This window comes from Rhodococcus sp. NPDC057297, from assembly GCF_042667435.1.
Classification (GTDB): Bacteria; Actinomycetota; Actinomycetes; order Mycobacteriales; family Mycobacteriaceae; genus Rhodococcoides.
Genome location: NZ_JBHUZE010000007.1, coordinates 115,343 through 173,013, shown reverse-complemented (window position 1 = coordinate 173,013; position 57,671 = coordinate 115,343). Strand labels below are relative to the sequence as shown.

Annotated in this window: 50 protein-coding genes (2 of these 50 running past the window's edge); 35 read left to right on the top strand and 15 right to left on the bottom strand. The window is 65.2% G+C overall.

Features of this window, described 5'->3' with window-relative positions:
• Nucleotides 1-1,979, bottom strand: the 5' portion of a protein-coding gene (gene pknB, locus ACFULT_RS20075) for a Stk1 family PASTA domain-containing Ser/Thr kinase (RefSeq protein WP_378482226.1). Its footprint begins 46 nt before the window's first position; 1,979 of the gene's 2,025 nt are visible here — the first part of the coding sequence; the start codon lies at nt 1,977-1,979; its stop codon lies off the left edge, out of view.
• 169 nt (nt 1,980-2,148) lie between these two features.
• Between pknB and ACFULT_RS20070 the strand changes: the two genes are divergently transcribed.
• Entirely contained in the window at nt 2,149-2,520 is a 372-nt protein-coding gene (locus tag ACFULT_RS20070; protein WP_019665946.1) for an Rv2175c family DNA-binding protein, read from the top strand.
• Here ACFULT_RS20070 and ACFULT_RS20065 read toward each other — a convergent pair.
• The 4 genes from ACFULT_RS20065 to ACFULT_RS20050 form a co-directional block, all read right to left on the bottom strand.
• The gene (locus ACFULT_RS20065) at nt 2,492-3,487 is read right to left on the bottom strand and encodes a phytoene/squalene synthase family protein (RefSeq protein ID WP_378482225.1); all 996 of its coding nucleotides are present in this window, start codon (nt 3,485-3,487) and stop codon (nt 2,492-2,494) included. The genes ACFULT_RS20070 and ACFULT_RS20065 overlap by 29 nt on opposite strands.
• Nucleotides 3,480-5,126: an alpha-(1->6)-mannopyranosyltransferase A gene (locus ACFULT_RS20060; protein WP_378482224.1), complete on the bottom strand. Its 1,647-nt coding sequence runs from the start codon at nt 5,124-5,126 to the stop codon at nt 3,480-3,482. Before ACFULT_RS20060 ends, ACFULT_RS20065 begins: the two co-directional genes overlap by 8 nt.
• 143 nt (nt 5,127-5,269) lie before the next feature.
• Nucleotides 5,270-6,835 carry a phytoene desaturase family protein gene (crtI, locus tag ACFULT_RS20055; RefSeq protein WP_037109150.1) on the bottom strand — a complete coding sequence of 522 codons (1,566 nt, stop codon included), beginning with the start codon at nt 6,833-6,835 and terminating at the stop codon, nt 5,270-5,272.
• 35 nt (nt 6,836-6,870) lie between these two features.
• Entirely contained in the window at nt 6,871-8,058 is a 1,188-nt protein-coding gene (locus ACFULT_RS20050; protein WP_378482273.1) for a polyprenyl synthetase family protein, read from the bottom strand.
• A gap of 77 nt (nt 8,059-8,135) precedes the next feature.
• On the opposite strand from ACFULT_RS20050, the gene ACFULT_RS20045 reads away from it, so the two are divergent.
• On the top strand, nt 8,136-9,104 hold the full coding sequence (locus ACFULT_RS20045; protein ID WP_170945318.1) for a methylenetetrahydrofolate reductase: 969 nt from the start codon (nt 8,136-8,138) through the stop codon (nt 9,102-9,104).
• A gap of 39 nt (nt 9,105-9,143) precedes the next feature.
• On the opposite strand, the gene ACFULT_RS20040 is transcribed toward ACFULT_RS20045, so the two are convergent.
• Genes ACFULT_RS20040 through ACFULT_RS20020 form a run of 5 tightly spaced genes read right to left on the bottom strand, consistent with a single transcriptional unit; the run spans nt 9,144 to nt 14,099 of the window.
• Nucleotides 9,144-10,295, bottom strand: coding sequence for a glycosyltransferase (locus ACFULT_RS20040; RefSeq protein ID WP_378482223.1), 1,152 nt, complete (start codon nt 10,293-10,295; stop codon nt 9,144-9,146).
• On the bottom strand, nt 10,292-10,990 hold the full coding sequence (locus ACFULT_RS20035; RefSeq protein ID WP_378482222.1) for an LppM family (lipo)protein: 699 nt from the start codon (nt 10,988-10,990) through the stop codon (nt 10,292-10,294). Before ACFULT_RS20035 ends, ACFULT_RS20040 begins: the two co-directional genes overlap by 4 nt.
• Nucleotides 10,991-11,039: 49 nt before the next feature.
• On the bottom strand, nt 11,040-11,855 hold the full coding sequence (locus ACFULT_RS20030) for a carotenoid biosynthesis protein (protein WP_170945319.1): 816 nt from the start codon (nt 11,853-11,855) through the stop codon (nt 11,040-11,042).
• Nucleotides 11,852-13,465, bottom strand: a complete 1,614-nt coding sequence (locus ACFULT_RS20025) for an NAD(P)/FAD-dependent oxidoreductase (protein ID WP_094721463.1) — start codon at nt 13,463-13,465, stop codon at nt 11,852-11,854. The genes ACFULT_RS20030 and ACFULT_RS20025 overlap by 4 nt, the downstream gene beginning before the upstream one ends.
• Before the next feature lie 19 nt (nt 13,466-13,484).
• Complete coding sequence (locus ACFULT_RS20020; protein ID WP_037109140.1) at nt 13,485-14,099, bottom strand: N-acetyltransferase; 615 nt, start codon at nt 14,097-14,099, stop codon at nt 13,485-13,487.
• A gap of 192 nt (nt 14,100-14,291) precedes the next feature.
• Between ACFULT_RS20020 and ACFULT_RS20015 the strand changes: the two genes are divergently transcribed.
• The 25 genes from ACFULT_RS20015 to ACFULT_RS19895 all read left to right on the top strand — a co-directional run bounded on the left by ACFULT_RS20015 (nt 14,292) and on the right by ACFULT_RS19895 (nt 43,136).
• Complete coding sequence (locus tag ACFULT_RS20015; protein ID WP_094721464.1) at nt 14,292-14,735, top strand: SAV_6107 family HEPN domain-containing protein; 444 nt, start codon at nt 14,292-14,294, stop codon at nt 14,733-14,735.
• Nucleotides 14,736-14,988: 253 nt separating this feature from the next.
• A complete protein-coding gene (locus tag ACFULT_RS20010; RefSeq protein ID WP_037109137.1) occupies nt 14,989-15,420 on the top strand; it encodes a DUF3040 domain-containing protein in 432 nt (143 codons plus the stop codon).
• Nucleotides 15,421-15,974: 554 nt separating this feature from the next.
• Entirely contained in the window at nt 15,975-16,406 is a 432-nt protein-coding gene (gene mraZ / locus ACFULT_RS20005; RefSeq protein WP_019665932.1) for a division/cell wall cluster transcriptional repressor MraZ, read from the top strand.
• Nucleotides 16,407-16,716: 310 nt separating this feature from the next.
• Nucleotides 16,717-17,676, top strand: coding sequence for a 16S rRNA (cytosine(1402)-N(4))-methyltransferase RsmH (gene rsmH, locus ACFULT_RS20000; protein WP_170945324.1), 960 nt, complete (start codon nt 16,717-16,719; stop codon nt 17,674-17,676).
• Complete coding sequence (locus ACFULT_RS19995; RefSeq protein WP_255122951.1) at nt 17,677-18,483, top strand: hypothetical protein; 807 nt, start codon at nt 17,677-17,679, stop codon at nt 18,481-18,483.
• A 128-nt stretch (nt 18,484-18,611) separates the two neighbouring features.
• A complete protein-coding gene (locus tag ACFULT_RS19990) occupies nt 18,612-20,453 on the top strand; it encodes a penicillin-binding protein 2 (protein WP_019665929.1) in 1,842 nt (613 codons plus the stop codon).
• A gap of 175 nt (nt 20,454-20,628) precedes the next feature.
• Nucleotides 20,629-22,245 carry a UDP-N-acetylmuramoyl-L-alanyl-D-glutamate--2,6-diaminopimelate ligase gene (locus ACFULT_RS19985; RefSeq protein WP_378482221.1) on the top strand — a complete coding sequence of 539 codons (1,617 nt, stop codon included), beginning with the start codon at nt 20,629-20,631 and terminating at the stop codon, nt 22,243-22,245.
• Nucleotides 22,242-23,768, top strand: a complete 1,527-nt coding sequence (gene murF / locus ACFULT_RS19980; RefSeq protein WP_037109128.1) for a UDP-N-acetylmuramoyl-tripeptide--D-alanyl-D-alanine ligase — start codon at nt 22,242-22,244, stop codon at nt 23,766-23,768. Before ACFULT_RS19985 ends, murF begins: the two co-directional genes overlap by 4 nt.
• Nucleotides 23,765-24,844 (top strand): phospho-N-acetylmuramoyl-pentapeptide-transferase, encoded by a 1,080-nt coding sequence (mraY, locus tag ACFULT_RS19975; protein WP_019665926.1) that lies wholly within the window; start codon nt 23,765-23,767, stop codon nt 24,842-24,844. The genes murF and mraY overlap by 4 nt, the downstream gene beginning before the upstream one ends.
• A gap of 27 nt (nt 24,845-24,871) precedes the next feature.
• Nucleotides 24,872-26,320, top strand: a complete 1,449-nt coding sequence (gene murD, locus ACFULT_RS19970; RefSeq protein ID WP_378482220.1) for a UDP-N-acetylmuramoyl-L-alanine--D-glutamate ligase — start codon at nt 24,872-24,874, stop codon at nt 26,318-26,320.
• The gene (ftsW, locus tag ACFULT_RS19965) at nt 26,320-27,867 is read left to right on the top strand and encodes a putative lipid II flippase FtsW (RefSeq protein WP_378482219.1); all 1,548 of its coding nucleotides are present in this window, start codon (nt 26,320-26,322) and stop codon (nt 27,865-27,867) included. The genes murD and ftsW overlap by 1 nt, the downstream gene beginning before the upstream one ends.
• Entirely contained in the window at nt 27,864-29,009 is a 1,146-nt protein-coding gene (murG, locus tag ACFULT_RS19960) for an undecaprenyldiphospho-muramoylpentapeptide beta-N-acetylglucosaminyltransferase (protein WP_176460084.1), read from the top strand. Before ftsW ends, murG begins: the two co-directional genes overlap by 4 nt.
• Before the next feature lie 38 nt (nt 29,010-29,047).
• Nucleotides 29,048-30,544, top strand: a complete 1,497-nt coding sequence (gene murC / locus ACFULT_RS19955) for a UDP-N-acetylmuramate--L-alanine ligase (RefSeq protein WP_378482218.1) — start codon at nt 29,048-29,050, stop codon at nt 30,542-30,544.
• Nucleotides 30,541-31,476 carry a cell division protein FtsQ/DivIB gene (locus ACFULT_RS19950; RefSeq protein WP_378482217.1) on the top strand — a complete coding sequence of 312 codons (936 nt, stop codon included), beginning with the start codon at nt 30,541-30,543 and terminating at the stop codon, nt 31,474-31,476. The genes murC and ACFULT_RS19950 overlap by 4 nt, the downstream gene beginning before the upstream one ends.
• 193 nt (nt 31,477-31,669) lie before the next feature.
• Nucleotides 31,670-32,896 (top strand): cell division protein FtsZ, encoded by a 1,227-nt coding sequence (gene ftsZ / locus ACFULT_RS19945; protein WP_037109121.1) that lies wholly within the window; start codon nt 31,670-31,672, stop codon nt 32,894-32,896.
• 6 nt (nt 32,897-32,902) lie between these two features.
• Complete coding sequence (pgeF, locus tag ACFULT_RS19940; RefSeq protein WP_037109119.1) at nt 32,903-33,649, top strand: peptidoglycan editing factor PgeF; 747 nt, start codon at nt 32,903-32,905, stop codon at nt 33,647-33,649.
• 8 nt (nt 33,650-33,657) lie between these two features.
• Nucleotides 33,658-34,419 (top strand): YggS family pyridoxal phosphate-dependent enzyme, encoded by a 762-nt coding sequence (locus ACFULT_RS19935; protein ID WP_378482216.1) that lies wholly within the window; start codon nt 33,658-33,660, stop codon nt 34,417-34,419.
• 54 nt (nt 34,420-34,473) lie between these two features.
• Nucleotides 34,474-35,163 carry a cell division protein SepF gene (locus tag ACFULT_RS19930; protein WP_037109115.1) on the top strand — a complete coding sequence of 230 codons (690 nt, stop codon included), beginning with the start codon at nt 34,474-34,476 and terminating at the stop codon, nt 35,161-35,163.
• A 101-nt stretch (nt 35,164-35,264) separates the two neighbouring features.
• Nucleotides 35,265-35,552, top strand: a complete 288-nt coding sequence (locus tag ACFULT_RS19925; RefSeq protein ID WP_019665915.1) for a YggT family protein — start codon at nt 35,265-35,267, stop codon at nt 35,550-35,552.
• 161 nt (nt 35,553-35,713) lie between these two features.
• Nucleotides 35,714-36,562 carry a DivIVA domain-containing protein gene (locus tag ACFULT_RS19920; protein ID WP_037109113.1) on the top strand — a complete coding sequence of 283 codons (849 nt, stop codon included), beginning with the start codon at nt 35,714-35,716 and terminating at the stop codon, nt 36,560-36,562.
• Nucleotides 36,563-36,646: 84 nt separating this feature from the next.
• Nucleotides 36,647-36,817, top strand: a complete 171-nt coding sequence (locus ACFULT_RS19915) for a hypothetical protein (RefSeq protein ID WP_019665913.1) — start codon at nt 36,647-36,649, stop codon at nt 36,815-36,817.
• Nucleotides 36,818-37,213: 396 nt separating this feature from the next.
• Nucleotides 37,214-40,399, top strand: coding sequence for an isoleucine--tRNA ligase (gene ileS / locus ACFULT_RS19910; RefSeq protein ID WP_037109111.1), 3,186 nt, complete (start codon nt 37,214-37,216; stop codon nt 40,397-40,399).
• Nucleotides 40,396-41,055, top strand: coding sequence for a peptide deformylase (locus tag ACFULT_RS19905; RefSeq protein ID WP_378482215.1), 660 nt, complete (start codon nt 40,396-40,398; stop codon nt 41,053-41,055). The genes ileS and ACFULT_RS19905 overlap by 4 nt, the downstream gene beginning before the upstream one ends.
• Before the next feature lie 103 nt (nt 41,056-41,158).
• Entirely contained in the window at nt 41,159-42,469 is a 1,311-nt protein-coding gene (locus tag ACFULT_RS19900) for a DNA polymerase IV (protein WP_037109108.1), read from the top strand.
• Nucleotides 42,470-42,623: 154 nt separating this feature from the next.
• Nucleotides 42,624-43,136, top strand: coding sequence for a hypothetical protein (locus tag ACFULT_RS19895; protein WP_037109106.1), 513 nt, complete (start codon nt 42,624-42,626; stop codon nt 43,134-43,136).
• Nucleotides 43,137-43,270: 134 nt separating this feature from the next.
• On the opposite strand, the gene ACFULT_RS19890 is transcribed toward ACFULT_RS19895, so the two are convergent.
• The gene (locus ACFULT_RS19890) at nt 43,271-44,032 is read right to left on the bottom strand and encodes a hypothetical protein (RefSeq protein ID WP_378482214.1); all 762 of its coding nucleotides are present in this window, start codon (nt 44,030-44,032) and stop codon (nt 43,271-43,273) included.
• Nucleotides 44,033-44,049: 17 nt separating this feature from the next.
• Nucleotides 44,050-44,934: a hypothetical protein gene (locus ACFULT_RS19885; RefSeq protein ID WP_037109102.1), complete on the bottom strand. Its 885-nt coding sequence runs from the start codon at nt 44,932-44,934 to the stop codon at nt 44,050-44,052.
• Between the two features lie 166 nt (nt 44,935-45,100).
• Between ACFULT_RS19885 and lspA the strand changes: the two genes are divergently transcribed.
• The 4 genes from lspA to dnaE all read left to right on the top strand — a co-directional run bounded on the left by lspA (nt 45,101) and on the right by dnaE (nt 51,121).
• Nucleotides 45,101-45,775, top strand: coding sequence for a signal peptidase II (lspA, locus tag ACFULT_RS19880; RefSeq protein WP_378482213.1), 675 nt, complete (start codon nt 45,101-45,103; stop codon nt 45,773-45,775).
• A complete protein-coding gene (locus ACFULT_RS19875) occupies nt 45,772-46,698 on the top strand; it encodes an RluA family pseudouridine synthase (RefSeq protein ID WP_037109100.1) in 927 nt (308 codons plus the stop codon). Before lspA ends, ACFULT_RS19875 begins: the two co-directional genes overlap by 4 nt.
• Complete coding sequence (locus ACFULT_RS19870) at nt 46,695-47,381, top strand: hypothetical protein (protein ID WP_378482212.1); 687 nt, start codon at nt 46,695-46,697, stop codon at nt 47,379-47,381. The genes ACFULT_RS19875 and ACFULT_RS19870 overlap by 4 nt, the downstream gene beginning before the upstream one ends.
• 203 nt (nt 47,382-47,584) lie before the next feature.
• Nucleotides 47,585-51,121: a DNA polymerase III subunit alpha gene (gene dnaE, locus ACFULT_RS19865; protein WP_094721484.1), complete on the top strand. Its 3,537-nt coding sequence runs from the start codon at nt 47,585-47,587 to the stop codon at nt 51,119-51,121.
• Between the two features lie 94 nt (nt 51,122-51,215).
• On the opposite strand, the gene ACFULT_RS19860 is transcribed toward dnaE, so the two are convergent.
• Nucleotides 51,216-51,458 (bottom strand): hypothetical protein, encoded by a 243-nt coding sequence (locus ACFULT_RS19860; RefSeq protein ID WP_037109095.1) that lies wholly within the window; start codon nt 51,456-51,458, stop codon nt 51,216-51,218.
• 140 nt (nt 51,459-51,598) lie between these two features.
• On the opposite strand from ACFULT_RS19860, the gene ACFULT_RS19855 reads away from it, so the two are divergent.
• Genes ACFULT_RS19855 through ilvA form a run of 3 tightly spaced genes read left to right on the top strand, consistent with a single transcriptional unit; the run spans nt 51,599 to nt 55,230 of the window.
• Complete coding sequence (locus tag ACFULT_RS19855) at nt 51,599-52,033, top strand: nitroreductase family deazaflavin-dependent oxidoreductase (protein ID WP_037109093.1); 435 nt, start codon at nt 51,599-51,601, stop codon at nt 52,031-52,033.
• 16 nt (nt 52,034-52,049) lie between these two features.
• Nucleotides 52,050-53,825, top strand: a complete 1,776-nt coding sequence (locus ACFULT_RS19850; protein ID WP_378482211.1) for a pyruvate dehydrogenase — start codon at nt 52,050-52,052, stop codon at nt 53,823-53,825.
• A 43-nt stretch (nt 53,826-53,868) separates the two neighbouring features.
• Nucleotides 53,869-55,230: a threonine ammonia-lyase IlvA gene (ilvA, locus tag ACFULT_RS19845; RefSeq protein ID WP_037109089.1), complete on the top strand. Its 1,362-nt coding sequence runs from the start codon at nt 53,869-53,871 to the stop codon at nt 55,228-55,230.
• Here the strand turns inward: ilvA and ACFULT_RS19840 are convergent.
• Complete coding sequence (locus ACFULT_RS19840; protein ID WP_037109087.1) at nt 55,218-55,754, bottom strand: TetR/AcrR family transcriptional regulator; 537 nt, start codon at nt 55,752-55,754, stop codon at nt 55,218-55,220. The genes ilvA and ACFULT_RS19840 overlap by 13 nt on opposite strands.
• A 109-nt stretch (nt 55,755-55,863) precedes the next feature.
• On the opposite strand from ACFULT_RS19840, the gene ACFULT_RS19835 reads away from it, so the two are divergent.
• Nucleotides 55,864-57,387, top strand: a complete 1,524-nt coding sequence (locus tag ACFULT_RS19835) for an MFS transporter (RefSeq protein WP_378482210.1) — start codon at nt 55,864-55,866, stop codon at nt 57,385-57,387.
• A gap of 77 nt (nt 57,388-57,464) precedes the next feature.
• On the opposite strand, the gene treZ is transcribed toward ACFULT_RS19835, so the two are convergent.
• Nucleotides 57,465-57,671 carry the 3' end of a malto-oligosyltrehalose trehalohydrolase gene (treZ, locus tag ACFULT_RS19830; RefSeq protein ID WP_378482209.1) on the bottom strand. 1,527 nt of this gene lie beyond the right edge of the window, so 207 of the gene's 1,734 nt are visible here — the last part of the coding sequence; its start codon lies off the right edge, out of view; its stop codon occupies nt 57,465-57,467.

The window sequence follows — 57,671 nt, the reverse complement described above, 5'->3', positions numbered from 1 at the left end:
GATCCAGGTCCCGGGGTCTGCGACACCACGAGTGAGCCGTCGGTGTCGAAGACCTGACGGACCTGTACGTCCAAGCCCAACCGTTGAACCGTCTCTCGTGCCGAGCCGACGGATCGTCCGAGCAGGGACGGCACCGAGACCGCGTTCGAGATCTGCAGTTCCACACTGCTTCCCGCGGTGACGGACGTGCCGATCTCCGGTGACGTACCCGCGACGCGGCCGCCGTCGACGTCCTTGTCGAACTGGTCCTGGGTGCCGGACACCGAGATGTCGACGGCGGCGAGCGCTGCCGTCGCCTCCTCGGCTGTCAGGCCGTTCACGTCCGGAACCTCCACCGGCGGTGCGCCTTTGGAACGCAGGATCTTGACGGTGTCGCCGACGGCGAGTGTGGTTCCCGGCGCCGGGTCCAACGCCGCGACCCCGCCGACGGGTGCGGTGGTGCTGAATGCCTCACCGCCGTCGACCGGTTCGAAAGTTCGCTCACGCAACAGATCCTGCATGTCACCGATCGAGATGTTCGACGTGATGTCCGGAACGGTCGGCTTGCCCAGCGACACGAGCACGTCGACGGTGTCGCCCTTCGCCACCCGTGAACCGGAGGCCGGGTCGGTGCCGATCAGAGCATCGACCGGCATGGTGTCCGAGTAGGTGCCCTGGACGGTGTTCTCCAGGTCCGCGGCCGCGAGCGTGCTCTGTGCGCTCTGCAGATCCAATCCGCCGATTTCAGGGACGGAGGTGTATCTGCCCGATCCCATCCACCAACCACCGATTCCCACGGCGACCGCCAGTAGCGCGACGATGGTCAGCCAGATGACGATGGCTCGGCGCGAACGCTGCCGGTCGGCATCGAAGTCGGGGAACTGGTACTCGCGGCGACCCAGTGCGCGCGACGGTGTGGCATCGGCCGAGTCGTCGTCGACGGTCGGTCCCGAAGCGTCGCCGCGATACGTCGGTGCAGTCTGAACGCGGGTGTGATGCACCACAGCATCCGGTGGGGGCGTGGACGACACCACCTGGGTGGGTGGTTCGGCGGCGGGGCGCTCGCCGGCGAACGTGGTGGGCGCACCCAACGCTGCAGCACTGCGATGTTCGGCCGAACGCCGCGGCGCAGGCACGCGGTACGGGGGCAGTTCCAACCGTCCACACACCACGCGGAGCGCACGTGCCATCTCGTCGGCGTTCTGGAACCTGGAGGCCGGGTCTCGATCGGTGGCGCGGGCCACCAGCTCGTCGAATTCCGGCGGCACACCCGCGATGTATGCGCTGGGATGGGGAACATCGTTGTCGATCCGCTGGTACGCGATCGAGAGGGACGTGTCACCGTTGAAGGGGGTACGCCCGGTCAGCAACTCGAACAGGACGACACCCACGCCGTACACGTCGCTGCCCGCATTGGCGGACCCGGTCGTCACCTGTTCGGGCGAGAGATAGGCGGCTGTGCCCAGAATGACGGAACTCGACGTGGCATTCGAGGCCGCCACGGCTCGAACGAGGCCGAAATCGGCGATCTTCACGTCCCCGCCGTCCGAGATGAGAATGTTCTCGGGTTTGATGTCGCGGTGAACGAGGCCTGCACGGTGAGCGGTACCCAGGGCGTCGAGAACCGGTCGGACCACCGCGGCAGCCGCGTGCGGCGGCATCGGCCCACGCTCACGGAGAAGTTCGCGCAGGGTTCCGCCCTCCACCAACTCCATGACCAGAAACGCGAACTCTCCGTCTCGGCCGTGGTCGTACACAGCGACGAGGCCCGGATTGTTGAGCCTGGCCACGGCCCTCGCCTCGAACTCGAACCGGGCGACGAACTGCGGATCCTCGGCGAACTTGGGGTCCATGATCTTGACTGCGACCGGTCGGTCCAGCCGGGTGTCGAGTGCGCGGTACACGGTCGACATTCCGCCACGTGCGATGGGCGCGTCGATCCGGTAGCGCCGATCCAGCAACGAACCCGTCGAAACGGATCCATGCAGATCTTTCCACATCACCTCGTCTACCTCCTGTGGAAAAAGTGGGCGCTGCCTACGTGATGGTAGCCAGGGTTGGTATCGACTTCGTCTCGGCCGCACCGAGCACCGACGTCGTCTCGGCCCGCGTTCGTGCGCGGTACGGGCGTTTTTCGTATACGAGACCGAAGCAGTTAACGTTACTGCAGTGAGCACAATCCCTTACTCAGGCGACGTCCTCGATCCGTCCGAATCGCTGCTACAGCTGACGGACGTGAGCAAAATCCTCGAGGTTCCGAAGTCGAGGGTGGAGCAGATGCTTCGCGACCGCCAGCTCCTGGCAGTCAAGCGTGAACGCGTCCCCGGCGTACCCGAGGTCTTTCTCGACGCCGAACGCCGCGAGATCGTCAAAGGACTTCCCGGACTGCTCGCCGTTCTCCACGACGGCGGATTCGAGGACGAGGAGATTCTGAAGTGGCTGTTCGAGGCCGACGACAGCCTCCCCGGTCGGCCTATCGACGCGATGCACGGTCACCTCATGCGCGAGGTGATCAGACGCGCGCAGGCGATGGCGTTCTGAGGTTGATCCACCCGGTGGCGAGCAGCCTCGGCGCCGCCACCGACAGCCTCCGTCCGCGCGACACCCGCGCGCGCTCGAACAGCACTCGGTAGCCGTTCTCCTCGACCTCGCGCAGAATTCCGCTGTAGAGGAGCGACGCGGTCCGCATACCTGGGCGCACCCGAGGATCGAGAAAATCGATCCCTGGATCCGCGACCCGGTAGATCGCACGGGTGTGCACGATCAAGTGGGCAAGCGCGCGGTCCACCCGCGGATCGGTTCGTTTCTCCCGACGGCAGTACCGAAGAAGATCCTCGTCCACGCCGAACGCCGCTAGCTCGTCGGTGGGCAGGTAGATCCGGTCTCGGTCGAGGTCCTCGCCCATGTCCCGAATGAAGTTGGTCAGCTGGAAGGCTTCGCCGAGGGCAGCGGCAGGCTCCTCCGCACCGTCGACGGCGGTGCCCAGAATGGGCAGCATCTCGAGGCCGATGACGGCCGCGGACCCGTACATGTATTCACGAAGTTCGGGCATGGTCCGGTAGCGGGCCTTGAAGAACTCGGTGCCCGGGATGTCCATGCGCATCGAATGGAAGAACGCACGGAAGTACTCGTGATCGATGTGGTACCGGTTCACGGTGTCCACGAAGGCGCGAAGGACCATGTCCGACGGACCGGTGCCGAGTTGCTCGCCGTTCAGAGCCGCCGTCACTCGCAGTTCGAGCTCGTCGACGGAGGCAGCCGCACGTTCGTCCGCGGGCGCCAGAGACGTTGCAGCCGTGTCCGTTTCGGTCAGAGACCCGTCGACGTCGACGTCGATGATGTCGTCCACCATGCGCGCGAACCCGTAGAGAGCATGCACGGCAGCGCGCTTCTCGACCGGAAGAAGCCTCGTCGCGAGGAAGTACGTCTTACCGTGGCGGGCATTGAGATCCCGGCACAGGCGGTATGCGTCGTGCAGCGCTGGGTCGATCGCGTCGAGTTCACCCATGGTCGGCCGTACTCGTGCGGTCCGTCGTGTCGAGCTCGGACGTCGTCTTCGGACTTCGCTTCTCGGGGTGTCCGCGCAACCGGAGCGGATCCACCCGAGTCAGTGACACTGCCGCGACCACTGCCGCGAAGGTTGCGAGCGCGACATGCGCAACCGTGTACAGCCCGATCGATCCGTCGGGCCGGAACACGAGCATCAACCAGGTGGACAGCCCCACGAGAACCATCAACGTCCTGGTCGACAACGCGAAACCGGCCGCGAGCGCCAGCGGCCACGAGTAGTACCACGGCAGAGCGGCGGGGGAGAGAACGACGATAGCGACGAGCGCGATGACGATGCCCTTCACCGCGTCCCGTTCGGTTCGGCGGAACAACCACCAGGTTCCGACGATGATGACTGCCAGCGCGAGCGCACACAGCATTCGTGTCACTTCGAGGACGGGGCCGAGACGGAGATCCAGGAACCACGACGTGCTGACGGTGACGAGATGCGCGAGGATCGTCGGCAAGGAAAGCCAGTTGATGATCTTGGCAGAGCCGGACAACGCCGTCAGCCACCCGATTCCGACACCGGCCACGACCGATGCGATCGCGAACACTGCGGCGAACACTCCTGCGCCGGTTCCTGCCGTCTTCGCGAACGACACGATGGGGGAGGACGGTGCACGATTCTCCGCGACGGCCTTCTCCCGTTCGTGAATCATCCAGATCCACACCATGAACGGCAACGCCAGACCGGCTGTTGCCTTGATCGCGACCGCTATTGCGACCAGTGCGACCCCGGCGACGTGTTTTCGTTCCAGAACCAACACGATTCCGGCGGTCATCAATCCAACCATCAGCAGTTCGTTGTGAACGCCGCCGATGAGGTGGATGAGAACGAGGGGGTTGAGGACGGCCAGCCACAACGCGATCGCGGGTTTGCCGCCGAGGTGCGACGCCAGACGCGGGACGGCCCACATCATCAAAGCGAGTCCCGGCAGCATCGTGATGCGCAGGAGCATGGTGCCCGCGATGACGTTGTCGCCGGTGACGCTCGTGATGGCCTGTCCGAGGAGCAGGAACAGTGGCCCGTACGGTGCCGTAGTCGTGGTCCACACGTTACTGACGTTGTCCAGCAGGATGCCGGGATTGGCGACCGGGCCGACAGCGTAGGGGTCGAAACCGTCGCGTAGCAGCGCCCCCTGCGCCAGATACGAGTAGGCATCGCGGCTGAACATCGGTACGGCCAGCAGTAACGGTGCAGTCCAGGCCGGGACAACCCAGCGCAGTTCTCGCAAAGAGGTGCGGCCTCCGAGCGTCGCGCGGCCCAGCCGGACCCAGGCAACGATCATCAGAACGACGCCAACCCACACGATGATGCTGGAGATGATCAGACCGTGGCCGAATCGTAGCCACGACAGGTGCATCGCTTCGAGCAACGGGTCGCGGCGCCGGACACTGCCCGCGCCGAAACCTCCGAACGTGATGAGCGCCGCGCCCACGACGCCGAGGACGGCAGCGTGGCCTTCCGGACTACGCAGGAAAGAAGCCAGGTGTCGAATCCTCGAGTCACTTGCCGCACCCGAGGAGGACGCAGGGCTCGAAACGGTGCTGTCGCCGGGTTTCTCGGATGGGGCCGAACCCTGAACCGGGGACATCGTTGCTGTCATCCTCCTCTCGGTGTCGCGGACTTCAAGCGACTGTGGTCCGGACGGTGAACACGAAGCACCGCGCCGATGGCCGCAGTCAGTTTAGTTGGTGATTTCGGGCGATCCGAACCATCCCGCGACTCGGGCGGATGTCACGGTGTTCCGACGATTCTCTCCGCGGCCAGTTTGCCGGACACGAGTACCGTCGGCACGCCGACACCCGGCGTGGTCGCGGAACCGGCCAGCACGACGTTCGAGAGCCCGGACACGAGATTCCGGCGTCGGAACGGGCCGGTCTGACGGAACACATGAGCCGAGGAGAACGGCGATCCTTCCACCATCCCGCGATCGGCCCACGTCTGGGGCGTGTCGATGTGATCGATCGTCATCGACCGGATCCCGTGGTAGCCGCGGCGCTCCAGCTCGATCCCCAGCTCCCGTACATAGGGGTCACGCAAGCGTGCCCAGTCCAATGGTGCGCTGTCCAGGTTGGGGCACGGGGCGAGTACGGACACCGGCTCACACGCCGTTCCACCCCGCTGAACCAGCAGCGACCGATCGGACACCGAGGGCCGAGTGATCAACAGCGACGGGTCGCTCATGAGCGAACCACGCCCGGAACGAGCGGTGATACGGCGAAAGGTCGCCGCCCAGTCCGCACCGAAATCGATCGTGTGGTGCGACTCGGACGGCCATGTCGCGGTCACCGACGTGGGCACGGTGCCGTGGAAGACCACCGCCGACGGCGACACCCGACCGTAGCCACGGCGTCGGCCCGCCCGGGTGACGTTCGCTCTGTCCAACAGGGCGTCGACGACGGGGAGGTCGGGCGTCAGGACGAGTGCATCACATGGAATCTCGGTGCCGTCGGACGTGATCACCGCCGTCGCGCGCCCGTCGGTGACCACGATGTCCGCGACTTCGGTGCCGGTGACGACGGAACCGCCGTGCTTGCGAACGGCATCGGCCATCCCCGCCGCGATCGTCGCCATCCCGCCGGCGGGGAAGTACACCCCGAGCGAAGTGTCCATATGGGCGATCGCGCCGTAGACGGCGAGTGCCCGCGCAGGCGCCATCCCCGCGTACAGGGCTTGGAAGGTGAACACTCGACGCAAGCGGTCGTCCTTCAGGAAGCGATCCACCTTGGGTCCGAGCTTGCCGAACCCTCCCAGACGGGCGAGGGTAAGCGTGTCCCGTAGAGCCGCCGGAGACGAGACGAGGTCGAGGGGAGAGTCGAAGTTCGAGTCGATGTACCGATCGAACTCCGAGTCGAAGATTGCAGCGAGCCAGCGGCGCAGGGATCGATACCCCTCGGCCTCGGCAGCGCCGCATTTCTTCTCCACCTCCGCGGCCATCACCTCCGGGTCGGCGAAGACGTCGATGGACGTGCCGTCGGCGTAGCGCGTGTGGTAGCTCGGCGCCAACGATTCGAGCTCGATCGCCGGGGTGACGGACTGGAACGTCTCACCCACGGCGGCGAGGGCGGCTTCGATGAGGTCGGGCATCGTGAGCACGCTGGCCCCGTTGTCGATGTCGTACAGGTGCGATCCGTCCTCGTCCTGTACCGGATAGATGCCGACCCGGCCGCCGACGGACTGCTCGCGTTCGAGCACCGTGACCGATCGTCCCGCACCGAGGAGACGCAGTGCGGCAGAGAGACCGGCCAATCCGGCTCCTACGACGACCACCGAGTTCGTGGGTCCATTGATGGCGCGCACGTGAGCCTTTCGTCAGGTGTATCGAAGCGTGTACGTCAGTACTGCCGCTGTGTTGCTGCTGTACCCATGCGCCGCAGTTGTTCGGCCGCACCGGGCTCGCAGTCGCTGTTGTCGAGTGTCACGAAGGCACGTTCGGTGAGATCCGAGATTCTGCGTTCGACGTCGTCGACGGCGCCCAGGTCGGTCAACACCGTCCGTACCTCGCCGATGCGCTCCTCGGACAGCTCGTGATCACCGAGCGACGTGCGAATCAGCGCGGCGGACTGCGCGTCCGCATCGGCCAGCGCGACCGCCATGAGGACGGTCCTCTTGCCCTCACGAATGTCGTCGCCCGACGGTTTGCCGGTGACGGCGGGATCGCCGAACACGCCGAGCAGGTCGTCGCGGAGCTGGAACGCCAGGCCTATGTCGGTGCCGAACGAACGGAACGCGGCAATCAGCTCCGGGGAGGCGTCGGCGAGGGCGGCGCCGAGATGCAAAGGCCGTTCGACGGTGTATGCCGCCGTCTTGTAGCGGTTGACGCGCATCGCCGCCTCGACGGACTCGTCCAACCCTGCCTCGGCCTCGATGTCGAGAAGTTGTCCGCCGAGCACTTCGAGGCGCATCGACGACCACACGGGGGACACGCGTGAGGAGGCGTCGGCATCGACTCCGGATTCGCGCAGCATGTCGTCCGCCCAGCACAGGGCGAGATCGCCCAGCAGAATCGCAGCCGATTCACCGAACCTGGCCGACGAGCCTGCCCAGCCGGCGGACCGGTGGCGATCGGCGAGAGCGACGTGCACCGTCGGGGAACCGCGGCGCGTCGTGGAGGCGTCGATGATGTCGTCGTGGATCAGCGCGCACGCCTGAACCAGCTCGAGCGACGAGCATGCTTTGATCACCGCCGTCGCCGCATCGCCCGACGGCTGCCCGCCCGCGCCGAGCCAGGCAGTCCACGCGAACGACGGGCGAACGCGCTTGCCGCCCCGGAGAACGAATTCGGTCAGGTCGTGGACCGCCGAGACGTAACCACCGCCCACGGCTGCAACCTGATCACGACGGGATTCGAAGAACTCTGCAAGAGCGGTCTCGACCAACTCGCGAGGTGTGGTGGCACCAGCGGAGTCGCCCGGTGTGCCGGCGGGGGTGTCGACGGTCGTCAGGTCGACGGTGCTGGGCGTGGTCGTTTTCCCGGACAGAAGATCCTCCAGTCGATCCGAACGTGCAGGCTGCGGTTTCAACAGTAGCGGTCCGCGTCCGATTCGCACGCGCGCGACCTTCCCGCGCAACACCCCAGGCGGGAATCTATGATGTCCCGGTGACATTTGATTCCGTCAGGGGGCGGTCGAGCGACGGATTCGTAACGCGAACGCCGTCGATCGTGGACCGGCTGCGCAGCGACGGCGCGGCCCGAATTCCGTTCTCCGTCGAATTCTCACCTCCTCGCGACGAAGCAGGTGAAGCGCGCTTGTGGCGCGCGGTGCGTGAGTTCGAGCAGCTGCAGCCTGCGTTCGTGTCGATGACCTACGGGGCGGGTGGGTCCACCAGGGATCGGACGGTCCGTGTCACCGGCCAGATAGCCGAGGAAACGACGCTACTGCCCGTGGCGCACCTGACCGCCGTGTCGCACAGTGTGGACGAGCTGCGGTCGATGGTCGGTTCCTATGCGGACCGTGGAATCTCCAACATCCTGGTCCTTCGTGGTGACCCGCCCGGTGATCCGCTCGGCGACTGGGAAAAGCATCCGGACGGTGTCGAGTACGCGGACGAGCTGGTCACGCTCGTGCGAGAGCTGGGCGACTTCCACGTCGGCGTCGCGTCGTTCCCCGAAGGCCATTACCGTGCGCTGAATCTGGAACAGGACACTCGGGTTCTGGTGAACAAGCTCCGTGCAGGAGCCGAGTACTCCATCACGCAGATGTTCTTCGATGTCGACGACTACCTCCGCTTACGTGATCGGGTGGTCGCGTTCGATCCTGAGCAGGGGGCGAAGCCCATCGTGCCGGAGATCATGCCGATCACGTCGCTTCGCACGGTGCGGCGAGCTCTGGCGCTGTCCGGGTCCGCGCTGCCGAAAGCACTGGACGACCGCTTCACCACAGCGGCCGGGACCGGTCCGGAAGAGGACAGGGCGGCGGTGCGCGAGGTGGGTATCGAACTCGCGACACAGATCGGTGAGCGGCTGATCGCGGAAGGCGCACCGGCGCTGCACTTCATCACCCTGAATTTCGCGAAGGCCACGCGCGAGGTACTCACCAACCTCGGATTGTGCGCCGCCAGGGTCTAGGACTCACCGGTTCTCGGAAGTCCGTGCCCGGCGCACTCGTCAGAGCGGACGACCCTTCCACGTGATCGAACCGGTCTTCGATCTGAGGAACGAGTCGACTGTCAGTGCGCCGTAGAGGAGTACGGACACCGGGTGAACAAACGCCGCCGCAACAGCTCCTGAACCGACGACCCCGGACGCGGCTCGGTCGGCCACGAGACGCGCTGCCACGGCCGCGCCGTAACCGCCGAGGCCCCACCTACGGGTGCGGCCCGAGCCGAACACTGCAGCAACGGGTGGCAGTACATACGCGAGTGCAGCCGCACCCAGAACAGCAGTGGAACCGACCGGCCCGCCGAACGCACTCCACAGCCATCGGCTGTATCCCTCACGGAGATCGGACCAACCGTCGTACATCCGGCACCGCGCCAGCTCACCGCCCAACACGACGGCCGTACGGTGCCCGGATCTGCGCAGCGCCCGGGCGATGTCCAGATCCTCCGTGGCGCTGCTCGCGACCGACTCGTGCCCCCCGATATCCCGATACGCGCGGGCGTCGAACATCAGGAATTGACCGCATGCGACGACGGTCGACGGCCTCGTCGAGGCATTGGCGACCCGTACCGGCAGCGTCGACAGCCAGGAAAAACTCAGAAGTGGTTGCACGAGGCGCTCGGCGCAACTGTCTGCCTGTTGCCGTGGCCACGGACTGACAAGGGCAGTGCGCCCGCGTCGGAGCTCCGACACAGCCGCGGCGATCGCACCGGCCGACAGTCGCACGTCGGCGTCGACGAACGCAATGCAGTCGGGCCTGCCCGCCAGGGCCTGCCCCGCCAGCGTGTGGCAGGCGGCCGCTTTGCCCGTCCAGCCCGCGGGCGGTTCCGTCGTCGAGCGGCGGACGTGGAACCGTGGATCGGAATCAGCGGCGGCGACGGCGGCCTCGAACGTGCCGTCCGTCGACCCGTCGTCGAGAACGAACACTTGGAGTGTGGGGCAGTGGACCTGCTGCCGCAGATCGGCGACGAGTGCCGAGATCAGATCGACCTCGTTTCTCGCAGGGATGCACACGGCGACGGAGCCGGGAACATCGGATGTGGGCCGACGCAGCGACCTCATCGACAGAGCATTGACGGCAGTCGTCGCCGCGCCGACACCGGCAAGCGCCGCACCGGCCGCCGTCGCCCGCCTGACCGCGTCGCGGAAATCGGTCACACGGACGACGGTGCGCGTCGCACGGGAGGATTGCGTGTCACCCACGCCATGGCGCCGACGATCGCTGCGATGCCGACGGTGACGCCCCCGACGATTCCTGCCCATCCTGCGAAACTGCGCGTGTTCGGGTCGGGGTAGTTGACCTCGGCGCGCATCGACGTGACCTCACCTGCCGGCAACTTCCAGGTGATGATGTTGTCGCCCTCACGGGTTCCGTTGGTGGTTCCGATTCGAGCCGGGAACGCGATGGTGAACTGCACGTCCGTGCCCTGAGCGGGAACGTTCTGCAGATCGGCCTTGCCGTCGAGAGTGACGGTGTCCCCAGCGCGCTGGAGCACCAGTTGATAGCTGCCCGTTGCCTGTTCGGACATCTGGCCGAGGGTCTGCACGTCTCCGAAGGACAGATCGTTGAATCGAGCTTCGGTGCCCACGTATCCGTCCTGGCGGTACTCCTGGATGCGGATCTTGCTGGCAAGAGTCGACGGTGCGACCAACTGGGGGCCGGTGTCGGTGTCCGACGTGGGAATCGTCGCGGCCACGATCTGACCGGACACCCGATCGTCCGCGGACACACCGATCGACACCTGGGCGCGGAGGCACCCGGTCAGTAGCGGCGCGAGCAACAGGGTGAGCGCGAGCACCTTCGCGATGCGGTTCCGTCTACGAGTACTACGTTCGCGTGATGTCGACTGCACAGCGACATCGTGCCAGAGAACCAGGCCGGTCGACGACGCACGGTGGCGATCACCGCGCCGTGTCGATCGTCCTTCGCCTCGATCGGGTGGTCCACGTCCACACGAGGGGTACGCCGACGGTCCCCATGACGACGAACCCGTAGATCGCGGAGAATCGAAATTCGGGACCGGAGAGGAAGACTGCGTGCGCGAAGGCGGAGCCCAGCCACGTCCACATGAACAGGACGATGGGTGCGGAATCGGTGAGACGAGGCGGATCCGTGCGGATCACCGACTTTCCGGCGAACTCCACGATCACGGCCATCGTCAGTGCCACGACGAACCAGCCCAGATAATTCGTCACCGGAATCGACGGGATCCCGGGGAGTCCGGCGATGGGCGAGGTCCAGGTCCACTGCCCGTCCGTGACCATCTGGGTGTCGAGGTAGAGGTCCCAACCGACCATTGCGACCGCCGTCATGACGATCCGGTGCAGCGTCGCTCGCTGATCTGGACGGACACGGTGCAGCAGAAGCGAGACCGCGCACCAGATGGGGTAGAAGCCGGCCGTCCAGGCCAACGGCACCACCGCGGGAACACCGAGGATGTCCGGGCCGAGTCGACTCGTGGCGTAGAAGTACGAGCCGAACGGGAACCCGGTTGCGGTGCCGACGATCTCGGCAGCGATACCGAGCCCGGCCGTGGTGACGAACAATACTGCCGCCCACTTGACGCCCCGGGTGATCGCGGCGTGCGCGAGAGCGGACGCCGCGAGCAGCGCGACGACGGCGACAGTCACGACATCGCGGTTCGAGCCGCTCACGAGCGGATAGACGATCTGCGCCGTCACTGCACTTCCGGCGAGGATCCACACGAATCTGTTCATCGCCGCTTCCGTCCCAGCCACGCTCGGACACGGCCGCCGCCATGGTCGGACAACGCGATCTTCGCGGCCGTCCGTCCGCTGGCCGCGGACACGCCGCCGCCGGGATGGGTGGATGCGCCCGTCAGGTACAACCCCTGTGCACCGGGCACACGATGGCCCGCGAGTTCGGGGACCGGACGCCAGATCATCATCTGGTCCAAGGACATCTCCACGTGCATGATGTTCCCGCCGATCATTCCCAGTTCGCGCTCGATGTCGGTGGGGGACTGGACGTAACGGTGCAGGATCGTGTCGCGGAAGCCGGGCGCGTATGACTCGAGCGATTCGACGATGCGGTCGGCTTCGGTCTCCGCAAGATCCGTCGCCACGCGTTCGGTGTCCGACGCACGCCATCGCCGTCCGTCGGACAGGGTGTGCGGATGCCACTGCGACCAGAGAGACACCTGGTGCTCGCCCTCCGGTGCCACGCTCGGTTCGATTGCGGTGAACGACATCCCGAGGACGGCAGGCTCGGGCGGCAGATCTCCTGCCAGGGCGTGACCGTGCGCACGGCGCAGTTGCCGGCGATCGTGCACGAGCAACTGCAGACCGGAGGTACCGTCCTGCACCGAGGGTGCACTGGAATACTGCGGCACGGCGGAGGTGGCCAGTCGGACCGCCATTCCCAGGCCGGGCCCGACGCGGATTCCTCGTCGCCATGCCTCCGTTCGTCGACGATCGAATCCTCCAGCGTCGAGCAGGTCCAGAGTCGTCAGAACATGGCAGCCGGCGACGACCGTGCGACTGCGAATCGACCGACCCGATTCCGTGCGCGTCGTCCACCCGTCGCCGGACCGCGCCACTGAGACGGCGCCGTCACCGACGGTGAGCTGACCTCCCGTGGCGACGAGCTTCGAGATCATCGCCTCGGTCAACGCGCCGCTTCCTCCGACGGCGCGACCGGGTGGAAGTGTGTGCATCAGCGCCGCGAAGCCAACCATGGGCGCGGTGCCCGGTTCCGACATCGGCGGGCCGGACTGCGCACCGAACCATGCGAGGGCAGCTTTCAGCCTCTCCGACGAGAACGTGGCGTCGAGCAGCGCGTCCCCGGTCGTGAGGAACTCACGGGAGAGAGCACTCCCGCCGTCCGGCGCATCGAGTCCCCAGAAGGAGCGCACCAGATTGGCTCCCGTCGGCGCCGCCGAGAACGCTTTCATGGTGCGTGCGCTGCGCGGCCCCCAGGACGCGACGAACGTCCGATACGCCATCGCATCCGCAGCACCGCACGACCGCGCGATGGAGTCACAGGTGGCGTCGAGGTCGCGACGAAACACGATGGCCTCGTCGTCCGTACCAGGTGCGCCGGGAGCGATCGCCCACGGATCGCAATCGACGTAGACCAGACCGTGGTCGGCCAGACCGAGTTCCTCGACGACGCCGGTATGCCGAACCATGATGTGAGCAGACGAGCCACGGTCGACTCGGTGGCCGGGGAAGCGCTCGGCGGACGACACGCCACCACCTGCGATCGTGTCCTTCTCCACGACTTCGACGGACAGGCCGGCGTCGGCCAGGTAACACGCTGAAGTCAAGGCATTGTGGCCTGAGCCCACTACGAGAACATCGATCACGGCACCAGCGTATAGATCGTCACCGTTCGAGCGGTTCGTCCGTTTCGAAGGGCAGTGCGTGACCGAGAACTGCGAACGGTCGTCGGTCGCCCGCGAAGGTGAAGTTGCGGAGTACGTCCCCGAAACCGAGACTTCGGTACAGGCGCCACGCGCGGTTGTTCTCGTTCTCCACTTCCGGAGTGGACAGCAGCACGCCGCTTTCCGGGCGGCCGCGAAGGAGTCTGCGCGTGAGTGCGCGACCGAGTCCGTGTCCCTGTGCATGTGGGGACACGTGCAGCTCGGTCAATTCGAAATAGTCCGAGAGGACAGAGTCGACGTACTCGTCATCGGCGCCGGATCTACGCAGACCGTCCCTGACCTGCTGGTGCCACCACTGATGCCGAGCACCCTTGTACCCGTACGCGACGGCGACCAGTGGGGAGTCGGGCGTGGGCAGGACTGCACCGACAGCGCACCATCCGGGGCGGAGGACGTGCTCGGACCACATCGGGGCGCGGTGATACTCCGTGCCTTGCGGGTAACCCATTGCCTCGACGTAGATCGCCAGCGCTTCGGGAAGGCGACGACGGAGTTCTCGGGCGGACAGATCGACCAGGTACGGGGTCGGTTCCGCGTCGGTAGCGACTGTTCTCAACCTTTCCTTGACGACTTGTCGGTGGGCACAGCTATATTGAATATGTCGAACGGATGTTCGATGTCGGTGATCCGGCGATGACCCCGAGGGAAGCGGGGCTCGCTGGATCCCTGACCTTAGATCGTCGTCGACGTCCGGTCGTTTCGGAAATTGCGGTCACGAACGGCGAATGCAATCGGGAGGTGTTCGAGTATGGCTACGAAGGTTCTCCGTGGTGATGTGCGTCCGCCGGTGTCGCCGCGTGCTCGCGTACTGCTGGGCCGGGCAGATGCCTTGCTGTCGGGTTCCCTCGGCGCCGAGTCGGTCGCGGACCAATTTCTGGATTGCTACATGGCGGCCCTCCGTGGAGCGGCCGCGATTCTGGAAGTTGCGCCCTCGACGCGAGCAAGATCACGCAGTGCGTGGGTACTGCTGGCAAAAGCCGAGCCGGAACTTCAAGCCTGGGCGGAGTATTTCGCGAGCTACTCGTCGCTGCGAGCGGCACTGCAGGCCGGTGTGTCTCGCTCCATCGATCAGGACGTCGCTGACTCGTTCTATCGCGAAGTCGGCCGGTTCCTGCATGTGGTGGAGGATTTCATCGGCGCGGATTCACGGCTCGATCGGGCAGTCCTGCCGCCTCGATCGATGTCGGCGTGAGGGCTGATTCTGTCGCGGTCGTGTTGCCTTTCGTCGAAGTTCAGTGCGCCGGAGGGTCCGAGTGGTCGGGTCCGCATGCGTCCTGTCAGGGGTCTGCGCAGGGAAACTTCGGACATTCTCAGGAACACATGGACCGAGTAGGTGGTAAGCAGTCGATTCACCTCGTATTATCGATGACAGGTAGCCGCCAGAGTCAGCTTCCCGTCGTTTCGCACCCGGAATGACTTCTAATATCTGTGCAGGGGGAGGTACCGTGCCACTCTCCGAGCACGAGCAGCGCATGCTCGATCAAATCGAGAGCGCTCTCTACGCCGAGGATCCCAAGTTCGCTTCTCACGTGCGAAGCGGCCGTATGCGTACGGCTTCGAGCAAACGTCGCTTCCAGGCGGCCGCTTTGTTCGTCTTGGGACTAGTTTTGCTCATCGCCGGGCTGGCGCTGCCGTTCAAGCCCGGTGGTTTCCCGGTGATCAGTCTCGTCGGCTTCGTCTTCATGTTCGGTGCCGGTGTGCTGTTCCTACTCGGTGGGTCTCGTAAGGGCGCTGCTGCGTCACAGGAGGAGTCCGAAGCGACTGGCTCGGGCGGACCCAAGAGTTCGGGACCGAAACCCAAGTCCGGCCGCAAGGGCGGCGGCGGTTTCACTTCCCGTATGGAAGATCGTTTCCGGAAGCGATTCGAACAGGACTAGTTATCTCCGTCTCGATGTCGAAGGCGCTGCGCAGCTGAGTCGGATGCAGCAAAGCCGGATGCAGCAAAGCCGGATGCAGCAAAGCCGGATGCAGCCAGTCCGGAAAGCCCTGGATTCAGAGACAACAGATCACCACAGAAGCGGTGCTCACCCGAATGGGTGGGCACCGCTTTCGTATGTCCCGGTTGCGTATGGCCGGCGCCCCGCATGGGGTGCCATCTGGCCTTGTCGAGGATAAATCAGAACCTCGTCACCCACTTCTCCCCACCGCGTGGGGGAGCGAACTGCGTAATCCCCACTTTCAACCACCATCATTGTCGATGACCGATCCATTGACGTTCGGGACCTCCTGACCTGGCCTTTCGCTTGATCGTCACTTTCCGGGCTCTGTGTAGGTCGACAATTGTCGATTCGTGCCGATACGCTTCCCCACAATCAACCACCAAGTTGACCTGCGGAAATTGGGGTAGATCCCAAAAATATTCCTCCCGATGGATTGAAAGTGGAGGAAAGTGGGGTAATGTGGTGGCAGCAGCGAGAGCGGGAGGTGTCGAGTGTTCCTCGGTACCTACACGCCCAAGCTCGACGAGAAAGGCCGGCTCACGTTGCCGGCGAAGTTCCGGGATGCGCTGAAGGAGGGTGTGATGGTGAGCAAAGGTCAAGACCACAGCCTCGCGATCTACACCCAGGAAGCGTTCGCGGAAAAGGTAAGAAAGCTCACCGAAGCATCTCGTTCCAATCCGGTTGCGCGCTCGTACATCAGGCAGCTCGGTGCGGGCACGGACGAGCAGAAGCTCGATGGTCAGGGCCGCATCATGCTCAGCTCGGACCACAGGCGCTACGCGAGTCTGGAACGCAACGTCGTCGTGAACGGATCCATCGAGTTCATCGAGATCTGGAACGAAGAAGCCTGGGCTCGCTACTCGTCCGAGGGTGAGCAGAGCTTCTCGGATGCAGTGGATGCATCCCTGGAAGGAATCTTGTAACCGCAGGAAGCCAGTAACCGCCCGGATCAACCGCCGAGTGCCGCGAGGCCTCTGCCCGATCAGAACCCTGACGTTCTTCCCCAACGCCAGGTTTCGAAGATCAGGACCCTGACGTACTTCCCCGACGTCAGGTTCCTATCGGACAGGGACCTCGAGGCATTCGTCCACACCATCGATCGATGCGCGATCTCGACGCACCACCGCGCAGACGCACGAACCGGGAGGAATCATCGTGGAAGGCGAATCGTCAGCCGCCTCTGACAGCGCTCCCGACGGCGACGAATCCGTCGACCGGCCTCAGCCGAAACACATCCCCGTTCGCCTCGAACGCGCGGACGAACTTCTGGGACCCGCCCTCACCGCAGCTCACGCGTCAGGTCTCACACCTGTGATGATCGATGCGACGCTCGGCCTCGGCGGACATTCCGAACACTTCTTGCGTACTTATCCGACGCTGCATCTGATCGGCCTCGATCGAGATCCGGACGCGCTCGCGCGTGCCGGCCGGCGGCTGGAGGAGTTCTCGGATCGAACCTCGTTCGTGCACACCACGTACGACGGAATTGCCGACGCCCTCGAGCAATCCGGCTTCGCGCCGCAGGACTCGGTCCACGCCATTCTGTTCGACCTCGGAGTGTCCTCGATGCAGCTGGACGAAGCGGACCGCGGATTCGCCTACTCGGTGGACGCCCCACTCGACATGCGGATGGATCCGACGGTCGGGCTGACTGCGGCGGACGTCCTGAACACCTACTCGCACGGCGACATCGCCCGCGTGCTCAGCACGTACGGTGAAGAACGATTCGCCGGACGTATCGCGTCGGCTGTCGTCAAACGTCGCGAAACCACCCCGTTCACCACGAGCGCGGCCCTCGTCGAACTGCTCTACTCGGCAATTCCGGCCGCGACGCGGCGAACGGGAGGTCATCCCGCCAAGCGCACCTTCCAGGCGCTGCGGGTCGAGGTGAACGGTGAGTTGGACTCGCTCGAGACGGCCGTACCCGCCGGACTCGATGCGTTGGCCGTCGGAGGACGTGTCGTGTTCATGTCCTACCAGTCGCTCGAGGACCGCGTGGTGAAGAAAGAGCTCACGCCCCGCGTGAAATCGCGCAGCCCCGAGGGGCTTCCGGTCGAGCTACCCGGGATGGGACCCGAGTTTCGTCTTCTGACCAAGGGGGCGGAACGCGCGTCGGAAGAAGAAATCGAGGAGAACCCGCGCTCGGCACCGGTGCGCCTGCGCGCGGCCGAGCGAATTGCGAGGAGATCGTAGATGACCATTACCTCGACTTCGTCACCGACCACACGGCGCCAGCGCCGCGGTGTCGGCTCGGGTCGCTCCGGCGCGGCATCGCGGGCGTACGAGCGTCGTCAACAACGCGCGTCCTCGCGCGGGGTGGAGCTTGCATCGAGCGGACATGCGGCAGCGAGGACGATGTCCGCGTCCATTGGTGCGCGAGTTCCGTTCGTCGCGTTGGTGATCGGACTCCTGTCCCTCGGTCTCGGTTTGACGCTGCTGTTGACGACGAGATCTGCCGGTGACTCCTATGTACTGAGCGATGCGAAGGCCCAGAACGAGCGTCTCGTTCAGGAACGTGCGTCGCTGCAGCGTGATGTCGAATTGGCGGATTCCGCACCGGAACTCGCGCGTAAAGCCGCCGAGTTGGGGATGGTCCCTGCCGCAGGCGCTGCGCGCATCGTGGTGGCGGAGGACGGTTCGGTTCAAGTCGTCGGCACTCCCGCTCCCGCACAGGGCAACCCGGTTGCACCACTCGATCCACCCACCTCACAGGGCACGTCGCAATCGGCGGATTCCGAGGCCCGAAACCCGTTGCAGGTGCGCAATCAGCCGCAGACGACCGCGCCCCGAGCGGCATCGGACTCGACTGCTCCGCGCTCGGCCTCCGACCCGTCGGGCACGCGGGCGGCATCCGACGACGCAGGTACACCATCCGGCGTCGCACCATCAGTCACATCCGCCACGCCGAACACGGCGAATGGCGCGGGAACCGAGGCAATGGGTGAACAATTGGTTCCCATGAGCATCCCGTCGGCGAGTCCTTCGGGTAGTCGGCAGTGACCAGGCCGACATCCGGGAACACTCGTCGTACACCAGCGCCGCACGAGCGGAGCCGGCGGAATGATTCCAGGCGGAACGCATCCGGCGTCACTGTGTCCGACCGAAGGCCCGCCTCGGCCCGAGGCGGCGTGCCTCCACGTCGCCCGCATCCCCGAGCGGGCAGTCGCTTCGACGCCTCGTCGTTCACTTTCCGCAACGGCTTCGGCCGCATCGTCATGTTCGGCATTCTCGGTGTCGTCGTACTGCAGTTGGTCTGGATCATGGGAGTCAACGGAACTCGACTGTCCGTCGAAGCCGCGTCACAGCGCACCACCACCCTGGTGGACGCAGCAGCACGCGGCTCCATCACGGACAGGAACGGCAAGCCCATCGCCTTCACGATGGAAGCCAAGGCCTTGACGTTCCAACCCGTGCGCGTCCGGCAGGAGTTGGACGAGGCGCGGGCCAAGGATCCCTCTGCGCCCCAAACCGACGACAGGTTGGCCGAGATCGCCGCAGGCATCCACGACGAACTGGGTGACATCGCGAACGAGAAGGACATTCTCGCCAAGCTGAAGAGCGACGACACGTTCGCCTACCTCGTCCGCGGCGTCGACTCGACCGTGGCGACACGGATCAGCGAAGAATTCGAAGAAGTCGGCCTCGAGCGGCAGGACATTCGCGAGTACCCGGGTGGATCACTCGCCGCCAACATGGTCGGCGCGACAGGTTGGGACGGCCACGGCCTTCTGGGACTGGAGGATTCGCTCGACGCGACGCTGGCCGGAACCGACGGATCGCAGACCTACGATCGCGGGTCGGACGGCGCCGTCATACCCGGCAGCTGGCGCGACAAGCAGACCGCGGTGAACGGCTCGGGAGTGGAGCTGACCATCGACGCGGATCTGCAGTACTACGTCCAGCAACAGGTGCAGCTCGCAAAAGACCTGTCCGGTGCGAAGAATGCGTCCGCCGTCGTGCAGGACGCACACACCGGCGAGGTTCTGGCGATGTCCAACGACAACACGTTCAACCCGGGTATCGGCGTCGGCAACAACGACCGCAACAAGGAGATGGGCAACCTCGCCGTCTCCACTCCGTTCGAGCCCGGTTCGGTCAACAAGATCATCACTGCCGCTGCCGCAATCGAATACGGCCTCACGACGCCCGATGAGGTGTTGCAAGTTCCCGGCAACATCTTCATGTCCGGTGTGTCGGTGAAGGACGCGTGGGATCACGGCGTGGTTCCCTACACGTCGACCGGTGTGTTCGGAAAGTCGTCGAACGTCGGCACACTCATGCTCGCTCAGCGCGTCGGCGAAGATCGCTTTGCAGACATGCTCTCCAGGTTCGGGCTCGGTCAACGCACCGATGTCGGGCTTCCAGGAGAGAGTGCAGGCAGCGTGCCGAGTCGGGATCAGTGGTCCGGCGGCACGTTCGCCAACCTCCCCATCGGTCAGGGTCTGTCCATGTCGTTGCTGCAGATGACGGCGATGTACCAGGCGATCGCCAACGACGGGATGCGGATTCCGCCCAGGATCGTCAAGTCGACGGTCGACCCGGACGGAAATCGTACGGATACCGACAGGCCCGAAGGCGTCTATGTGGTGAGCCCGCAGACTGCGACGACCGTTCGCGACATGTTCCGTTCCGTCACGCAGGACGACACCGGTAACCAGCGAGGAACCGGTGTCGCAGCGGGGATCCCCGGGTACCAGATCAGCGGCAAGACCGGCACCGCGCAGCAGGTCGATCCGGAATGCGGGTGCTACTCCAACTCGAACTACTGGATCACGTTCGCCGGCATCGCCCCGGCCGACGACCCCCGGTACGTCATCGGCATCATGCTGGACGCCCCGACCAGGAGTGCAGACGGATCAGGTGGACAGTCTGCAGCGCCGCTGTTCCACAACATCGCCAGTTGGATGCTCCAGCGAGACAGCGTTCCACTGTCTGCTTCCGGACCGAAATTGGTGCTGCAAGCCGACTGACAGTGACGCGCACCTCGCGTGTGGTTCGGCTGAAAGGGTCGGGGGTCAGCGCGGCGAAGCCGCGCCGGTAACCTGACTCGTCGGCCCGAAACCGAAAGTCCGTCCTGCAGCGCTCGGCGCAGCACCACGGCCTGCGGGTGGGCCTGAAGTTGTACGTCGAGCAGAAAGGAGCGCAGTGTCCGTGCCAGCAGAGTCGACCGATGCTCCGTCGTCGCTCAGACCGTCGAACCCACCGCGTACCGCGGTCGAGGACATCGCAGCCGCGGCGGAAGCCAGGCTGGTTCACGCGGCCATGGCGGACGGCTCCGAGCTGCAGTCGCCGTTCGTCACCGGAGTCGATCTTCGAGCGCAGGGAGTCGTCACGGGCGATCTCTTCGCGGCACTGCCCGGATCCGCCGCGCACGGCGCCTCCTTCGTCGCGACAGCAATCGACAGGGGAGCAGCCGCGATCCTCACCGACTCCGAGGGTCTGGCGATCGTTTCGGCGCAGTATCCGCAGCTACCGGTGCCTGTCCTCGTGCGTGACCGGCCGAGGGAGGTGCTGGGACACGTGTCCGCGCTCGTCTACGGCAATCCGTCGGAGAAGATGACCGTCATCGGCATCACCGGGACATCCGGTAAGACGACCACGTCGTATCTGTTGGAAGCGGCACTGTCGGCCGCCGGTAGACGAACCGGCCTCATCGGCACCATCGAGACCAAGATCGCCGGCACCCGAGTGCCGAGTGCCCTCACCACACCGGAGGCGCCGCATCTGCACGCGCTGTTCGCGGCGATGGTCGAGCAGGGCCTCGACACCGTGGTCATGGAAGTGTCCAGCCACGCACTGTCTCTCGGGCGGGTCGACGGCACGGTCTTCTCGGTCGGGGCGTTCACCAACCTCTCGCAGGATCACCTCGATTTCCACGACACGCTGGAGGAGTACTTCCTCGCCAAGAGCAGACTGTTCGCCGCCGAGTCGCGCGTCCACACGCGGTCGGCTGCCGTGTGCATAGACGACGCCTGGGGCCAGCGCATGGCCGACATCGCGCGATCGGCGGGCTCGACCCTGCTCACCGTGTCCGTCCTCGGCGACGCCGACTGGACTGTCGACGGATGGTCGAAGGAACCGACGGGAACCCAACGGTTCACCCTCGTCGACACCGCAGGTAACCGACACGCTGCATCGATCCGACTGCCGGGCCGATACAACGTCGCCAACGCCGCACTGGCGACCGCGGTCTGCGCGGCTGCAGGCGTCGACGTGCGTCGGGCTGTCGCCGGAATGGCCGACGTCGACGTCCCGGGCAGAGTGCAGCGCATCTCCCGCGGCCAGAAGTTCCTCGCCGTCGTCGACTACGCACACAAGCCTGCTGCCGTCGAAGCCGTGATCGAGACACTGCGCGAACAGACTCAGGGCAGAATCGCGGTGGTCCTCGGTGCAGGCGGCGACCGTGACACCGCCAAACGTCCGTTGATGGGTGCCGCGGGTGCCCGAGGTGCCGATCTTCTCGTCATCACCGACGACAATCCGCGATCCGAAGATCCTGCACTCATTCGGGATGCGGTGATGGCGGGTGCTCTTTCGGTCGACGAGTCGTCCCGAGGTGAGGTCAGGAACGTCGCCGGCCGCGGCGCTGCGATCGCCGACGCGGTGAACTGGGCGCGGGAAGGCGACGTCGTGCTGATCGCGGGCAAGGGCCACGAAACAGGTCAGGAGATCGATGGGGTGAAGTATCCGTTCGACGACCGCGTCGTGCTCGCCGATGCCCTCGATCGCGCGACCGATGAACACGCAGGAGCCAGTTCGTGAAAGACCTGACCATCGCACAGATCGCCGACATCGTCGGGGGTGAGATGCACGACGTGGAAGACCCGTCCGTGCTGGTCACCGGCTCGGTCGAGTTCGATTCACGCAAGATCGGCCCAGGCGGGCTGTTTCTGGCGCTCCCCGGTGCGCGAGTCGACGGCCACGACCACGCGGCTGCAGCAGTCGCGGCAGGTGCCGCCGTGGTGCTGGCGGCGCGGCCGGTCGGCGTTCCGGCCGTCGTCGTCGCGCCGAAGCCGCACGATGGCAAGGCGATGGCACTGGAACACGACTCCGACGGGTCCGGTGCCGCGGTATTGGCGGCGCTCAGCGCGCTCGCCCGCGCCTCGGCGGTGGAACTGACCGCTGATTCCGGGCTGACGATCGTCGGCGTGACGGGTTCGTCCGGAAAGACCTCGACGAAGGACTTGCTGGCCGCGGTGCTGCGACCACTCGGATCCGTCGTCGCGCCGCCGGGCTCGTTCAACAACGAACTGGGCCATCCCTGGACAGTTCTGCGCGCCGACGAGTCCTCGGATTTCCTCGTGCTCGAACTGTCCGCTCGGGGTGTCGGACATATTGCCGCCCTAGCCCATGCTGCGCCTCCCCGAATCGGCGTCGTACTCAACGTCGGCACAGCCCACCTCGGTGAATTCGGTTCCCGAGATATCATCGCCGTCGCCAAAGGCGAACTGATCGAAGCGCTTCCAAGTGCCGCAGACGGCGGCGTGGCCATCCTCAACGCCGACGACCGACTGGTGTCGGCGATGCGCACGCGCACGTCGGCTCGGGTGGTGACCGTGGGCATGTCCCCGGACGCGGACATCAGGGCCGAGAACGTCACACTCGACGCCGAAGCGCGAGCCCGTTTCACCATGGTCACCTCGGCCGGAACCGTCGACGTGGCGTTGGCCGTCCACGGTGAGCACCAGGTCGGCAACGCCCTCGCTGCCGCCGCGGTCGCTCTCGAATGCGGCGGCACCCTCACCGGGATCGCCGATGCACTCGCCGGTTCCACCGCGGCTTCCGTTCGGCGCATGGACGTTCGGACGAGACCGGACGGCGTCACCGTCGTCAACGACTCCTACAACGCCAATCCCGACTCCATGCGCGCAGCGCTCAAGGCTCTCGTCACGATGTCGAGGTCGGGCACCGGGCCACCGCGTCGAACATGGGCGGTTCTGGGGGAGATGGGCGAGCTGGGGCCGGATTCCGTCGTCGAACACGACGCGATCGGACGCCTTGCGGTACGGCTCGACGTATCCAGGTTGATCATCGTCGAGTCGGGCCGCCCGACCAGAGCGATGCACCAGGGCGCAGTCATGGAAGGCTCCTGGGGCGAGGAGTCGATGTTGGTTCCCGATCGGGACTCTGCCGTCGCGGTGTTGAGGGAAGAACTTCGACCGGACGACATCGTGCTGGTCAAGGCATCGCAGTCCGTCGCACTGTGGACCGTCGCCGACGCATTACTGCAGGACGGCGAGCACGCCGGGGAGAACACGACAACCAACGGGGAGGCACCGCAGTGAGACAGATCCTCTTCGCCGGAGGCATCGCGCTCGCTGTGGCGATTCTGCTGACGCCGGTGTTGATCAAGGCGTTCTCCAAACAAGGCTTCGGCCAGGAGATCCGCGTCGAAGGCCCGGCAAGTCATCAATCCAAACGCGGCACGCCGACGATGGGCGGAGTCGCGATCCTTGCCGGTCTCTGGGCTGGTTACTGGGGCTCGCACCTGATCGGAATCGGTTACGACGCCGACGGGCCGTCGGCGTCGGCGCTGCTGGTTCTCGGGTTGACCACGGTCCTGGGTCTCGTCGGCTTCCTCGACGACTTCATCAAGATTCGCAAGCAGCGCAATCTGGGTCTGAACAAGACAGCGAAACTGGTCGGCCAGCTGTTCGCCGCGGTTCTCTTCGGCATCCTCGCACTGCAGTTCAAAGGCGAGAACGGGCTCACTCCAGCGAGCATGCAGCTTTCTTACGTGCGCGATATCGCGACGGTCAGCCTGGGCCCACTGGTGTTCATCGTGTGGTGCTACTTCCTCGTCACTGCATGGTCCAACGCCGTGAACCTCACGGACGGACTCGACGGTCTGGCGGCAGGTTCGATGACGCTCGTCCTCGGCGCCTACACCGTCATCACCTTCTGGCAGTACCGACAGTCCTGCTCCACCAACCCGGGGCCCGGATGCTACGACGTGCGTGACCCTCTGGACCTGGCGCTCATCTGCGCGGCCGCTGCTGGTGCCTGCATCGGTTTCCTGTGGTGGAACGCAGCTCCGGCGAAGATCTTCATGGGCGACACCGGGTCGTTGGCCCTCGGTGGACTCATCGCCGGCTTGTCCATCGTGACGCGCACCGAACTGATCATGGTCGTCATCGCGGCACTGTTCGTCGCCGAGGCAGCCTCCGTCGTGATCCAGGTCGCGGTGTTCCGATCGAGTCGGCGGCGTGTGTTCCGAATGGCGCCGTTCCACCACCACTTCGAGCTCGCAGGCTGGGCAGAAACCACGGTGATCATCAGATTCTGGCTGCTGGCGGCCATCGCGTCGGCCGTCGGCCTTGCCTTGTTCTACAGCGAGTACCTCGCCGCTGTCGGTGGATAGAGCTCGAATCCGATGAAGGGGAGTGCGATGTCCGACGACGTGGCGTGGCTGAGGGACAAGACCGTGCTGGTCGCCGGCGGACGGGTATCCGGGCTGGCGACCGTCGGGCCGCTCCGCGATCTCGGTGCGCGGGTGCTCGTCACCGATACCGACCCGGCCGCGCTGGACAAGGCGCGCGCAGCCGGTGCCGACGGAATCCTGCAGGACGACCTTCTCGCGGACGATTCCACATTCCAGTCGGTCGCGCTCGTCGTCACCAGTCCGGGCTTTCGCCCGGACGCACCGGTGCTCGCGCGCGCCGCCGAACGCGGCATCCCGATCTGGGGGGACATCGAGCTGTCCTGGCACGTCGATCGCGCGGGTGTGTACGGCGCGCCGACGACATGGCTGGTAGTCACGGGAACGAACGGAAAGACCACGACCACCTCGATGCTCGCGTCCGTCCTCCAATCGGCCGGTCTGGCGAGTGCGGCTTGCGGAAACATCGGTCTGCCGGTGCTCGACGCTCTGCAGTCGGACCCGCATCCGGAGGTCCTCGCGGTCGAGTTGTCGTCGTTCCAGTTGTTCTGGGCTCCGTCCGTCCGGCCCGCGGCGGGTGTCGTCCTCAACATCGCCGAGGATCATCTGGACTGGCACGGCGGTATGGACGGCTACGTCGAGGCCAAAGCACGAGCGCTCGTCGGCGACGTCGGGGTGGTGGGTCTCGACGATGCGCGGGCAGCGGCCCTGGCAGGCTCGGCTCGTGCCGATCGAGTGGTCGGGTTCCGCCTCGGAGTCCCGGCGCCAGGAGAACTCGGGGTGATCGACGGACAGATCGTGGACAACGCTTTCGGCGAGCGGCTGCACTTGATGTCGGTGGACGATGTCAGCCCGTCCGGTCCGGCCGGGACGATGGACGCGCTGGCGGCGGCGGCGCTCGCCCGCGCGATCGGGGCCCCGGCAGGGGCTGTAGCGGAGGGTATACGCACGTACGAGGTGGGCCCACATCGTGCGTCGGTCGTCCGCACCGTGGGGGACGTGACGTTCGTCGACGATTCCAAGGCGACCAACCCGCATGCAGCGCGGTCGTCGTTGCTCGCGCACGAGCACGTCGTCTGGATCGCAGGCGGTCTCCTCAAGGGAGCATCGGTCGACGAGCTCGTTGTCGAAGTGGCGCCTCGACTCGTCGCTGCGGTGCTGATCGGGCGTGATGGGACGCAGATCGCAGAGGCTTTGGCGCGACACGCACCGGATGTTCCCGTTGTCGAGTTCCCGCTGAGAGACGATGCTGGTGTGACTCATGTGGCGGAAGATGCTGAAGTCGTGATGCGCGCCGCGGTCGACGAGGCCGCCCGGCGAGCCAAGCCAGGGGACACGGTGCTCCTCGCTCCCGCTGCCGCCTCGCTCGACATGTTCGTCGACTACGGCCATCGTGGCCGCAGCTTCGCCGACGCCGTGCACGCGCTCGGGACCACGCAGCCGGGCGGGCAGTCCTGATGGCCCGTCCTGCGAACGCCGCGGCGAACTCGCCGCGCACCAGGATCGGATTGTGGCTCGGTCGTCCTCTGGCGTCGTTCCACTTGATCGTCACGGTTGCCGCTCTGCTCACGATTCTCGGCCTGGTGATGGTGCTGTCGTCGTCGGCTGCCGAGGCGTACGCCACCGACGGATCGGCGTACACCCTGTTCACTCAACAGCTGATCGGCGTCGGTCTCGGCGTCGTGGCGTTCTATATCGCGCTGCGGACGTCCGTGCGCATGCTGCGGAAAGTCTCCTTCCCGCTGTTCTGCCTCTCCGTCGTCATGCTCATGATGGTGCTCATTCCCGGTATCGGATCGGAGGGCGCCGACGGCGCGCGCCGGTGGTTCAATGTCGCCGGCGTCTCGTTCCAGCCGTCCGAGCTGGCGAAAGTCACCCTCGTACTGTGGGGAGCCCACCTGCTGGCATCTCGCCGTAGCGAGCACGCCAGCCTGAAATCGCTTCTCATTCCGCTTGTCCCCGCAGCGCTGCTGATGGCGGGTCTCGTTGTTCTGCAGCCGAACCTCAGTACCGCCATCGCGATCGGCATCATTCTCGTGTCGCTGCTGTGGTTCGCCGGTCTCGACGCCAGGCTCTTCGCGATCATCGTCGGCGGCGGTATCGCCGCGGCGACGGTGCTCGCCTTCACCGCGGGATACCGATCGAACCGAATCAAGGCCTGGCTGAACCCCGGTGACGATCCGCAAGGGCTGGGTTACCAGTCGAATCAGGCCAAGTTCTCGCTTGCCGACGGGGGGCCGTTCGGTGTCGGTCTCGGTCAGAGCCGCGCCAAGTGGAGCTACCTGCCCAACGCGCACAACGACTTCATCTTCGCGATCATCGGTGAAGAGCTGGGTTTCATCGGCTGTCTCGCAGTACTGGGTCTGTTCGCATTGTTCGTCTACACGGGTCTGCGCATCGCGATGCGATCGGTCGATCCGTTTCTGCGTCTGCTCGCGGCGGGTTCGACAACCTGGATCTTCGCGCAGGCGATGATCAACATCGGATACGTGGTCGGGCTGCTCCCGGTCACCGGTCTCCAGCTTCCCCTCGTGTCCTACGGCGGTTCGTCGACCGCGATCACACTGATGATGTTCGGCATCATCGCCAACGCCGCGCGGCACGAACCGGAAGCCATCGCGGCACTGCACTCGGGACAGGACTCGCGGTTGGACCGTGTGCTGCGACTCCCGATGCCCGCGTCGTTCTCTCCGTTGCGCGCCGCCGCGGCCAGATCCAAGTCCACCCGGCCTGCGCTCGATCGCGAGGATCGCCGTCGGATCGAGAGCGGTTCCTCGCAGCGTCGTGCACCGGACGCCGGTGCCCGCACGGGTCGAGCTCGAGCGGGCGAGCCCCCTCGTCGTTCCGAACCACGCAGAACCGGCGCTGCACTTCCCCGTGGTGGTGCAGTTCGTGGTGGTGCAGTTCGTGGCAGTGCAGTGGGAGGCCGCAGCGCAGCACCGCGCGCAAGTGCTCAACCCCGCGGTGCGTACGGACACTCGGATACGCGAGGATATCGACGGTGAATGCATCTCCCACACACTTGTCCGTCGTCGTCGCGGGCGGTGGGACCGCGGGGCACATCGAGCCGGCGTTGGCTGTCGCGGACGCACTGCGCGCGCTCGACGACTCGGTACGGATCACTGCCCTGGGAACCGAGCGTGGACTCGAGACCACGCTCGTTCCGGCGCGGGGCTACCAGCTCGAGTTGATTCCGCCGGTCCCGCTGCCGCGCAAGCCCACCCTGGATCTGGTCCGGCTGCCCGGTCGTGTGATTCGGTCGGTGCGGGCCACCAGGGCGGTCTTCGCGGCCGTCGACGCCGACGTGCTGGTCGGGTTCGGTGGCTACGTGGCCTTGCCCGCTTACCTTGCTGCGCGGCGTGCCTTCGGACGTGAGCGGTCGATTCCGGTCATCGTCCACGAGGCCAATGCCAGTGCCGGGATCGCGAACAAAGTCGGTGCGAAGGTCGCGACGCGTGTTCTCGCCGCGGTGGCCGGATCCGGAGTGTCGGCTCGTGGCCGATCCGACGCCGACATCGTCGGAATTCCGGTGCGACCGACCATCACCGGGCTGGACCGAGCGGCGATGCGCGCCGAGGCTCGCGAGTATTTCGGGCTGCCGGAGAGCGGCCCTGTACTGCTGGTGTTCGGCGGATCGCAGGGTGCCAGGTCGCTCAACGATGCCGTGTCGGGCGCCGCGGATCGGTTGGCCGACGCCGGAGTGTCGGTACTGCATGCCGTCGGACCCAAGAATTCGATCGAGGTGCCGACGGCCGATGCTCCTGCACCGTACGTCGCAGTTCCGTACATCGATCGCATGGACCTGGCGTACGCCGCCGCGGATCTGGCCATCTGCCGGTCGGGGGCTATGACGGTCGCAGAAGTGTCGGCGACGGGTCTGCCCGCAGTGTACGTTCCGTTGCCCCACGGAAACGGTGAACAGGAACTCAACGCACGCCCCGTGGTCGACGCCGGGGGAGGCATACTCGTGGCCGACGGATCGGTGACTCCGGATTACGTCGCACGTGACGTGATCGACCTGATCACAGATTCCGCGCGAGTGGAAGCGATGTCGAGGAGCGCCGCGAGCGCAGGCCACCGCGACGCAGCTGCGACCGTGGCGAGAATCGTGCTCGACGTCGCTTCCCAGCGTCGACAGGGCGCGTGACGGTCGTGGCACGACAAGGTGGTACCGAAAGGACGGACATGCCCGAGCTACCCGCCGAACTGCCGGAGGATCTCCGACGTGTTCACATGGTCGGAATCGGGGGTGCAGGCATGTCCGGCATCGCCAGGATTCTGCTCGCTCGCGGCGGCGAAGTCTCGGGCTCCGATGCGAAGGAAAGCCGCGGGGTTCTGGCACTGCGCGCTCGTGGTGCGCAGGTTCGCGTCGGTCATGATGCCTCGGCTCTCGACTTGATCTCCGGTGGTCCGACGGTGGTGGTCACCACGCACGCCGCGATACCCAAGACCAACCCCGAACTGGTCGAAGCCGGGCGACGGGGAATTCCCGTCGTGCTCCGGCCGACTGTGTTGGCATCGCTGATGGAGGGCTATCGGGCACTGCTGGTGTCCGGCACCCACGGCAAGACCTCGACCACGTCGATGTTGATCGTCGCACTGCAGCACTGCGGCTTCGATCCGTCGTTCGCGGTGGGTGGAGAACTGAACGAGGCGGGCACCAACGCACACCACGGCAGTGGTGACGTGTTCGTCGCCGAGGCAGACGAGAGCGACGGTTCGCTCCTGCAGTACAGCCCGAATGTCGTCATCGTCACCAACATCGAGGCCGATCACCTCGACTACTTCGGCACGCCCGAGGCGTACACGCAGGTCTTCGACGATTTTGCCGCGTTGCTCGGTCCGGGGGGAGTGCTCGTCGCCTGTATGGACGATCCAGGGTCGGCTGCTCTGGCTCGGCGAGTCCACGAACGCGCTCTGCCAGGCGTCCGCGTGCTGGGATACGGATCCGAGGACACCGACGCAGGCGACGTGGAGATGGCGGTCCGGTTGCTGAAGTGGGAACCCGAGGACGTCGGCGGCGTCGCCGAACTGTCGATAGCGGGGGAGGAGAGCCCGCGGACGTTGAGACTCGGTGTTCCGGGACGGCACACGGCACTGAACGCACTGGCTGCGTTCACGGCCGGAACCCAGGCAGGCGCCGCAGCGACGGATCTGCTGGAAGGTCTTGCAGGCTTCGGCGGTGTGCACCGACGTTTCCAGATTCGCGGCCGCGAGCACGGCATCCGTGTGTTCGACGACTATGCGCACCATCCCACCGAGGTGCGTGCCGTGCTGGGCGCAGCTCAGCAACTCGTCACGAGCGCCGCAGGCGCGGGCGTGCGCGGGCGAGTCGTCGTCGTCTTCCAACCGCACCTGTACTCCCGTACGGAAACGTTTGCGGCGGAGTTCGGTGAAGCGCTGTCGATCGCCGACGAAGTGGTCGTCCTCGACGTCTACGGTGCCCGCGAAGAACCGCTCCCGGGTGTGACGGGAGCGCTCGTCGCGTCTGCGGTGACCAAGCCTGTCATCTACCAACCGGATCTGTCGCTCGTGGCGAAGCAGGTTGCGTCCCTCGCCGAGCCCGGCGACGTCGTCATCACCATGGGTGCCGGGGACGTCACCATGCTGGCCGGTCCGATCCTCGACGCGCTGCGTTCGAGGACGACTTTCCGGATCGGTCAGGGCCGGGCTTCGCAGTGACGTCTCGTCCGAAGCGTCCGACCGAGGACACGTCCTCCGGCGAGGACTCCGCTGGGACCGACACGGGAACCCCGGTCGGCACGGGCAAGGTCGGCACGGGCAAGGTCGACACGGGCAAGGTCGACACGGGCAGTGCATCGAAGGGCGGTGCTCGGGATCGGCGCGCGTACGCACGCCGGGACAACCGCGACGCCTCCCATCCGAGCGCCGAATCCCAGGAACGCGCGGATCGTCGTCGAGCGCGCGAGGACGAACGCGCGAAGGTGTCGCGGTCGCGTCGGCGCGCCGGACTGATCGCGGCGGCCGTTCTCGCCGTCGTACTCGCAGGGTTCGCCGTCGTGTACCTGTCACCCGTCCTGACGGTGCGGACCATCGACGTACGCGGGGCGGTGTCGGTCTCGGAGGACGAGGTGATCGCCGATCTGGCGGTGCCGATGGGGGAGAAGCTCGTTCGAGTCGACACCGGCGCTGCCGCGCGTCGCGTCGCGTCGATTCCTTCGTTGGCTTCGGTTCGGGTGCAACGGATGTACCCGTCGACCATCCGGGTGACCGTCACCGAGCGGGTACCGGTCGTGTTCGTCGACCGGCCGGACGGAACCCACCTGCTCGACGCCGATGCCGTGGATTTCGCCGTCGCACCGCCGCCTCCCGGGGTGATCCGACTGGTCACCGACAATCCGGTGACAGGCGATCCGCCGACGGAAAGTGCTCTCGCAGTGCTCGATTCGTTGCCCGAGCCGCTGCGAGTGCAGGTAGGGGAGATTCGGGCGGGTTCGGCGTCGGACGTATCCTTGATTCTGTTCGACGGCAGGACGGTGGTGTGGGGCGACCGCGACAGATCCGAGCGGAAATCCGCTGTGGCTCTTGCGCTGTTGTCTCAACCCGGACAGATCCTGGATGTGTCGAGTCCGGACCTGCCCACCACCAAGTGACTTTCACGAAAGCCAAATTCTTTTCTCGACTTCTCGGCGCGCCTAATGGCGTATCTCCGTCGCGATGAATAGCGTTCCGAGCGTCGAGTACTTGACATAACCTTAAGCCTATGGTTTAGGTTGAGGGTTTTGTCGAAGCGCATCAGCCAGGTACGAAGACGGACCAGTACACAACCACGGAAGGCGAGAGCCAATGACGCCCCCGCACAACTACCTCGCCGTAATCAAGGTCGTCGGCATCGGCGGCGGCGGCGTTAACGCGGTCAACCGCATGATCGAACAGGGACTCAAGGGAGTCGAGTTCATCGCGGTCAACACCGATGCTCAAGCGCTGCTGATGAGCGACGCCGACGTCAAGCTCGACGTCGGTCGTGAGCTCACCCGTGGCCTCGGCGCAGGCGCCGATCCCGAAGTCGGCCGCAAGGCCGCCGACGACCACAAGGACGAGATCGAAGAGGTGCTCAAGGGCGCCGACATGGTCTTCGTCACCGCAGGCGAGGGAGGTGGCACCGGTACCGGTGGCGCGCCCGTCGTCGCCAATATCGCTCGCAAGCTCGGCGCACTCACCGTCGGCGTCGTCACGCGCCCGTTCTCGTTCGAGGGCAAGCGTCGCGGTGGGCAGGCCGACACCGGGATCCAACAACTGCGCGAGTCCTGCGACACCCTCATCGTCATCCCCAACGACCGTCTGCTCCAGCTCGGTGACGCAGCCGTCAGCCTGATGGACGCGTTCCGAAGCGCAGACGAGGTGCTCCTCAACGGCGTTCAGGGCATCACCGACCTCATCACCACTCCTGGGCTGATCAACGTCGACTTCGCCGACGTCAAGGGAGTCATGTCGGGGGCGGGCAGCGCCCTGATGGGAATCGGCTCGTCGCGCGGCGAAGGCCGTGCCATCAAAGCAGCCGAGTCCGCCATCAATTCGCCGTTGCTCGAAGCGTCGATGGAAGGTGCGCGCGGGGTGTTGCTGTCGATCGCGGGAGGCTCGGACCTCGGACTTTTCGAGATCAACGAAGCTGCGTCGCTCGTTCAGGAAGCGGCACACATCGACGCCAACATCATCTTCGGAACCGTCATCGACGATTCGCTCGGCGACGAAGTACGCGTCACCGTGATCGCAGCCGGTTTCGACGGAGGGACCCCGACGAGACGTCCCGTCGAGGCAGCTCCCGGCGCCTCACGCAGCACTATCGGATCCGCACGATCAGGAGAGGTGTCGTCTCGGTCCGAGTCGACCGAATCCGGTGCCGTGTTCCGTGACCCGGTCGGTGCTGGTAGTGCAGGTAACGGCAGCAGCCTGCCTCCTCTTCAGTCCTCGAACTCGGGATCGTCAGGGTCGAACAACTCGGGTCGGCGTGTGCCCGTCACCGAGGACGACGGCGAAGACGATGTGGACGTGCCATCGTTCATGCGTCGTTGATCGCCGATGGCGGAGAACGACTTCAAGGTTCGTAGGGTCACCACCTCGCGGGCAGGCGGAGTGTCGGCGCCGCCGTACGACAGCTTCAACCTCGGCGACCACGTCGGCGACGAACCGTCGGCCGTGGCCGCCAACCGCGAACGGCTCGGTAGTGAGCTCGGCATGGGCGCGAGTCGTCTGGTGTGGATGGAGCAGGTCCACGGACGCACCGTCACTGTCGTCGACGGCCCGACGTCCGAACCCGTTCCGGTGACCGACGCGTTGGTCACGACCAGTCGTGATCTCGCACTCGTCGTGCTCACTGCCGACTGCGTGCCGGTCCTGCTCTCCGACGACGAGGCCGGTGTGATCGCAGCTGTACACGCCGGAAGGGTCGGAGCACGCATCGGCATCGTTCCCCGTGTGGTCGAGGCGATGGTGTCGCTCGGAGCCGAACCGGGTCGAATCGGTGCGTTTCTCGGCCCGGCGGCGAGCGGGCGCCAGTACGAGGTGCCCGCACACATGCAGGCCGACGTGGAGAAACACCTTCCCGGTAGCGCCACGACGACCGTCAGGAAGACGCCGGGCCTGGACATCCGCGATGGAATCAGACGACAGCTCAATGGACTCGGCGTCACATCGGTTGCCGTCGATCCTCGGTGCACCATCGAAGATCGGACCCTGTTCAGCCATCGGCGCGGTTCGCCGACCGGACGATCGGCAAGCGTGATCTGGATGGACACCTCGGCCGGCCGCACCGACGGCCCTGCTTGACTGTCGGTATGACGACGACCAGAGAGTCCGAGATCTCGGAGGCACTTCGCTCGGTGAAGGCTCGGCTTGCCGCCGCGTGTGCCGCCGCCGGCCGTTCGGTGGACGACGTGATGTTGCTTCCGGTCACCAAGTTCTTCCCGGCGTCGGACGTCGAGATTTTGTACGGTCTCGGATGCCGCGATTTCGGCGAGTCGCGCGAGCAGGACGCGTCGGCGAAGGTCGACGAGTTGGCCGGAGCGTTCGGTACCGAACCGGCCAGGTGGCACATGATCGGGCATCTGCAACGTAACAAGGCCAAATCCGTCGCAAGATGGGCCACGTCGATCCACTCGGTCGACAGTGATCGCTTGGTGTCTGCTCTCGGCAAGGCGGTGGACGCAGCGCTGTCCGACGGGGCCAGGTCCACTCCGCTCGAGGTCCTGATTCAGGTGAGTCTGGACGGGGACGTCCATCGCGGTGGAGTCGAGCGAGAGCATCTGCTCGCGCTGGCCGATCTGGTGTCCGACACCGACGGGCTCACCCTGTCCGGAGTGATGGCCGTTCCGCCGGTCAACTCGGATCCGGATCGCGCATTCGCCGATCTGGCGGCCGTACACCAGCGGTTGCTCGGGCAGCACCCGGATGCCGTCGAGTTGTCCGCGGGGATGACGGGCGATCTGGAGTCGGCCGTTCTACACGGATCGACGTGCGTGCGTGTCGGTACCGCAATACTCGGCTCTCGGCCGATAACCTCGCCAGTACAGTCCACGGATCACATCAGTCACACCTGACACTTGCGAACCTGGAGACCGGCAACGAAGTACCCGGCACGGAAGGCTGCATCAATGAGTACCCTGCACAAGTTCAAGGCGTACTTCGGCATGGTTCCTCTTGCGGACTACGAAGACGACTACCTCGACGAGCCGGAATCACGGCACTCCGCCCGTGGTCGCGACCCGTACGCGGACGACGACCGGGAGTTCGCCAAGCCGTCGTTCTCCTCGCGCCGTTCGTCCCGTGCCGAGATCGAGGACCTGGACGACGACTACGACGACTACGAGGCCCCTCGCTCGGCGCCGACCCTGGCTCCCATCGGCGGTCGCTCGTCGCGGTCGGCCGGGGCTGGCCGGGGTGTGTCCACTCGCGGCAACCTCGCTGTGGACACCCGCATGGACGCGCAGGAGCGCAGCCTGCGGAGCGACCCGATGACCCGCGCTGAAACTCGCCGTAGCCCGGTGGTGGACGACGGCAGTGCGCTGTCGAAGATCACCACCCTGCGTCCCCGCGACTACAGCGAGGCCAGGACGATCGGCGAGCGTTTCCGTGACGGAACGCCGGTCATCATGGATCTCGTCGAGATGAGCAATGCGGACGCCAAGCGTCTCGTCGACTTCGCTGCAGGACTCGCCTTCGCTCTTCGCGGCTCCTTCGACAAGGTCGCGACGAAGGTATTCCTTCTTTCGCCCGCAGATATCGACGTGTCGCCCCAGGAACGGCGTCGCATCGCCGAGACGGGCTTCTACAGTCAGCAATGACAAACGACAACACTGGCGCGCTACCTCGGCTCGATCGATCCGAACAGGCCTCTGACCTGCTCGCTTTGATCGAGCCGACCTTTTCGGGCAGAGTATGACCTGTGGCCTTGTTCGCGGTGATCTACTTCATACTGTTCATTTTCTGGCTTCTTCTCATCGGCCGCATCATCGTCGAATTCATCCGGACGTTCGCCAGGGATTGGCGGCCGTCGGGAATCGTCGTTGTATTGCTCGAGGCGATATTCACCGTGACCGATCCACCGGTCAAGCTGTTGAGAAGAGTGATTCCCCCCGTGAATCTCGGGGGAGTTCGACTCGACTTGTCGATCATGGTGTTGTTGTTCGGCGTTTTCATCCTGATGTCCGTTGTGCGGAGTCTGGGATCGTGAACTGACCGAACTTTGATGAAAGACATCGGGGACAGGCGCGACCTGCGCAACCGATGTGACAGAATGGACGCCAGTTACAGTTTGATTGTTCCGGCAAGTGCGGAATGGGATATAACTGAATGCTTGCTCTACCGCCTCAAGACGCGTGAAGGGATCCTTCCATGCCGCTGACTCCAGCTGATGTGCACAATGTCGCTTTCAGCAAGCCGCCTATCGGTAAGCGCGGTTACAACGAAGACGAGGTGGATGCTTTCCTCGATCTCGTCGAGCAAGAGCTGTCGCGACTGATCGAGGAAAATGCAGACCTGCGCCAGCGCGTGGGCGAGCTCGATCAAGAACTGTCGGACGCCAAGTCTGCTCGCCAGTCCGGTCCGGCTCAGCCCGCTCCGGTTCAGCAGAAGGCTCCGGAGCCTCAGCGCCCCGTCGAGCCCCCCAAGCCCGCCCCTGTGGTGGCGCCTGCTCCGGTCGCTGCGGCGGCGCCGACGCAGGGTGGCGACTCCAACATGCAGGCCGCCAAGATTCTCGGACTTGCGCAGGAGATGGCCGACAGGCTCACCAGCGACGCCAAGACCGAGTCCGAGCAGCTGCTGGGGAACGCTCGCACCAACGCAGAGCGTCTCGTCACCGACGCACGGACCCGCTCCGAGGCAATGGTCACCGACGCACGTCAGAAGTCGGAATCGCTGTTGTCCGACGCTCAGACGCGGTCCGAGACTCAGCTTCGTCAGGCCAAGGAGAAGGCCGATGCTCTTCAGGCGGACGCCGAGCGCAAGCACACCGAGATCATGGCGACCATCAACGAGCAGCGTTCGGTGCTCGAGGGTCGTATCGAGCAGCTCAAGACGTTCGAGCGTGAGTACCGCGTCCGGCTCAAGTCCTACCTGGAATCTCAGCTCGAAGAGCTCGAGAACCGTTCCTCGGCCCTGCCGGTGGACAACGGGTCGGACAGCTTCAACCAGAACGAGCAGTCGTCGGGCTACAGCCAGTCGTATGCCAAGGGCAACAACTGACGCATCCTTGCCCAGTCCGTTCTGCACGGCCGCGGGCGTGACACCCGACCGGCGTGAGCCGGCTCGCGCGAAGCGAGGCGCGCAGTGCTCGTCTTGACGCTGTGCGCGGCGGGAGTCGGGTTCGCGCTGCTGGTCATCGCCCTGACGACCGGGTCGGTCGTCTGGGCGTACGGATGTATCGGTGTCTGTATCGTCGGTGCGATTCTGTTGTTGGCGGGTGCGCTGACCGGCCGAAGGTCGCCACCCGAGAAGTAGGCGCCACCCGAGAAGGAATTGTGTGGACGTGTCGGTTACCCTCGGGTGTCCGATGTCGTCATCACGAACGTCGAGAACACCAACTGTTCCGAACAACGACTGTCCAGAACAACGAATGTAGAGAACAACGCGTTGATCCGGTCATCCCCGGGGAGCATTCGGAAGAACGGCCGAATCGACCGTCGAGGTCGCGTCGGCTCAGTAGAACCGAACGGGTAAGCCCGTCACAGCAGTGCGAGAGGCTTCGCCGACCCGGAAATTCGGTTTCCGTCGCCGTCGAAGCAAGCGGGGTGGTACCGCGGTAGTCGACGTCCCACACGTCGATCGTCGTCCCCGTGCCGAGGAAACTACCGCCGTCGCAGAAGCGACGGGGTCGGCACGGCAGGAGCGTCCGTCATGAGTACCGAAGATTCGAAGAGCGGCGATGTCGCGAGGACCGACGGTGACAAGTACCCGTTGGTCGACATGGTGGGTTCGAAATCCGCGGGTGTGTCGTTCCCCGACCTCGAGCGCAGAGTGCTCGATTTCTGGGCCGAGGACGGAACGTTCCGTGCCAGCGTCGACAGACGCGAAGGTGCGGACGAGTTCGTCTTCTACGACGGCCCGCCGTTCGCCAACGGCCTTCCCCACTACGGTCACCTGCTGACCGGGTACGTCAAAGACCTCGTTCCGCGCTTTCAGACGATGCGCGGAAAGAAGGTAGAGCGCCGGTTCGGGTGGGACTGCCACGGGTTGCCCGCCGAGCTCGAAGCCGAGAAGCAGTTGGGCATCAAGGACAAATCCGAGATCGACGAGATGGGTCTCGCCAAGTTCAACGATTACTGCAGGCAGTCGGTTCTGCGGTACACGGACGAGTGGCGCGACTACGTCACCCGTCAAGCCCGCTGGGTGGATTTCGACAACGATTACAAGACGCTCGACGTCGACTTCATGGAGTCGGTCATGTGGGCGTTCAAGGAGTTGTACGACAAGGGCCTGATCTATCAGGGTTATCGAGTCCTTCCGTATTCCTGGTACGAACAGACCCCGTTGTCCAACCAGGAAACTCGGCTCGACGACGCCTACAAGATGCGTCAGGACCCGGCGGTCACCGTCACGATGCCGCTGACGGCACCCGGGTCGCCTCTCGACGGTGCAGGCGCACTGATCTGGACGACGACGCCCTGGACCCTGCCGTCGAACCTGGCGATCGCCGTGCATCCCGATGTTCGCTATGTGCAGGTCCGCGGAACCGACGGTGAACGCTACGTGTTGGCTGCGGAACGGCTCGCGCACTACGCCCGCGAACTCGGGGACGAGCCCGAGGTGTTGTCCGAGCACACCGGCGCGGACCTCGTCGGCCTCACCTACACTCCGCCGTTCGATTTCTTTCTGGGACACGCCAATTCGCATCGTGTTCTGCAGGCGGACTACGTCACCACCGACTCGGGTACCGGAATCGTGCACCTCGCCCCGGCTTTCGGTGAAGAGGACATGGACGTCGCGACGGCGAACGGCATCGAGGTCGTTCAGCCGCTCGATCCCGGTGGCAAGTTCACGTCGCTCGTGCCGCCGTACGAGGGCCTGATGGTGTTCGACGCCAACCCGGTCATCATCAAGGACTTGAAGGCGTCCGGTCGGTTGCTGCGTCACGAGACCATCGAGCACTCCTACCCGCACAGCTGGCGCAGCGGGCAGCCGCTGATCTACATGGCGGTTCCGTCGTGGTTCGTGGCAGTGACGAAGTTCCGTGATCGCATGGTGGAGCTCAACCAGGAGATCACCTGGGTGCCCGAGCACATCAAGGACGGGCAGTTCGGCAAGTGGCTCGAGGGAGCACGCGACTGGAACATCAGTCGAAACCGATACTGGGGCAGCCCGATCCCGGTGTGGACATCCGATGATCCCGAGTACCCACGTATCGACGTGTACGGCAGCCTCGACGAGCTCGAGCGTGACTTCGGCGTGCGTCCGGACGACCTTCATCGTCCGTACATCGACGATCTGACGCGTCCCAACCCGGACGATCCATCGGGCAAGTCCACGATGCGGCGGGTTCCCGAGGTGCTCGATTGCTGGTTCGAATCCGGGTCGATGCCGTACGCGCAGGTGCATTTCCCGTTCGAGAATGCAGAGTGGTTTTCCGGGGCGAGCGGGACGACGGGGGATGTCACAGCGCACAACCCGGGCGATTTCATCGTCGAGTACAACGGTCAGACCCGTGGCTGGTTCTACACGCTGCACGTGCTCGCGACCGCGTTGTTCGACCGTCCTGCATTCAAGACCGTTGCGGCGCACGGCATCGTGCTGGGCGACGACGGCCTGAAGATGAGCAAGTCCAAGGGCAACTACCCCGACGTCAAAGAGGTGTTCGATCGGGACGGCAGCGATGCGATGCGCTGGTTCCTGATGTCGTCGCCGATTCTGCGGGGTGGAAACCTGATCGTCACCGAGCAGGGCATCCGTGAGGGCGTCCGCCAGGCGTTGTTGCCGATCTGGAACGCGTGGAGTTTCCTGCAGTTGTACGCAGGCAAGCCGGGTACCTGGCGAACGGATTCGCCGAATGTGCTGGACAGGTACGTCCTGGCCAAGCTGGCGGCGACTCGGGACGCGATCACCGATGCGCTCGAGGTCCACGACATCGCAGGTGCTTGCGACGAGCTGCGGACGTTCTGCGACGCGTTGACCAATTGGTATGTGCGACGGTCGCGTTCGCGGTTCTGGAGCGAGGACTCAGACGCGATCGACACGTTGCACACGGTGCTCGAGGTCGTGACGCGTCTTGCTGCGCCGCTGTTGCCGTTGGTCAGTGAAGTGGTGTGGCGCGGCTTGACCGGTGGGCGGTCGGTCCACCTCGCGGACTGGCCGGCGAAGGCCGAGTTGCCTGCCGATCCGGAGTTGGTTGGTTCGATGGACGAGGTGCGTTCGGTGTGCGGCGCGGTACTCGGACTGCGGAAGGCCCAGAACCTTCGGGTGCGGTTGCCGCTCCCCGAGGTGACCGTCGCCGCCGAGGATGCGGAGCGACTGCGCCCGTACGCCGACATCATCGCCGACGAGGTCAACGTCAAGAAGGTCGACCTCACCGACGATGTTGCCGTGCACGGCAAGTTCGAACTGGTCGTGAACGCGCGTGCGGCGGGTCCACGGATCGGCAAGGACGTCCAGAAGGTCATCAAGGCCGTCAAGGCAGGGGAGTGGAGCGAGGATGCCACGGGCGTGGTCAGTGCCGCGGGCATCGAACTGCTTCCGACGGAATACACCCGTAAGTTGGTTGCGGCCGAACCGGATTCCACTGCTGCTTTGCCGGGCAACGCCGGTCTGGTCGTGCTCGATTCCAAGGTGACTGCAGAGCTGGAGGCCGAAGGGTGGGCGAAGGACCGTATCCGTGAACTCCAGGAGGCGCGACGTACGTTGGGCCTCGACGTGTCCGATCGCATCGACATCGTCATCGAGGTTCCGGCCGAACGCCGCGAATGGCTCGACACGCACCGCTCGTTGATCGCCGGCGAGGTTCTGGCGCTCAGCTTGGTCGACGGTGATCCGGGCGACGACGCCGTCGAGCTCGGGGAAGGTACCCGCGTATCGGTCACCCGTTCGCGATGACCCGCGACGCGATGGAGGGTGCCGTTCGTGAGCTTCTGTCCGACGCGCGCGACGGCGTCCTTCCCATCGTCACGGTCGGTGATCCGGTGCTGCGCACAGTGGCAACCGCGTTGACCGATCAGCTCGAGCCGCGGACACTCGAACACCTCGTCGAGGTCATGCGGGCGACGATGCACGACGCGCCCGGTGTCGGTCTTGCTGCGCCGCAGATCGGCGTCTCGTTGCGAATCGCGGTGATCGAGGACATGTATCCGGTGTCCGAGGAGGTCGCCACGCAGCGGGAGCGCACGCCGTTGCCGTTCCGGGTGATCGTCAATCCGCAGTACGACGACATCGGGCCGGCTCGTCGAAGTTTCTACGAGGGATGTCTGAGCATGCCCGGTTACCAAGCGGTCGTCTCCCGGGCAGCGTCGGTGCGGCTTCGGTGCACCGACCTGCGCGGTGCCGTGGTCGACGAGGAGTTCGGCGGATGGCCCGCGCGGATCGTGGCGCACGAGACCGATCATCTCGACGGGACGGTCTACATCGACAGGGCGGTGACTCGGTCGCTGTCGGCGAACGACGTGTACGCCGATCTGTGGGCCGATCCGACGCCCGGACGTGCGGCTGCAGGGCTCGGCTTCGACCTCGGTACCGGCCGAGGCGACGCATCGTGACGTGTCTTCCGACCGTCGTGTCGGCAACTCGTGAGGCACGGACTGTGCTGTCTGCGTTCCGGAGTATCTTTCGGTCGTGATCGACGCTCGCAGTAGGCGATGGGTGCTGCATCTCGACATGGACGCGTTCTTCGCGTCGGTCGAGCAGCTCACCAGGCCGACCTTGCGCGGACGGCCCGTTCTGGTCGGCGGAGCAGGCGGTCGCGGTGTCGTTGCCGGCTGCAGCTACGAAGCGCGTGTCTTCGGTGCGCGGTCCGCCATGCCGATGCATCAGGCTCGCAGATTGGTGGGCGGCGGCGCGATCGTACTGCCGCCGCGCGGTGCGCTCTACCAGAGCGTCAGTCGGACTGTGTTCGACGGTTTACGCACGAGGATGCCTGTCCTCGAGCAGTTGTCGATGGACGAGGCATTCGGTGAACCCGTCGAACTTGTCGGCGCTACTGCGGCCGAGGTAGCGGAGTTCTGCGAGATGCTGCGGGCACTCGTCATGGAGCGGACTGGCCTCGTGGCGTCGTTGGGTGCCGGTTCCGGTAAGCAGATCGCCAAGATCGCGTCCGGCCTCGCGAAGCCGGACGGCGTGACTGTAGTCGCGCCGGCAGAACAAAGTGCTCTCATGGCCGCGTTGCCGGTGCGGAAATTATGGGGGATCGGGCCGGTCGCCGACGAGAAACTTCGCAAACTCGGAATCGACACGATCGGCAAGTTCGTCGCGACACCGGAGTCGGAAGTGGCGTCGATCCTCGGCGCGACGGTGGGCCCGGGGTTGCACAAGCTGGCGCGAGGGATCGACGATCGAGCCGTGGCCGAGCGCGCCGAGGCGAAGCAGGTGAGCGCCGAGACGACGTTCGCACACGATCTGGTGACAATGGCGCAACTGAGGTCTGCGGTGGAAAAGAGTGCGGAAGCGGCGCACCGGCGCCTGATGAAGGACGGGCGCGGCGCACGCACGGTGGTGCTGAAGCTGAGAAAATCGGACATGAGCATCGTGACCCGGTCCGCGACGTTGCCGTATGCGACCGTGGACAAGCAGACCATCGTCGCGACGGCTCAGCGTCAGGTGCTGGACCCGGTGGAACTCGGTCCGATCCGGCTGGTCGGTGTCGGCCTCGCCGGGCTGTCCACCGTGCAGCAAGGGTCGCTGTTTCCCGAACTCGATCACGAACCGGAGGATACGTCCACGTCGCCCACGACTACGGGCGAAATTGTGCCTTCGGTAAGAGAACCGCAGCAGAGGTGGCATCCGGGCATGGACGTGAGGCATCCTGAACACGGACACGGATGGGTGCAAGGGGCAGGCCACTCCGTGGTGACGGTTCGGTTCGAGACACGGTCCACCGGACCGGGTCGAGCCCGTACTTTCACAGAGGGGGACGAGCAACTCGTTGTGGCGGATCCACTGGACAGTTTGAAATGACAGTGACCCATCCTGAAATGACGCTCTCGGCTACCGGCGAGTAGCGACGCTTCTTTCCGCCCGAGGCCCTCAATGGCATAGTGGAACAGCCGAGACCGGCCTCTATGTCCGGTTCACGTGAACGACTGAGCAGTACAACCGAAGGGATAAGCACTTGAAGCTCCGTAACACCCGAAAGGCCGTAGTCGCCGGCGTGGCGATCGCTGCGGCGCTGACGATGACCGCATGTAGCTCGGAGGAGGGTGGCGACACGACGACGACGTCTGCAGCTTCCACGACGTCCTCGGCGTCGGCGGCACCTGAGGCATCGGGCGATTACCCACCTGTGCCCACGGCTGAAGAGCTCAACGCCGAACTTGCTCGCGGTCTCGACCCGGCTGTCCCGGTCGAGGAGAAGGCCGCCCTCATCCAGGGCGCCGAGGAAGATCCGGGCCTCATCGAGCAGGTCGCGGCCGCTGCTGTGCAGAACGGCGCCACCGTCGAGATCACCAGTGTCGACGACCTCGGCGACGGCACTCTGAACACGGGCGCGACCTTGACCATCAACGGTCAGGCGAACCCGGGCAACTTCATCTTCGTTGCCGAGGACGGCGCATGGAAGCTGTCCAAGGAGAACGCATGTGGTCTCGTCCAGCTGGCGCAGCTGTCCTCGCCTGCGTGCGCGTAGTCACCTAGCTTTACGCAGTATCTCGAAGCCGCGGTATCTCTAAGCCGCAGTATCTCGAAGCCGCAGTATCTCTAAGCCGGTGCCGTGCTCCTCGTTCGGAGTGCGGCACCGGCTTTCGTGTGCTTCCGTCACGGTCAGGACCCGAGGTCACCGCGGATTCGCTCAGCCGCTGTTTCGGCGAGTGCGGTGAACGATGCCGCGTCGACGCCTTCCTGGCTGGTGACGGACAGTTGGAACACGGTGTGGTCGACGACGGAGATCACGACGTCGGACACCAGCGTGAACCCTTCGCTGGTGGTCGCGAGCCGAAACGACGTCGAGGCGTCACCCACCGGGGATTGATCACGAGCCGACAGCGAGAAGTCGACGTCGATCCCGTCGGCGTCCGTGCCCGAGTACTCGGTGCAGCCGACGAGCGTGTTCTGTACGGTGCGGAACGCCTCTCCAGCGCCTCCGACACCGTCCTCGCCGCCTGCGTAACTGGCGGCGTCCTCGTCGATGGACGAGAAATTCGGTCCCGAGTAGCGGACGTCCGCCATTGCCGATGCGCCCGCCGACTGCATCCCCACAGCCGCGAGAACGTCGGCGCACTCCTGCGGCTCGGTGCCGGACCGATCAGGCGAGTCGTACTCCGGAGCCGGGTCCAGCCCGAGATCACGCACCGGATCCGGCACCACCGCATACCCGTCGGGAAGGTCGCCGGGCGTCAGCATGCGGGCTTGCAGATCTGCGGAGTCGGTGATGACGGACCCGGAGAGGACGTCAGGGCCGTCGACGACCGTGACCGGAGCAGCCGGGGACGAGTCGGTGCCGGCACCGATGGTGTCGGCGTCGTCCGTTCCACCGCACGCGCCGAGGATCAGAAGTGCCCCCGCGCACAGCGCTGCGGTACGCACCGATTTCGCTGCGGACCTCACTCCGAAGCCCATTCCAGGGTGTCACTGATGTCCTGACGCAGGACCGTCGTCCCGTCGGTGTCGCTGTACTGCTGACTGCCACCGACGGTCACCTCACCGGAGACCGGGAGCGGTTTCGTCAGGTCGATTCGCAGACTGCCGGTGCCGGACATCGTGTAGCTGTCGATCGCGAGTTGGCCGGCGTCGTCGGGAAGTTCCAGGGTCGTGGACTCCGGCGTCTGGTCGATACGCAGATCGATCGTCAGGACGTCGCCGTCCCTCGCACGGAGAGTCGCGGTGGTCGTCTGGTTGAGTGTCAGACCACTGATGACCTGCTGCTGAGCCGTCCAGACAGCGCCGATTCCCAGATCGTCCTCGGGGAAGGAAATCGACCGGTACACCGCCTGATTCAACGCCTGTTCGATCGCCGCCCGTGCTGCATCCTGTGCTGCGTCCGCGGGCGTGATGGACAGCGCGGTGACGGCCCCGCCGTCGGCCACGGTCAATCCGGCACCCGAACCGTCGGCCGCGGCAAGATCATCGGTCAGACGCTGATCTGCGGACGTCGCGACCCCGACCGTGAGATCGACCTCGTTGCCGCGTGGCTCCGCGGCTCGTGCTGTCAGCGGGATGGTCAGGTTCGGCGTCGAGAAATCCTGCACGGCCTGGTCGTCGATCTGCTGCGTGACGGTCGACCGCGTCGTCAGCTGGACCGACTGTTCGCCGGAGATGTTTCGCGTCACCGCGGCCCGGGGCTCGGCCCCGGCGTCGACGAGGGTAGTTGTGACCGGAGTCACCGGCAGCGAGACACTCGACGTGGTGGCGGAGGTGTCCGTCGCCGACGGTGCCTCGTCGTCGGACGACCCGCACCCTGCCAACAGAGTGGTGGCGGCGACGGCCACGGCGAGAACTCGGATACGTCGAATCGGGTTTCGGGAAGGCGAGATCACGGGACCAGGCTACGGACACACTCCGTCCACTTCACCGGACACCGTCGGCGAAGCTGTGCGCGTGCGGTCCGCCCTCGGACCTCTCGGTGTCGATCCGGGATTCGGCGGTGCCGGGGCGATGCGACATGATAGGGGGGTGAGTGACGACCGCCCGACCGATTCGACGAGCTCCGACCCGAACCGAGACCAGGAGACCGGACCGGACGACACAGTGGTGTCCGGTACCGATGTCGATCCTGCCGCGGGCGCTGCACCGAAGCGGTTGCGCACCACGATGCTGGTCCTGATCGCCGTTGTCGTCCTCGCCTTCGACCTGGTCACCAAGATCGCGGCCGTGCACTGGATCAAGCCAGGTAACCCGGTGGAGATCATCGGCGATGTCGTGACACTTCGAATGGTGCGCAACCCCGGCGCAGCCTTCTCGATGGCCACCGGTATGACGTGGCTTCTGACGATCGTCGCGGTATGCGTCGTCATCGGTGTGATCCGGATCGGCCGCACCCTTCGCTCGCCGTGGTGGGCTCTCGGCCTCGGGCTCGTGCTCGGCGGGGCTCTCGGAAATCTCATCGATCGGTTCTTTCGATCGCCCGGACCGCTGCAGGGACACGTCGTCGATTTCGTGTCCATCGGATGGTGGCCCGTGTTCAACGTCGCGGACTCGTCCATCGTCTGTGGGGCGATCCTGCTGGTCGCCCTGAGCCTGTTCGGATTCGAACCGAACGGTGAGCGGGTGGCCACATCGAAGAAGAAGGCCCAAGCGAGTACCGACGCGGGAACGGCAGGACAACAATGAGGGAATCGCGTTCCATGCCGATTCCCGACGGCTTGGACGGCATGCGGGTCGATGCGGGTGTCTCGCGTCTGCTGGGTCTGTCCCGGACGGTCGCGGCGACTCTCGCCGAGGAAGGGTCCGTCTCCGTCGACGGTTCGGCCATGGGGAAGTCGGATCGGTTGTCGGCGGGTGCGTACTTGGAGGTGCTGCTTCCCGAACCTGCTCGCGCGTTGACCATCGAAGCGGAGCCGGTCGAGGGCATGGAGATTCTCTATGCGGACGACGACATCGTCGCGGTCGACAAGCCGGTCGGGGTCGCGGCGCACGCGAGCGTTGGATGGACGGGGCCGACGGTGATCGGTGGGCTTGCCGCAGCGGGTTTCCGGATTTCCACGTCCGGTGCGCACGAGCGGCAGGGCATCGTGCACCGGCTCGATGTCGGGACGTCGGGCGTGATGGTCGTCGCCACGAGCGAGCGTGCCTACACGGTGTTGAAGCGGGCGTTCAAGCAGCGCACGATCGAGAAGCGTTATCACGCGCTCGTGCAGGGCCACCCGGATCCGAGCAGTGGCACCATCGACGCACCGATCGGTAGGCACGGTAGCAACGACTGGAAGTTCGCAGTGCGAGCCGACGGCAAAGCGAGCATCACGCACTACGACACCATCGAGGCGTTCCAAGCGGCGAGCTTGCTCGACGTTCACCTCGAGACCGGTCGGACTCATCAGATTCGCGTTCATTTCTCCGCGTTGCGGCACCCGTGTTGCGGTGACCTCACCTACGGCGCCGACCCGAAGCTCGCCGATCGTCTCGGCCTGGAACGTCAATGGCTGCACGCGAAGACACTCGGATTCGCGCATCCGTCGGACGGCCGGTGGATCGAGATCGAGAGCAAGTATCCGGCCGACCTCGAGCACGCACTCGAGGTGCTGCGCGCGGCATGACTCGGATGTCGGGTGCGGCCCCGGCCACGGCGTCAGCCCTGGCAGCGGTGGTTCTGCTGTTCGCCGTCGGCATCGCGAATCCGGTGCCCCGGCCAGGTGTGAACACCGACACCCTCGGCCCGGACACCGGAGAAGCAGTGGCCGAGTACGTGGCGCGGGCAGAGGCGTCGCTCGCGGTGGACTCGACCGACCCGGACTCGGCTGGAAGCGATTCCGAGATGCACTGGGCGCTGGTGTCGTTCGACGCCGAGGTTTCGCCCGCTCGTGCGTACGACGCGGCGCGGAACGTACGGATCGCGCAGGTTCTGCTCCGAGTTCCGATCGAGCGCGTCCAGACCCAGGTGATCACCGTCGGAGTGCCGGGAACCGAGGCGTCGGTCCTGGGGTCGGCGGCCGTGGCGGGATCGAGGCTTCATGGTTCGACCGGGCAGTGGGATCGCCAAGCACAGATCGATGCGGTGTCCTCCGCACGCCTGCTCGAGGGGTGCGAGTGTGTCGTCGGCCTGATAGTCCGCGGCTCCGGTGGGCAACTCAGGACTGTGGACACCGGCGATGGGGTTCGGGCAGTGGAAGCCTTGCCCCCGGACGCGATCGCGGGCCGATTCGCGGTGCGCGCTCTCCTTCCTGACTACGTGGACGTCGTCGGGCCGCTGCCGGACGACGGGCCCGTTCCTGCTCCGTGAACCAAGCCCGTTCGGCTGCAGTGACAGGTGCGGTGACACCGTCGCAGCGTCGGGCCTGGGCCGACACGCGCGGGGGTCGGACACACCGAGAGCCAGGAATGCTCTGTCGGTTCGAGCGCTTAGAATCAGGTGCACTTCGCGCGCGGACATCTCGGCCCGTACGACCCGGCTCGATCTAGCTCGACCCAGTAGGAGACATCTTCGTGACTGACTCGTTCGTACATCTGCACAACCACACCGAGTATTCGATGCTCGACGGAGCGGCCAAGATTGCGCCGTTGTTCGCAGAGGCGAGTCGGTTGGAGATGACGGCGGTCGGTATGACCGACCACGGCAACATGTACGGCGCGAGCGAGTTCTACAACGAGGCGAAGAAGGCCGGCATCAAGCCGATCATCGGCATCGAGGCGTACATCGCCCCGGAGTCTCGGTTCAACAAGAAGCGTGTGCTGTGGGGTGACCGCAGTCAGAAGTCCGACGATGTCTCCGGTAGCGGCGCGTACACGCACATGACGATGGTCGCGGAGAACGCGACGGGTGTGCGCAACCTGTTCAAGCTGTCCTCTCTCGCGTCGATCGAGGGGCAGTTGGGTAAGTGGGCCCGGATGGACGAGGAGATCATCGCCGCGCACGCGGAGGGGATCATCGCGACGACGGGGTGCCCGTCGGGTGAGGTGCAGACGCGTCTGCGTCTCGGTCAGGATCGTGAGGCGCTCGAAGCGGCAGCGAAGTGGCGTGAGATCTGGGGTCCGGAGAACTTCTTCCTCGAGCTCATGGATCACGGTTTGTCGATCGAGCGTCGGGTCCGTGAGGGTCTGCTCGAGATCGGCAAGAAGCTGCAGATTCCGCCGCTCGCCACCAACGATTGCCATTATGTGACCAAGGATGCCGCGGAGAACCACGAGGCGTTGCTGTGCATCCAGACCGGTAAGACGCTCAGCGATCCCACCCGGTTCAAGTTCGACGGCGACGGTTACTACCTCAAGTCCGCCGCCGAGATGCGTGCCCTCTGGGACGATCAGGTGCCGGGTGCGTGCGACAGTACTTTGCTCATCGCCGAGCGCGTCCAGCCGTACGACGATGTGTGGGCCCACCGTGACAGGATGCCGATCTTCCCTGTGCCGGAAGGGGAGACGCAGGGTACGTGGTTGGCCAAGGAGGTCGACAAGGGTCTCGAGTGGCGGTTCCCCGGCGGTGTGCCCCAGGAGTACCGTGATCGCGCCAAGTACGAGATCAGCGTGATTCTGGAGATGGGCTTCCCGGCGTACTTCCTCGTCGTCGGTGACCTCATCGCACACGCCCGCGACGTCGGTATTCGCGTCGGTCCCGGCCGAGGCTCGGCCGCGGGTTCGCTCGTTGCGTACGCGATGGGCATCACCAATATCGATCCGCTGCCGCATGGTCTGCTGTTCGAGCGGTTCCTCAACCCCGAGCGTGTGTCGATGCCCGATATCGATATCGACTTCGATGATCGCCGTCGCGGTGAGATGGTGCGGTACGCGACGGAGAAGTGGGGAAGCGACCGTGTCGCTCAGGTCATCACGTTCGGCACCATCAAGACCAAGGCCGCCATCAAGGACTCGGCCCGCGTCCAGTTCGGGCAGCCCGGATTCGCGATCGCCGATCAGATCACCAAAGCGTTGCCGCCGCCGATCATGGCCAAGGACATCTCGGTCGCGGGCATCACCGATCCGGCGCACGAGCGGTACAAGGAAGCAACCGAGGTTCGTGCACTCATCGACTCCAATCCCGATGTCGCGACGATCTACAAGACCGCGCGCGGCCTGGAAGGGCTGATCCGTAACGCCGGCGTCCATGCCTGCGCGGTCATCATGTCCTCGGAGCCGCTGACCGATGCGATTCCGGTGTGGAAGCGCGCGCAGGACGGCGCGATCATCACCGGGTGGGACTATCCCTCGTGCGAGGCCATCGGTCTGCTCAAGATGGACTTCCTCGGCCTGCGCAACCTCACCGTCATCGGTGACGCCATCGACAACATCAAGAGCAACCGCGGGATCGAACTCGACCTCGACACTCTGGGACTCGACGACCCCGCGACGTACGAATTGCTCGCTCGGGGAGACACTCTCGGCGTGTTCCAGCTCGACGGCAGCGCGATGCGTGATCTGCTGCGTCGAATGCAGCCCACCGGCTTCGAGGACATCGTCGCCGTTCTGGCTCTGTATCGACCGGGCCCGATGGGAATGAACGCGCACAACGACTACGCCGACCGCAAGAACGGTCGCCAAGAGGTCAAGCCCATCCACCCCGAGTTGGAAGAACCGCTCGCGGAGATCCTCAAGGACACGTACGGCCTCATCGTGTACCAGGAGCAGATCATGCAGATCGCGCAGAAGGTCGCCGGGTATTCGCTCGGGCAGGCCGACATTCTGCGTCGCGCCATGGGTAAGAAGAAGTTGTCTGTGCTCGAAGAGGCATACGCAGGGTTCCGTGAGGGAATGCTGGCCAACAACTTCTCCGAGCCCGCGATCAAGGCTCTGTGGGACACCATTCTTCCGTTCGCCGGATACGCGTTCAACAAGTCGCACGCAGCCGGATACGGTCTGGTCTCCTACTGGACCGGGTACCTCAAGGCCAACTACCCGGGTGAGTACATGGCAGGTCTACTCACCAGCGTGTCCGACGACAAGGACAAGTCGGCCATCTACCTCGCGGACTGTCGCAAGCTCGGGATCACCGTGCTGCCCCCGGACGTCAACGAATCCGAGCTCAACTTCGCATCCGTCGGCAAGGACATTCGCTTCGGTCTCGGCGCGGTCCGCAACGTCGGAACCAACGTGGTGGCGTCGATCATCAGGGCACGCGAGGAGAAGAGCAAGTACACGGACTTCTCGGATTACCTGAACAAGATCGACGCGACGGCCTGCAGCAAGAAGGTCACAGAGTCGCTCATCAAGTCGGGTGCGTTCGATTCGCTGAATCATCCGCGCAAGGGCTTGATGCTCATTCACGCCGACGCCATCGACTCGGTTATGGGCACGAAGAAGGCCGAGGCCATCGGACAGTTCGATCTGTTCGGCGGAGAGGACGCCGACGAGTCGATCTCCGCGGTGTTCAATGTTCGTGTCCCCGAAGACGAGTGGGAATCGAAGCATCGGCTGGCGCTCGAGCGTGAGATGCTCGGCCTGTACGTGTCCGGCCACCCGTTGCTCGGCGTCGAGCACATGCTCGCCGCCCAGTCGGACACCAACATTCCTGCCATTCTCGAAGGCGACGTCAAGGACGGTACGCAGGTCACCATCGGCGGCATTCTCGCGTCGGTGAACCGCCGGATCAACAAGAACGGTCTCACCTGGGCGTCGGCTCAACTCGAGGACCTCGTCGGCGGCATCGAGGTTCTGTTCTTCCCGCAGTCGTACTCGGTGTTCGGCGCCGACGTGACCGAGGACTCGGTGGTCCTGGTCAAGGGCCGCGTGTCGGTGCGTGATGATCGAATCTCTCTGATCGCCAACGACCTTGCTGTGCCGGACCTCTCTGCTGTCGGTGTTGCGAAGCCGCTCGCCGTCAGCCTTCCGACCCGTCAGTGCACGGCCGACAAGGTCGGTGCACTGAAGCGGATTCTGAAGAGCCACCCGGGTACGTCCGACGTGCATCTCAGGCTGGTCAGCGGCGACAAGGTGACGGCGATGAAGCTGGACGACAGTCTTCGTGTCACGCCTACATCGGCCCTGATGGGTGACCTGAAGGCGCTGCTCGGACCAGGCTGCTTGGCGGGCTGAGGAATGCTCGGACGGTGACGGAAGGTCACATCCCGTCACCGTGCGTGCGTGATCACGGGTTCAGCAGGTGAACTCAGTGAAGGATGCGCCGTTGTCAGCGGCGGACGGTCCCGCGGCGTTCGACGAACAGTAGCGTCCACCACACGACGACGGTGGCGGCGGCGCTGGTCAGCACCGCTACCTGCAGGGACGTGGTGAGTGCGAGAGCGCCGAGGAACACCAGAACTCCGAGCACGAGAGCTTCGACCTTGTAGACCGGCCAGGCGGTCCCAGCGATGTCGACGGTACCGACATGGGTGCGCCGACGCGGGGTGGTGCTGGAAAGTGCGTAGGTCATGTCGCTGACTCCTTCGGCAGTGCTGCGTACCTACGTCAGGGTATACGTACAGCAGGATTCGGTCCACCGAACTTACCGGTTGAACGTGGCGTGTACCCGGTCGGTGGCGCGTCGGGCGGGACAGGTGTTGACTCGAGTGCATGCCATTGACAGGAGAGTACGAACCCAGCACATCCGATTGGGCACGCGAGCAAGCCGAACTCCTCGAGGGATCCGGTGGAACCGCGGGCACCACGTTGAAGGGAATGCCAGTCATCTTGCTGACGACGAAGGGCAACAAGTCCGGCAAGCTGAGAAAGACGCCGCTGATGCGCGTCGAACACGACGGGGAGTACGCCGCCGTTGCCTCGCTGGGCGGCGCGCCGAAGAACCCGGTCTGGTACTACAACGTGAAAGCCGAGCCGCTGGTGGAGCTTCAGGACGGAACCGACCGTGCCGACTACATCGCCCGTGAAGTGACGGGGGAGGAGAAGGCCGTGTGGTGGGAACGCGCCGTTCAGGCGTTCCCCGATTATGCGGAGTACCAGACGAAGACCGACCGCGAGATTCCCGTGTTCGTACTGTCGAGAGCCTAGAAGGAGTCCGAAGAAATTGAGTACCGAGACTGTCGCCGATCAGATAGTCGGCCAGCTGATCGAGGCCGGTGTCCAGCGCATCTACGGAATTGTCGGTGACAGTCTCAACCCCATTGTCGATTCGGTTCGACGCAGTGGCGGTTCGAAGGCGGGCGGCATCGACTGGATTCACGTTCGCCACGAGGAAGCCGCCGCGTTCGCCGCGGCCGCCGAGGCGCAGTTGACCGGCAAGCTCGCAGTGTGTGCCGGCTCGTGCGGCCCGGGCAACCTGCACCTCATCAACGGCTTGTACGACGCGAACCGATCGGGCGCGCCGGTGCTGGCCATCGCGTCGCACATCCCCAGCGTGCAGATCGGCTCCGGGTTCTTCCAGGAGACGCATCCGGACCGGCTGTTCGTGGAGTGTTCCGTGTACGCGGAGTTGGTCAGTACGCCCGAACAGGCTCCGCGAGTGGTTCATTCGGCGCTGCAGCATGCCGTCGGCAGGTCGGGCGTCGCGGTGGTGACGCTGCCAGGGGACATCGCCGACGAACCTGCCACGCGCTCGGCGCCCGCATACGTACGCACCGGTAGCCCCGCGCTTGTGCCCGCGGACGAGGACGTTCGAGCCCTGGCCGACGCCATCGACGCAGCCGACACGGTCGCGATCTTCGCCGGAGCGGGGGTCCGGGATGCACGGCCGGAGTTGCTCGAGCTCGCCGAGAAGCTGGGTGCTCCGATGGGGCACTCGCTGCGCGGCAAGGAGTTCGTTCAGTACGACAACCCCTTCGACATCGGAATGACCGGACTTCTGGGGTACGGCGCCGCCCACGACGGTATCCACGACGCCGATCTGCTGCTTCTGATCGGAACGGATTTTCCGTACGACCAGTTCCTACCGGACGAGGTCCGCACCGCCCAGATCGACAGCGCCGCGGAGAATCTCGGACGCCGAACCAGTGTGGATCTGGCCGTGCACGGTGACGCGAAGAGCACGTTGGCTGCGTTACTGCCGCTGGTGCAGCGCAAGGACGACCGCGCGTTTCTGAACCGTACTCTGGAGCGTCACCGCAAGCTGATGACGAAGGTCGTGGGCGCGTACACCAAGCCGGTGGGCCAACGCACTCCGATTCACCCGGAGTACGCGGCGTCCATTCTGGACGACCTCGCTGCCGACGACACGATCTTCACCGCCGATACCGGCATGTGCAACGTCTGGACTGCCCGCTACCTGAATCCGAACGGGCAGCGACGCTTCATCTCCTCGGCGTTGCACGGTTCGATGGCCAACGCTCTACCGCACGCAATCGGTGCGCAGGTGGCGTTCCCGACGCGCCAGGTCGTGTCGGTGTCGGGCGACGGCGGATTGTCGATGTTGCTGGGCGAACTGGTGACGGTGGCGATGTACAAGCTGCCGGTCAAGATCGTCGTGTTCGACAACTCGACGCTCGGCATGGTGAAGCTCGAGATGCTCGTCGACGGTATCCCGGACTTCGGCGTCGACGTGCCTGCGGTCGACTACGCAGCGGTCGCGGCAGCGCTGGGGATCTTCTCGAAGAGGATCGTCGACCCGGGTGATCTGGAAGCAGGCCTTCGCGCTGCGCTCGAGCACGACGGCCCTGCCCTGGTGGACATCGTCACCGACCCGAATGCGTTGTCTCTACCCCCGACCATCACCGGTGAACAGGTCAAGGGGTTCGCCCTCGCGATGTCGCGGATGGTGATGAACGGAGGCGTCGGGGAAGCCGTGCAGATGGCGAAGTCGAATCTCCGGAACGTGCCGTTGCCGTCTCAGTTCTCGCCGCGAGGCTAGTCCCGATTGGTAGAGCGCCCGCCGCTGGTGGCAGCATAGGTGGGTGTCCAACTCGCCTGACGTTTTCGCGCCCAGCATCGGTTCGTTCTCCGTGACCGCGGATGACATCGACATCGCTGCGCAGCGTATTTCGAACGTAGTGGACACGACGCCGTTGCAGTACTGCGAGCGGCTGTCCCGGGAGACCGGTGCCGTCGTTTACCTCAAGCGCGAGGATCAGCAGATCGTCCGGTCCTACAAGATCCGCGGTGCCTACAACCTGATGGCTCAGCTGACACCCGAGGAGCTCGCAGTCGGAGTCGTGACGGCGAGTGCAGGCAACCACGCTCAGGGTGTTGCGTTCGCGTGCCGGGCGATGCAGGTGCGCGGCCGAATCTATGTGCCCGCCAACACCCCCAAGCAGAAGCGGGATCGCATTCGGGTGCACGGCGGCGATTTCGTCGAGTTGATCGTCACCGGTGACACGTTCGACGCCGCCGCGGCTGCTGCCGCCGAGGATGTCGTGCGCACCGGAGCAACCATGGTTCCGCCCTTCGACGACGAGCGGACGGTGGCCGGGCAGGGCACGATCGCCGCGGAGATCGTCGAACAATTGGGTTCCGCACCGGATACCGTCGTCATGCCGGTCGGTGGCGGCGGATGCATCGCCGGGATCTCGACCTATCTGCGTGAACGTGCACCGGGTACGGCTCTCGTCGGCGTCGAGCCGTCGGGCGCAGCGTCGATGACGGCGGCGTTGGTGGCCGGGGGGCCGGTGACGTTGTCCGACATCGACCCGTTCGTCGACGGCGCCGCCGTGCGCCGGATCGGTGATGTCCCGTTCGAGGCGCTGCGTTCCCTCGGCGCCGAAGTCGTGTCGCACGCGTCGTTGCCGTTGGTGGCGATGCCGACGTTCCCGTCGCGTGACGAGGGTGCAGGCCCATTTCTGATGACACAGATCGACGAGGGTGCGATCTGCACGGCGATGCTCGAGCTGTACCAGAACGAGGGCGTGATCGCCGAGCCGGCCGGAGCTCTCAGTGTGGCTGCGTTGACCCAGATCTCGGTGGAGCCGGGGAGCACCGTCGTCTGCCTGATATCGGGCGGCAACAACGACGTCTCGCGATACGGCGAGATCCTCGAACGCTCACTCGTTCACCTCGGTCTGAAGCATTACTTCCTCGTCGACTTTCCCCAGGAGCCCGGTGCATTGCGCCGTTTTCTCGACGAAGTCCTGGGTCCCGACGACGACATCACGTTGTTCGAGTACGTGAAGCGGAACAACAGAGAGACGGGCGCTGCGTTGGTCGGCATCGAGCTGGGCGTGGCTACCGGCTTGAGTGCGCTGCTCGAACGGATGCGGGCCTCCGGGTTGACCGTGGAGCAGCTGGAGCCGGGGTCGCCCGCGTATCGCTACTTGACCTGATCCGACCCGAGTAGGCGCTCGACCACTTTCCGGTGGAGGTCGGCGTCGACCGGCGGAAGTTCGAGCAGGGCGCCGAGGTAGATTCCGTCGCCGACCAGGCGCACGATCTCGGCGTGCACCTCGTCGGGTATCTCGGTGCGCAGGCTCTCGTCCCACAGTCGCATCATGTCGATGACCGCCTGATGGATTTCGCCGGGGTTGCCGTCGACGCTGCGGAGGGCGGCAAGGGTAGATCTGTACAGCGCCACCTCGTGCTCGGCGATGCCCTCGGGCGGTTGCAAATACCATCGCGCGACGGTGGTACCGCCTCGCTCGGCCTCGGCGCGTTGTAGATCGGCCTGCTCGCCGAGGCGTCGCACCATGGCGGCGATCATCGCGTCCTTGGTTTTGAAGTGGTAGAGAAGGCCGCCTTTGGACACGTCGGCCCTGGCTGCGACGCTTTCCAGGGTGACTTTCGTGACGCCTTGGTCGAGGAGCATCTCTTCGAGGGCGTCGAGAATGCGATCGCGTGTGTCGGATGCCATGTGCGTCACCCTACCGAAAACAGCTTTACCGGCTGGACGGTTCACTGCTAGCCTCTGTGACTGTACCGGCTGGACGGTCAGTCAAAGGTGAGCATCGAGGAGTGACGAAGTGAAAGACATCAGCGTCGGACCCGCCGCGCAGGCGCAGACCCAGCGGGCGACGCCGAAAGACTGGCTCGGTCTCGTCGTGCTGGCGTTCGCGGTTCTTCTGATCGCGGTCGACGGTACGGTCCTGGACCTGGCGCTGCCGTTCATCAGTTCGGATCTGTCGCCGTCGAGCAACCAACTGCTGTGGATCATCGACGTCTATTCGTTCGTGCTGGCCGGCCTGCTCATCACGATGGGCACCCTCGGGGACCGGATCGGACGACGGAAACTACTGCTCATCGGTGCAGCCGGATTCGGAATCGCATCGGTCGTCGCGGCATTTGCCACCAGCCCGGAAATGCTGATCGCCGCTCGCGTGCTGCAAGGTGTCTCGGGCGCGACCTTGATGCCCGCCACTCTCGGTCTGATCAGGACGATCTTCACCGATCCCCGCCAACGTGTCATGGCGATCGGTGTGTGGGGCGCAATGGCAGGCGGCGGCGCAGCGGCCGGACCACTGGTCGGCGGATGGTTGCTCGAGCACTTCTGGTGGGGCTCGGTGTTCCTGATCAACATCCCGGTGATGCTCGCGTTGATCGCATTCGGTCCTCTCGTGATCCCGGAATCGAAGGATCCGAACCCCGGCACGTTCGACCTGATCAGCTCGGGATTGTCGATGGCCTCTCTGGTTCCGTTGGTCTACGCGGTCAAAGAGACCGCGGCCCATGGCATATCCGTCGTCAACGTCGGCGCGGCACTGGTCGGTATCGGTGCAGGCATTCTGTTCGTCCGGCGGCAGCGGCGGCTCGACGACCCGATGATCGACCTACAGCTGTTCTCCAACCCCGCGTTCTCGACAGCGGTGTTCACGAACTTCCTGTCCGTGTTCGCTCTGGCAGGCGTGCTCTTCTTCGGCGCCCAGTATCTTCAGCTCGTTCTGGGCAACAGCCCACTCGAAGCGGGCTTGCTGCTGCTGCCGGGCACGGCGTCGAGCATAGTGACCTCTCTGGTGGCCGCATACCTCGTCCGTGTCTGGTCTCCGGCAACGGTGCTCGGCGCAGGACTTGCCGCTGCGGCTGTCGGTGCTGCCGTGCTGTTCGGGCTACGCGTCGACAGCGGCCCGGCGCTGTTCATCATCGGGTTCGTTCTCGTCGGAGCGGGCGCGGGCACGGCACTGACGTTGACGTCGGACCTCGTCGTCAGTTCCGTCCGACCCGAACGCGCCGGTGCGGCGTCCGCCGTGTCGGAAACGGCGTACGAGTTGGGGATCGCGCTGGGCGTGGCCGTTCTCGGCACCGTGGTCATGTCCTACTTCCGCCGCGGGCTCGACGTCTCCGGCCTCGATTGCGACCACGCGGCGTCGGCCCAGGAGACACTCGGCGGTGCCGCCTCGGTTGCTCGTGACCTCCCGGCGGAGCTGGGAACGGCCCTGACCGAGTCGGCGCATGCAGCCTTCGTTCAGGGCATGCACACGGCGTCGTTGGCGACGGCCGCCGTCCTGGCAGCGACCGCCGTCTACGTCGTCCTTCGGCTCCGCCGGAAGTAGAAACAAGCTCGGCTCCGCCGGAAGTAGAAACAAGCTCGGCTCCGCCGGACGTGACAACCGAGCCTCGGCCGCGGTGCTCAGGACGTTTCGAGCACCGCGAACGAGTGACCTGGAATGCGTGTGGCGGAGCCGGTGTCGTTCGACGTCGGATCTTCCCACGACAACACTGTGCGACCCCCGACCGGAACGGTCACCGTGGAATCGGACAGGTTGCACACGACGGCGAGCGACCCACGGTGCAGCACGATCCACTGCTGGTCCTCGTCGTAGTCGACCTTCAGATT

Coding starts and splice junctions, on each gene's coding strand:
- ACFULT_RS19995 (WP_255122951.1), top strand. CDS start 17,677: ATGACCATTACCTCGACTTCGTCACCGACCACACGGCGCCAGCGCCGC.
- ftsW (WP_378482219.1), top strand. CDS start 26,320: ATGGCCCGTCCTGCGAACGCCGCGGCGAACTCGCCGCGCACCAGGATC.
- ACFULT_RS20030 (WP_170945319.1), bottom strand. CDS start 11,855: ATGAACAGATTCGTGTGGATCCTCGCCGGAAGTGCAGTGACGGCGCAG.
- ACFULT_RS20060 (WP_378482224.1), bottom strand. CDS start 5,126: ATGTCCCCGGTTCAGGGTTCGGCCCCATCCGAGAAACCCGGCGACAGC.
- ACFULT_RS19935 (WP_378482216.1), top strand. CDS start 33,658: ATGACGACGACCAGAGAGTCCGAGATCTCGGAGGCACTTCGCTCGGTG.
- murC (WP_378482218.1), top strand. CDS start 29,048: ATGCCCGAGCTACCCGCCGAACTGCCGGAGGATCTCCGACGTGTTCAC.
- ACFULT_RS19930 (WP_037109115.1), top strand. CDS start 34,474: ATGAGTACCCTGCACAAGTTCAAGGCGTACTTCGGCATGGTTCCTCTT.
- ACFULT_RS19905 (WP_378482215.1), top strand. CDS start 40,396: ATGACCCGCGACGCGATGGAGGGTGCCGTTCGTGAGCTTCTGTCCGAC.
- ACFULT_RS19875 (WP_037109100.1), top strand. CDS start 45,772: ATGAGGGAATCGCGTTCCATGCCGATTCCCGACGGCTTGGACGGCATG.
- ACFULT_RS19920 (WP_037109113.1), top strand. CDS start 35,714: ATGCCGCTGACTCCAGCTGATGTGCACAATGTCGCTTTCAGCAAGCCG.
- murD (WP_378482220.1), top strand. CDS start 24,872: ATGTCCGACGACGTGGCGTGGCTGAGGGACAAGACCGTGCTGGTCGCC.
- ACFULT_RS19855 (WP_037109093.1), top strand. CDS start 51,599: ATGCCATTGACAGGAGAGTACGAACCCAGCACATCCGATTGGGCACGC.
- ACFULT_RS20015 (WP_094721464.1), top strand. CDS start 14,292: ATGGCTACGAAGGTTCTCCGTGGTGATGTGCGTCCGCCGGTGTCGCCG.
- pgeF (WP_037109119.1), top strand. CDS start 32,903: ATGGCGGAGAACGACTTCAAGGTTCGTAGGGTCACCACCTCGCGGGCA.
- ACFULT_RS19840 (WP_037109087.1), bottom strand. CDS start 55,754: ATGGCATCCGACACACGCGATCGCATTCTCGACGCCCTCGAAGAGATG.
- ileS (WP_037109111.1), top strand. CDS start 37,214: ATGAGTACCGAAGATTCGAAGAGCGGCGATGTCGCGAGGACCGACGGT.
- lspA (WP_378482213.1), top strand. CDS start 45,101: ATGCGACATGATAGGGGGGTGAGTGACGACCGCCCGACCGATTCGACG.
- ACFULT_RS20065 (WP_378482225.1), bottom strand. CDS start 3,487: ATGGGTGAACTCGACGCGATCGACCCAGCGCTGCACGACGCATACCGC.
- ftsZ (WP_037109121.1), top strand. CDS start 31,670: ATGACGCCCCCGCACAACTACCTCGCCGTAATCAAGGTCGTCGGCATC.
- ACFULT_RS19860 (WP_037109095.1), bottom strand. CDS start 51,458: ATGACCTACGCACTTTCCAGCACCACCCCGCGTCGGCGCACCCATGTC.
- ACFULT_RS19870 (WP_378482212.1), top strand. CDS start 46,695: ATGACTCGGATGTCGGGTGCGGCCCCGGCCACGGCGTCAGCCCTGGCA.